Source organism: Ruminococcus flavefaciens ATCC 19208 (assembly GCF_000518765.1).
Taxonomy (GTDB): domain Bacteria; phylum Bacillota; class Clostridia; order Oscillospirales; family Ruminococcaceae; genus Ruminococcus; species Ruminococcus flavefaciens.
Map to the genome: position 1 here is coordinate 230685 of NZ_KI912490.1, position 57671 is coordinate 288355.

The window sequence follows — 57671 nt, forward strand, 5'->3', positions numbered from 1 at the left end:
TCCGAACATTTCTGCTATCTGATGATTTGTATAGGCAGTTCCCTCAAGGACCTCCTCAAGCATACGTGCAACACGGGCAGGAGTTTCTTTAAGTCCCTCACGCTCAGGATCCTCCCCTATAGCTTTGAGTATTCCGAGAACATGATATTCTATTGCTTCTCTGTCCATTATACTCCCCTCCTTGAAGGTTCCCAGATAAACTTATGCAGCTGGAGCTGAAGCCTTACACCGTTCATTTTATGCTCCTCCATAAATGTGACTATATCCGCAGGGTCTATCTCACCGAAAACCGGGCTGATATACACATGGCAGCGTCCCACAAGTCCGTAATCCTCTATTATCTCCGCAGCCCTTTCAAGGTCTTCCATACTTCCCGATACGAATTTCACAGTATCATGCTCGCCGAGGAGTCTGAAATTATCCCTGCACATAAATTCTTCCATACCGCTCGACGGAAGCTTGTAGTCCATAGTAAATATTGGGCGGCGCTCTGCCGCAGCGAATTTTTCAAGGTATATACTGCCGTTTGTTTCTATTTCAACCCGGCAGCCCTGCTTTATAAGCAGCTCTGCCACCGGCATACATTCCTTTTGCAAAAGCGGTTCTCCGCCTGTAAGCGTAACATTGACAATGCCGTTTTCGGCTACCCATTCTGCTATTTCTTCGGGAGTCTCATACTCAGCAGGAGCAGACTCGCAGTTTGCCCAGCTTGTATCGCAGTAAGAGCAGCAGAGATTACAGCCTCTGAAACGGATAAAAGCAGCAAGCTCACCTGCGTGAGCCCCCTCACCGTTAATACTTATAAATTTTTCAACTACAGAAAGCATCAGTTTTCCTCCTCATAACACGCACAGTTCTCGGGTGTTTCGTATACAGCAACGCTCTCTGCCGGAAGCCCCTCAGCTTTGAGGAGTCCGTAGAAATGCTTAGCCAGATTCTCGGCTGTGGGGCGAAAATCCACTTCAATAAGGTGAAAATTCTCGTCATTCAGAGCCGCAAGAGTCGCAGCCTTCAGCGAACCTTTTTCGTAAATTAGTGCATGGTCAAAGCTCTTTGCAAGATCGCGCACTGCTTTTTTTAAATCGCCGAAATCAACTACCATACCGCGTTTTTCGCCGCTCGGAGCAAGCTCGCTGCTTTTAACAACTACCTCTATTTTCCAGCGGTGGCCGTGAATATTGGCACATTTCCCATTATATCCGGCAAGAAAATGAGCACTGTCAAATTCCGCAGAAGTTCTCAGTCTGTACATATCATCACCTCGTGGACATGTTCGGCGCGTAATTACGCCTCTTAACATATAAAAAGCGTCTGCCATGAGCAGACGCACCTGTTTCATAGAAAGAGCGCAGTCTCCCCCGCACTCACAGATGCCCTGGTTTTATTTAACGACAGGATGGCGCAAACGAACTGTCGGGAAATACTCCGTTTCATATTATATCATCTGTAACCGAATATGTCAAGCTAAAAAAACACTTCACACATAAAAAACGGTCCTGATGTAACATCAAGGACCGTTTTATTGGTGTTAAAGAAGTCTCTTCTTACGTTTTCTGATAAACACAGCAGCTGCACCTGCAAGCAGTAATGCTACTCCTGATGTTATCTTGAACCATGTCTTACGGAAAAGGAGCCTGAAAATATTTGTAGTTACGAGTATGTTCTTATAGCGATACTCCTCCTCATTTCCTGCCATATCCGTAAGAACGACACATACCTCACGTGCACTGCTTGAATTCGAGATATTGAATGAGCATTCATCATCGTTCAGCCTTGTATTTACAGGCAGACCGTCAACATACACGCGGATATTCTTCAATACGATATTATCCGAAACAGAAAGCCTTGCAGTATAGCTCTCGCCTCTGTAAGTTCTGTTGTTTTCTATATTGAGCGGTATACAAAGCGGCTTTGTCTTATCGACGCAGAATGCTACCTCTGCATTCTTTTTATCCGAATCGCTGACATTCAGATTTCCTGCTTCATCATACGAATGGATAGAGACTGTGTATCTTGCATCGTTATCGAAATTACGCGAGAAAATAGTATAGATATATTTTGACCATTCATCAATTCCGCCCTGAACATCAACGATATAATCCACACCTTCTTTAAGCTCAGTCATTTCTGAATCCTTAGTAATGAAAACGCTGTGCTGCTTTGCGTGTTTATCCGCGTTATATTCAGTAATGATAACATCCTTTGGACTTGAAATATATCCGCCGTTGATAGCAGCTGTATCCTTGCTGAGAGTAAATGTAGAACCGAATCTGTTGACAGAAAATCTGAATTTCTTTTCTATCTTATTTGCAGCATTATCCTCAGCAGTAGCCTTGATGGTGTAAATATCATCATATTCGGGCTTATTCGGGATATTGTCGAAAACATATTCGTAGCCGCCGTTCTTCTCGGTAAGCTCACCGTGGATATCCACTACCTTGCCTCTGTTTACGCCCTGAAGCTCGACCTTTATGGTATCCTTATTGATATTGGTATCATCAAAACGTATACTCGGGCGTATTTCCTTGCTGTTATTTGACTTGCTGATACTGCTGAAGCTTACGGTAGGCTTCTGTGTATCCACAGAGAAGCTTCCATTGTATGTTTCGAGTTGATTTCCCGCCTTGTCGCTTCCTGATACAGTCATATCATAATCGCCGTTCTTATCGAATTTAATTGTAGAAACGTAATAATTACCGTTCTTGACCCAGCTTGAAGCCTTTGGGAACCCATCAGACCTGTTATTATATGTACCGTATATATTGATCCTGTTGGGGTCGAAGTTTGCATCTGCTATTCTCAGTGTAGCAGTAACAGTATCATTATAATAGCGCTGATTTGAAACGCCCTTGTCAAAGCTTACTCTCAGAGTCGGCGCTGTGCCGTCAATAATGAATTCTCCCGAATCATATGGTTCAGCCTTGAGATCACCCATATCACTGCAATTTACAGTAAGCTTGTAAGTACCGTCCTTATCTATGGACACTTCCGCACGATACTGTGCTGTATCCGTTCCCTCGGTACCGCCTGCGAGAGTCCATGTGGGCTGCTGTTTCTCATTGTTAAGCATAACGTCCACAAGAGAAGCATCGAAGTTACGCTCGGTAACGGTTATTACTGCCTTTCTGCCCGACCTGAAGATATTCTTGTTTTCACTGTCAGCCGAACCGTTTCCGTCAGTAAACGAAACGTTGATAACAGGCTTTACCGTGTCTATACTGAACGACTCCCAAGCCGTATCGTCATAATTTGGATTTCCTGCTCTGTCATTCATTCGCAGAGCGATGCTGTTTCCGTTTGAATTCTGCGAAACCACAAGCTCTCTTGTAACCTCTGTAACAAGGTTGTTTTCGGACTTATCCTCACTTATGCTCCACAGCTCTGCATCGCTGTCCTCCTTGCCGCCGTCTGTGTTTATGCCGAGTCTTGTTTCATCAGCTCCCGAAACGGCGGTAAATACATCGGCAATTCCCGAGAACGAATCCCGAACCGTAAGCTGAGCGCGGACTTCGGAATTGTAGAGCGGCAGTCCATCCCTGTCGGTATAGCTTGTTTTCGGAAGGACTATGGATACATGCTCCTCCTCGGAATGCTTATCGCTGTTTTCTGTAACAATACCCTGAGTTTCTGCTTCGACAGAACCCTTTCCGACATTATCCTCAGCAGTGAGCTTTACATAGCCCTTGAAATTGACAGGTACTCTAAGCTCCCATTCATCTCCTGCACGCTGAGCAGTTATATCGTCACCGACACGGTTTCCGTCCTTGTCAAAGAGCTTTGCCTTTACACCTGCTATACCTGAGGTCGGTGTTCCGTCATCGACTCTTACTCTTATTACAGCTTCTCCGTCAGAAAAGGCTTCAAATCTGAATCCGTTCTCTCCGCGAAGTATATCCGTACCGTTTATATCCGCACCTGCAATAACAGGAGCATCGAGATCAAGGTATACTCTTTCCTCCGAGATATCGCTTATGAGACCTGCGGCATCAGTTGAAGTCAGTCTTACATCAATACTTCCGCTCTCAATGCTGTTATCATATCTTCCGTCATCGTTCCTGCAGAGTCTGTGAATATTGCCGCACACCTTAACTTTGTATTCGCTGTCTGCGGTACATCTGAGGTATGCATCAAAGCAGTCCTGCTCCGAACTTTCTTCAAAGGCAAGGTAATACTTTCCGTCTTTAAGAAGATCGGCTTTGATATTGTATTCCGAGATCGGCAAAGAACGGCCTTCACCGTTGATCTCCACCGTTATCTGACTTATGCCCGAACACTTATCGGGATTAACGTCGGCTGCAAATAAGCTCAGCTTTATATCGCCGTAACTGCTGTACCACTTCTTTACGATAGTATCCTCGCCGTTTCTTATCTCCTGACGATATACCTTTGATGCGTCGGAATTATCAACAACGCTGCTCTTAGGTCTTGCAGTATCGACGATGATATTGATCTTCTTTTCTGTAGTATCAGTCCTTACGGAAGCAGTGTTATCCACATTATCAGTTGCCCTGATACTGATATAGGTCTTGAGATTTTTGCCTCTTAAATCCTGCTCGTTTATGACAGTTCCGAAGCTCTTTTCATCTCTGTTGCGCCACATCTTCTTAGCAGAACCGCTGTCATCACCGATGAAGAATTCAGCCTCCTTTACACCTGAACCCTCCACGCCGTTAAGGATATCGTTCACAGCGGCATTGATAATTGTTCCTTCTGTCAAGACATAATCGGTAGTGCCGTCTGCTCCCCTTACAGGTACAGCGCCGACAAGCTCCAGTAAATTGCCGTCAATAACAGGAGGAGCGCAGTCCATGCGTACATTGACAGTATATGCCTTTTCCGTGCCTGCTCCCGAATTTCCGCTGTTATCCACAGCGTAAACTTCTACCTTTTCAAGTATTACAGTATTTTTATATGCATCGGCAGGCTTCAGAGTTACCTTGAAGGTCTGAGACTCGGTATCGAAAGTAAGTGTCGGAACAGTCTTGTGAGTGTTCTTTACTTCAGATAAAGCCTTTTCATAAGCCTGAACAAATTTTTCAAACTGAACAGCAGCCTCACGGACTTCCTCAGCCTCCTCAGCCCTGTCCCCATATTTTTCAAGCTCGGTGATCTTAGAAGAATAGTATGCTCTCAGTTCATCGCAGACACCGCTCCTGATGAGCTTTTTATAGTAGTTGTAGCTATCGCCCTGATCTGCGTATTTTGACGCATTGACCTCTGAAAGCTCCGTACTTCTCAGAGCCTCGACAAGAGCCTTTTCAGCATTTCTGACTGCGCTGTTTTCAAGATATCCCTTTATTGCAGAGATATTGCTCCAGCCGCCCTCGGGTCTGTCAAATCTGTAGTCTCCTACTATAACCGAAGCTATTTCCTGCTTGTTTTCGGTAGGAGCATTTATAAATTTCTCATAAACATCACGTATTTCTTTTTCTTCATAGTAGACCGTATCATTCTCAGGTATCGGACATTCCTCTCTGTCATGTATATCAAGAGTGTATACCGCACCTTCCTTGCCATACCATTTATTCTCATCCTGTTCCTCGGTATCGGTAACGGTAGGTGCATTCTTATCGTTATAGAAGCAGATACTGTCATCAAGACCGCTGGACAATCCGTCAGCGTCCTTGATGATATTCTTTACGAGGATAAATACAGGATCCTTCAAAACAGTCGTATTGACACTGAATTTTCTTTCAGAAGGCTGTATAAACGCATTCATAGTACGCAGACCCGAAGCGTCATTTCCTGCGAAGGAATCATAACTGATAACACAGCTGTCAAATGAAGCAGGAAAAGTCATAAGTTCCTTATGCGGTGCACTGCTGTCCATAGAGAAGCAATTTTCGGTTCTGAGGGACATATCCTGAGAAGGTGCAAAGGTATAGCTTCCGAACTTTGTGAATTTCTTGTAATTGAGCTCGATATTGTTCATATCGGGTACATACGGTATCTTGCAATAGCCTATCGGCTTAGCTTTGTCGCTGATATCCGCGAACATTCTGCTAAGGTCTGCGCCCTTATAAAAGCCGTATGTATATCCGTCAAGGTAATAGTTGCCGAGTTCAAAATACGGTACTCTGAAGAAGTATTTATTCTCGCCTTCCTTTTCAACATGGAAGGAACGGATACTTTCCCTGCCTTCGTCACCTTCGAACTTGCTTTTTACGCTGACATTCCAGTTTACGCCCGTGATAACAAAGTCAGCATTGCTGCTGTATCTGAACTGCTCAAAGTTAAGGAGATCACTCATATTGAAGAAGTCATCCTCTACCTTGAAAGCCTGTGATATAGAGCCGTCGTTTATAGACAGAGCCTGCTTGTCCTTTGCTTCGATCCTGAGGTCATTGATATCCTTCCAGCGGAACGTCCTGTCCCCTGTCTCATTGCCTTTTCTGAACACCTTATAGTTCTCGGAAGCAGTGATACTGAACATTCTCGGCGAGACAATATAGCTTGCCCCCTCAAAATAGAGCCTGTATTCATCATTTCCGATGCTCTCGTATCTGAAGTTGAGAGGACGATCCACGGTCACGGTCTTTTCCTCAGCACTTCCGATAAGAGTGTACTCATCGTCAGGCTTTAAAGTTATCTCCGAGCCGTATTTACAGAAACCGTCCGCGGGAATACCCGAAACAGTAACATTTTTGACCTCATCAGAGACCTCAGCCTTGTAATAGGTATCATAAACAAGAGAAGTTCCCGAAGTGCTTTTCCTTCTGTACTCTGTACCTCCAATGTTTACTTTTTCACCCGAAGGCACAAAACCACGGTTGACTGTTACGGTACCGCCGTTCTCACCGTTGTAACCGTATGCAGGTTCAGTTCCGCTGAACACCGATACTACAAGGAGAATGAAATCCTGCTCGGAAATACCTCCGTTAACAACAACATTATATGTAGTTGTGAGCTGCTGAGTAGTAGTTGAGGTAGTAGTAGTAGTCGAAGTAGTAGTAGAAGTAGTAGTTGTTGTTGTCGCAGTTGTTGTTGAAGTAGTTACATCTTCGGTATTCTCATCATCATTGCCGACCTCATTCTCTTCCGCATTATTTCCGTTATCAGGCAGAGTAACAGTATCGGTATTCACGGTACCGACAGCTGAAGAGGCTGCCGAAGCAGGCAAAGTGCCAAAAGAATGGGCAACGAAAACGAGAGCCGCCGTAAAAGCTATTTTCTTTTTAAAATCAAAGATACTGTTATTCACTTTGACTTCCCTCCCTTTTTAACAACAAAAGCCACAGCTGCTCCCATGACAAGCAGTGAAGCCGCAAGTATCGGAGCCAGCATATTTCTGTTTTTTCCCTTTTTCAGATCATTTTCCACCTCGTCCGAAGTCATGATCTCCGTAACCGAAGTGACCGAAGCAGTTGTCAGAGTCTCTGACGTATCTGTACTGCTTGCTGACCTGACTGTAGATGTAGTTTTGGCAGCAGTGCTTGTTGAAGCCGTCGTTGCTGCCGTACTCTCCGCGGTAGTCACAGCAGGAGCTTTATCTCCCGTATCATCTGTCTCTGCCGCAGGCTGCTGAGCATTGTTAGCTTCATCATTATTTCCGCTGTCAGGCTGCTCAGCTGCTCTTTCAGCGCTGCTATCCGTAACAGTTATGCTTCCTCCGTTAAGGGCTGAAAAGCACTCTCTGCCGAACATAGCGTCATTGCTGTTGTAAGTAAAGATCATTATCTCAAAATCTCCTGCGCTGTCAGGCATTGATATGCCATATTCACCAGCAGGGGTATTTGCAGGTACATTTACTCTCAGGAATCCAACCTCGCCGTTGTCAGTAAATCTGCTCCTGCCTGAAACCTCAAAACAGGCAGAGACCGTATTTCCCGAATCCGAGCACCTGTATATATTTACTCCCGAAAGCTTTTTAGCTCTTGTTCCGACTTCATAATCACCTGCAAAGCTCAGTCTGCTGTCGAGCTCAAAAAGCATATTCAATGAAATGAAACCGCAGTTATTATTGATACAGACAGGTACTTCCACAATGGTATCGCTGCCAAGCTGAGACCTGTCTATCTCGCAGCTTCCAACGCTCACCTCGATATCCGACGGAGCTTCATAATCTGCTTCCGCATACAAGCATACACACGAAGGCAGTACAGCCACAGCCGCAGCAAGACTTATGATAGAGTTTACAAGCTTCATTTAGTTCTCCTGTTATCGTCAATAACATCAGGATCGGCGTTAATGACGATTATATTTCTGATTATTCTGAAATCGTTTTTCTTATCCTTATTATTTCCCACAACTAAGGTATCGCTGATATCTTCCTTTTTCTTCTTCCCGACAACGACAGTTATCATGCCGCTGTCCGCCTCATCATCGCCCGCCGCGGGATCATCTTCATTCTCAAAGGTACGTATGCTCATTGCCGCAGAATGAACTTTTTCCGCAGGCTCTGTCGAGCTTTTTCTTGATCTTATCTCAGATACCGTATTTGAGATGACCTTGAATCTTGCCGCCAGCATAACAGCTGTCAGCATTAGTACAATGCCTATCCCCAGAAATATCTGTGAGATTATCTGCCATTGAAAAGAATTCATATCCTACCTCCGCTCATTCAGAACCGTTTATGCTCTCGACTACTCTGTCATAGAAATTAAGGATATACTCTTTAGCTTCAGCAGCTGAGTCATCGGCGGCATTGAGTTTTTCGGTCTTTGTTTTGATATCGTCAAGAAAAGCCTTTTGCTCCCTGAATGTTATTCCTGACTTAGCGAAGTCGCTCATATTTGAATTTTCGAGATTTATCAGAGTCTTGTAGGTTTCGAGAATGATTATCTCAGAGCCTGCATTAGCCTCCTCTACCAGTTTGTTCAGTTCATTCATGCTCTTCCAGAGATCCTCGGAGTAGTTCTTCTTCAGAAGCTCATTCTCCTTTTTCTGGGTCTGGGAATAGAAATCGCCTATAGTGCAGTATACCTGAGCTATCTCGTATTTGTCGGGCTCACTGCGCTTGAAATCCGCAGTCTGAGCCTCTCTGAACCATTTTACGGAGGCTATCTTTCCCGAAATACTTCCGTTCTGTTCAGAGCTATCTCCGTTATTTCCGTAAAAATAGTAATACCAGTACAGTATTCCGAGCTCATATGCTATCTCCTCATATTTCGGAGCTTCCCTGAGCTGATTGATATTCTCATTTATAAGAGCGAGTATCTGTTCTGTTTCCTTCGCATCAAATACCATGTCACTTTTATACAGCTCGATAAGCTTTAAATAAGCGTCCGCATATGAACCGTCAGCACGGATAACATCTTCAAATGCTTCCGATCTTGCAGCATACTCACTCGTATTCTCGGCTTTTTCCACAAGCTTGTTGAAATCCTCGCTCCTGCTCTTGTTAGCCATTATATTTGCAAACATGGATATACCGAGACAAAGCACGGCAAATCCCGCAACGATGCTTGTAGCTCTCAGATATGTGTGATTGTCCGTCCTTTCAAGCTCTTCATAAAGCTCATCGCATGAACGGTATCTCTTGGACTTATCCTCGTTCACGCACTTTCGGATTATCCTCACAAGACCTGCATTTGTTCCTTTAGCGAACACAAAGCGTTCCGCAGAACTTACAAACTCGCCGTTTGCCGAAACATTTTTTGGCTTTTTTCCTGTGAGCATATGGTACATGGTAGCACCTATATTGAATATATCGGTCTGTTCATCAAGTTCCTGCTCATAGAACTGTTCAGGTGAAGCATAAGCAGGAGTATAGGCAAACGCACCGCTTCGCCTTTCGATAACAGAACCGAAATCTATAAATTTCAGCCGTCCGAACTTATCAGGTCTGCGGGAGTTCTCAAAGTCCTCCTCATTTCTTACGACCATGATATTATCGGGCTTCATATCGCTGTGTATAAGACCGCACTTGTGGATAAAGGACATAACGCGGCAGATATCCTTTGAATACCTGAGCATGGTCTTATGTCGGAAAGGACCGTATGCAAGGAGCTTTTCCATAGAAACGCCGTTGATATAGTCCTGCACGATATAAAGCGCATCGGGATCATTGTCGATTATCTCGATTATATTCGGAAAAAAAGAGTTCTTGGCGTCCTTTTCATAGAATTCCTTGATAAGCAGGGACTCCTGCCTTGCATTATAAGCGTCAGTGCCGTTGGTCTTCATTACCTCTTTCACAGCACGCTGGGCGTTATTTGCCTTGAGATCGACAGCACGGTAAACCACCGAAGTACCGCCTTTGCCTGCAACATTGACGATCTTGTATCTGTTTTCAAGGACAAAGCCTTTATTTAGCAAATAGATCTCCTCGCTTTCAGCAGAGTTTTACCATAAGGGCGGTGATGTTGTCTTTTTCGCCGCGCTGAATGACCTGATCCTTCAGCTTTTCGAGATTTGATTTCATAGCCTTCTCATCTTTGTTTGCAGAGGGACAAAGTGCTTTTTGCAGCTCCTCCGATGATACTTTCTTCCTGAAGCCGTCAGAGCATAGCATATACACATCGCCCTCGCTGTAAGGAAATATGCTGTAATCATAGGAGGTATCATCGAGACCTGCACCGATACAGTTGGTAAGCTGGTTCTGTCTCGGGTCTTTCTCAGCCATTTCCTGAGTAATGATACCGTCCCTTACCTCCTGAGCCACTACGGAATGGTCGGAAGTAAGCACCTCTATCTCATCGTTGGTTATCCTGTAAAGACGGGTATCACCCACATGGGCAATGAGCATATTCCCGAATTTCGGGAGTATGAGCAGTCCCGTAAAGGTAGTTGCCATATCCGAGGAATGCCTGTCCGCATAGTCGTTTATACGTTCATTCAAATCATGGAGCCTGTCGTCAAGAGACTCCCTTATTTTCAGGACAGAAGCCGAATTTCTCATAAGCTCGGCAAAATCATCTGCAAACCATTCGTTTATACGCTTGCATACGTAACCGCTCGCCTTTTCACCTGCCGAAAGCCCTCCGACACCATCGCAGACAGCTCCGAAGAATATCTTCTCGCCGTCGTATTCAGCTTCCGAGATAAAAAGCGAATCCTGATTTACCTTTCTTACAGCACCCTCGGTAGTCACATAAGAGAAAAAGTATTCCATGCTGCCTCACCGTCAGCTTTCTTCAAAAAATGTGTAGCCTACACCGTGATACAGAAAATTACAGCCTGAAAATACGCTTATCCTGTCACCTACAGCTACCTCATCACCCTCAACACTAAGGGACGGGCAGGAGATATTCTCTATAAAAATACTGTGTCTGTTCTTGGTGTTATCGCGTCCGACAATCATGCCCGACAATTCCGCACAGGTGAAAGGATAGACAAAAACAGGTATCCTCTCTTTGCTTGATGAGTTAATGATATATGCGAGCTTTTTGGCATTAGTCTTCTGCTGCGAAGCTTTTTTCGCATCTGCTCCCTTATCGCCCACTAATACCGTAGCAGAATCCGTATCGTTCACATTGAAAACGAACGGTATATCGCAGATGTATATAACATCTCCGCTGCTTATCTTTTCCTTGATGATACGCTCACCGTTTTCGGCGTAGCTGTTGAGGAAAGTGCCGTTTGCAGAATCCTTGTCCTCAACATAGAAAGTACCGTTTTCATAGCTGATGACAGCGTGTACTTTTGATACTGTGCCCTTGTCTGTCAGCGCAAGGTCATTGCCTGCACGGCGTCCTATAGTAAACGGAAAATGTTCGATAGGTATTTCCCTGTTGTTCTCGTCTTTGAGGAAAGCAGGACAATCCGAAACACGCTTGCGGCTCACAAGGATAGTATGATCTCCATCGTCGTCAGCAGCCGCAGTAGCCGCTTTCTCAGCAGCAGGCTGAGGTTTTTCCTCTTCACTTACATCAGGCAGCATGAGCACTTCATGGAGCATCTTGTAAAGCTGTGTAGGAGAGATAAATCCGCTCTTGTTTTTCGGATTATTTACGTATTCCTCAAGAAAGAAGCCGTATTTCTGCATAACAGCACCGTTTGACACTGTAAAGTTCGCGTTCTTGTTGACCTTCATAAGGAACTTGGCAGTATTCGTACATTTATACTGATTATTTGTCAGCGGAAGATAAGCCAGATACAGCTTCTGCTTCTCCACGCTGTAAAAAACATTTTTCGGGTCGTTGAGCAAAAAATTATCCATAGGAAGTCCAAGAGAAGCACAATGCTCCAGTATCTTCTGGAACTGGCTTATTATCCCGAAATATTTCTCCTGCGTCATTGTCTGCTTGACATATTCCGAAAGGGCAGTCATATTTGTAACGTTGTATTTCAGTACATTTCTTGTTGCAGTTTTTTCCCATCTCACACTGAGAAGCCCCTTTTCTGCATTCTCATTTACGAGCTTGAGCTGATCTTCGTTTATCTGATCCTTCTTTTTCAGACCTGCCTGCAAAAACGTATCGCAGCTCTGATATAGAAGCTTGGTAGTTATTCCGGCCATTTCCTCACCCCTAAGTGAAATAAAGCGCGTCTGATACGCACATAAAACATTTTATAAAATCAAAACATATGAGCACCTGATATTTTAAACAAACAGTGTGATACATACAAATTTATTATACCACTTTATATATGTTTTGTCAATAATTCAGATAAGTTTATGTCAAGAATGATAAAAAATATGCAGGCATTGAAAATCCTGACCGAATGTAGTATAATTTAAGAAAAAAGGAGAAACGCAATGCTTTACCTGAAAACCGCAAATAAAAAGGATATAGAAAAAGAGTATATCTTTGTACGCAGCATTCCTGCCGATGAAAACGGATTTATCAACGATTATCCCAATATAGAACGTGCTGACTTTGATGACGCACTTGATACTCTCATAGCAAATTCCCGCGGCGAGAAACTTCCTGAGGGCTATGTACCTGCAACGACATATTTTTTGTGGCATGATGATGATATCGTTGGAGAATTCCAGCTGCGGCAGCATCTCTGCGATTCTCTTATAAATGGTGCAGGACATATAGGCTACTATATCGCACCCGAGTACCGAGGAAATGGCTTCGCCACAGAGGGGCTTAGGCTGATTATCGAAGAAGCAGAAAAAATCGTTCCCGAGGACGTGATATACCTCCGCGTGAGAAAAAGCAATCCCTCATCGCTTAAAGTAATGCAGAAAAACGGCGGATATATACATCACGAAGATGACGAATCTTACTTTGTCCGCATAAAAAAGGAGAAATAATGAAGATATTCATAGATGCAGACGGATGTCCCGTAACGGATATCGCCATAAGACTTGCAGTAAAGCACTCTGTCCCCTGCACTGTCATATGTGATACAGCTCACTCAATATACCGTGACGGCGCTGAGACAATTGTCGTTGACAAAGGCGCGGACAGTGCTGATTTCCGCCTTGTAAACCTTGTGACCAATGGCGATATCGCCATAACTCAAGACTACGGACTTGCCGCAATGTGCCTCAGCAAAAAAGCCATAGTCATCAATCAGGACGGCAAACAGTATACCGAGGAAAATATTTCCGGACTCCTCTCGTTCCGCGCTGTATCAGCAAAGATACGAAGGAGCGGCGGACGCACAAAGGGACTGCCAAAGCGTACAGTCGAGCAGAATAAAGCCTTTGAGGCCGCACTTTCAACACTGCTGAAAACAAATAATATATAAAAAGGAAAAGAAAAAATGCTGCATTCAGGAACATTTACAATAGAAACTCCGCGGCTTCTGCTCCGCAGATTTGAACCGCATGACCTTGAAGCTATGCACCGAAACTGGGCATCTGAGCCCTCAGTGCAGATAGAATACGGAGAGCCTGTTTACAAGACGAAAGAAGAAGCAAAGGTACTTCTTGACAAATATATAAGCGGATATGAGTCCGAAAGCTTTTACCGCTGGGCTATAATCGAAAAAGCAAGCGGTGAAAATATCGGTCAGATAGCATTCTGCCGCGTATATGAGGAGCTTCGCACCGCTGAGATAGAGTATTGCATAGGAACTGCATTTCAGGGCAACGGCTATGCAGGCGAGGCTCTTTCCTCAGTCATAGAAAACATATTCAAAAGGACGGATTTCAAAAAGCTTGAAGCCTATCACCGCGCTGAAAATACAAAATCAGGACGTGTACTTGAAAAATCGTCAATGCATATCACAGAAAATGTTGAACGTTTCCGTCAACAGGGTCTCAAACCCGAAGGTGAAGTATGCTACTGCATAGAAAAGAACTGAAAAAGCGGATCATATGATCCGCTTTTTTATATCCACATATCCATTTCACTTCTGTCGGGGACTTCAAACAAACTTTCAAATTTAGCCGCAAGCCCTTCGTCGATGAAATAAGCGTCACTGCGTCCGTTCATAACTTCTGCATTACGCTTTTCTATACGTTTTTTCCACTCAGCCTCATCGACACTGATATAGTGGAATTCACAGCTAATACCATGTGCACGGTAAAACTCACGTGCGTACTCACGTTCGGACTTGCTCCAGAAGCCCCAGTCAAGTATAACATCAGTGCCTGCCGAAGCTATCTCCACCGACTTTTTATACAAATAGTTCTGAGTACGCCTGACAAATTCATCATGTTTATCGCCTGTTTCTCCGCCGAGGATATCAAGCATAAGCTCGTCGATGGAGAGTATCACGCCGCCGAGCTCGACTCTGAGCATCTGAGCGTAAGTACTTTTACCGCTGCATATCCTGCCGCAGGTCATTATAACTTTAGCCATTCTCGTTTCCTTTTCCGTACATATCTTGTTTTTTCATTGTATTTTTAAGTTTCTCTTTTAATTCAGGTGTAAGTGGATAATACCTTACCTCTATTCCGAATTTCTTTCTTGTAAATCCAAGATGTGATTTTTCATTTAAAAGCTGTTTCTGCTCTTCCTCACTGCAAACAATAATATATTTTTTGAACTCTTTTCCTTTTACTTTATCATTAAGCAGCATTTTCAGTATATCCGCCGCTACTTTGTGCTTCTGCGCAGGCTTTAATTTACCTAAATGAGAGTGTATCTCGCCTATAATTTTATGGTCTCCAGAATACACATCAGGTTTTATAGTAACTTCTGAATCAAGAGTAACAATAGCATTATATGATAAGTTATCTAACTGCAATTCTTTCCTAAATTCATTAAAAAGGAACATTTCTGCTTCACACTGAGCAGATGAATCAGCGTTTTCATACTTCGCCATAATAGCCTCATTTCTTTATTATTTTAGTAAAGCCATGTCCGCTGCGCTCATGGGGGTGTGACTTAAAGCCGCATTTCAGATAAAACTCGTCTTTATTCTTTGCACTCATAAGCTGAAAATATGACCACCAGCCATCTTTAAGCTGACTGCGGATATAGTCCTCGATATATTCCAGAAGTGCCTTTCCTATGCCCTCTCCCTGATATTCGGGAGCAACAATAAGGTCTTTGAGAAAGAATGCCATACCACCGTCACCGATAAGTCTTGCCATAGCGATGACCTCTTCGCCGTTCTTCACAGCAAATGTAACATAGCTGTTTTTCAGCGAAGTTTCCACAAGCTCGCGTTCTGGCTTTCCCCAGCCTGCCGAGTCGAAAAGCCTTATAAAATCCTCTGCACAAAGCGTATTTATTGATATATCGTATTTCATATCCGTTCACTCCTTTAAAAAAGTATACCACAAAAAAGTTCTTTTTTCAACAGCTTGCAAATCAGACACAAAAGTGATATAATAGTATAAAGATCAAAATTTAAGTTAAAATAAAAAAATATATATTTTTGTGTAGCAAAATGTAATTGTACTTCGATTATTATAACAGAAACGCTCAGATCGAGCAAAAAAGTTCTTAAAAGGAGAAGTAAAAATGAAAAAGAGAATATTAGCTATCATGACATTTGCAGCGTTGCTTTCACTGGCATCATGCGGAAAGGTGGTTGAAGGACAGCCAAGCGCCAACACAATTACAACAACAAAGTCTGCCGTGACTGCTTCCACAACCGCTGTTACAACTACAGAAGCACAGATTGCTACAACAACTGCTGCTAATGACGAAAGCAAGGAAGCTGCCGAAGCACAGACAACAGAGGCTGCTCAGAATACATACTCGGAAGCTGCAACAGAAGCCGCTCAGCAGCAGGCAGTACCCGCAGGCGGCGGAGACCAGACCTCAAATCAGTCTGCACCTCAGCAGTCAAACGCTGTATCAAGCGATACTGCCCCGACTCCTAACGATTACAATTACGGACCTGCTCCTGCACAGTATAATTATGACGGTCTGACCTATATACAGGGCGTACTCATAGCAAACAAGAGCTACAGTCTCCCTTCCGACTTCAATCCGGGACTTGATGCGACCTGCCAGAACCAGTTCTATAAGCTCCAGAATGCAGCTGCACAGCAGGGACTGAATATATGGCTCTCATCAGGCTTCCGTTCATACGACTATCAGGCTCAGATATACAACAATTATGTTGCACGTGACGGACAGGCTGCTGCAGATACCTATTCTGCACGAGCAGGCTATTCCGAACATCAGACAGGACTTGCCATAGACGTAAACCAGATAGACGACAGCTTCGCAGGCACTCCCGAAGCAATATGGCTTGAGAACCACTGCCACGAATACGGCTTTATACTCCGCTACCCACAGGGCAAGCAGGGCATCACGGGCTATCAGTATGAATCATGGCATATCCGCTATGTAGGAACAGATATGTCCTATCCTATCCATGCTAGCGGACTCACACTGGAAGAATACTTCGGTATCGACTCTTACTATCATTGATAAAATAAAAGCTCCTGATTAAACAGGAGCTTTTTTCTATTAAATTCCAGAAGTGAATGAAAGGATAAATGTGTTGAAAAATATCTGTTTTATATTTTGATTTAAGATATGCTTTATTATCTTATCTCACTGCCGCCCCATTCAACAACTGTAAAGCCATTTCTCTCAAAGGTCTCAAGCTGCTGAGGTTCAATGTCTACTGCGTTATCAAGCGGCACGTACGCCATAAATACACGGAGCATACTGTCAGGTGCAGGTGAGATGTTAAGCTTTGCGGAATCCGTATAAGCATTACCTTGGAAAGCAATAAGGTTATACTCATTATGCTCCATTAAAGGAAGCCAGTATACGATGAATTCGTTCATCTCCTCCTCGGTAAGTCCCATATAGGTGAGCTTTTCCTTGAGGAAACTCTCGGTATCGCTGCCCGCTACACAGAATCCCTTGGAGAAATCATATCTTGTACGGCAATTCACAGCGTCCCAGAAAAGGTACTTATGATGTGTGCCGTCTGCCTTGTTCGTCAGAGTACCGTCAGGATATGCTGTTACGTCCCAACCGTTATTATACTTAGGATAAGTTGTGGAAAGCTCTGCTTCTGTAAGCTCCAGTTCTACATGAACATCGGTCTCTTCTTCGGGATAAAGGTATATTACAGGTTTCTTTGCAACTGCTTCAAAATATATGGTAGGAGTTATGCCGTCCTCTTTGAATGTTCTTATCCAGCCATACTGTCCGTTGTATTCGGTAAATAACCAATTATCATTATTTTTCTGATATCCGTACTCTCTGATGCGTGACAGCTGAGGTATCTCAGCTATATATTCATAGCTTTCATCAGGTCCCAGATATAATTTCAGTCCGTCTTCCTTAACAGTTAAATATGGAGCATATTCGATGTACTCATCAGGCTCAACATAGTTTGGGGTACTTTTAGCTATAAGAGCTTTTTTCATCAGTATAAGATCGAAAATATCCAGATCGTCATCATTGAAGAAGTCAGCCGCCTGCCAGTCGGCAAGAATACTATTGGAAGCACCAAGCAGCCATTTCTGTAACAGCAAGATATCCGATACTGTGAAGTCACCATCAGAATTCACATCACCTGTAGGAGTATATTTCAGCGGAACGATAACTTCCATTGAATTATTGGAATATACATTTCTCTCAATACCATTGTAGTTTACCTTAAATCCTTTCGGAACTTCATATAAATTAATATTAAAGCTGCCGATATTGCTCATTTTAAGGCCTTTTGCTGCTTCATTGCTCATATCCATACTTAAAGGATTTGGCTCAATAATAACCTCTCTGTGGCAATTATCCACACTGTCTGTTTTTTCATTATAAAAATCCATAGAAGCTATCATAACAAATGCTTTATCATAATCGCTGATGTTGATAGCTTTACCATTATCCGAATCAATAAGCTTAAAGCGGATAGTGTCTTTTTCGGGGATATTCTCTTTCTTTTTCAGTCTGAACACCACATCAGCCGAGCCGTTGTCAAATCTTGTAACAGTCATCTGATCTTCACAAGTGATCGTGCCGCTGTAGTAGCCTGAATCTCTTCTGTTACCTGGCAGTTCATAGTCGTAAGGTGCCTCCCACATTCCAAATGAAAAAACATCTGCATTGAAAAAGCCACTGATACTATGATCTACAACGGAAGGATTTGCTTCTACATCAAGAATAGGTCCTGTAGACATTGTGCCTTCCGGTGAGTGGAACTCCACATTTGTCCAGAGCATGGGGTGATTATTTTCACCTAATTCAATTAGCTTGCCCGTGTCATAGTCGAGGAGAGTAACTCTCATATCACCAGATAAAAGAACTGTTTGTGCGTCATCAAAGACTGCGCAGTTTGCAGTTCTGGTCTCTTCAACCTTACCGCCTGTATATACTGCTCCGAAATCATAGGATATCTTGTCACAGCCGTCCTTAACAGCCCTGTATGCACAGATAGTATTGATCTCCCCTCCGTCAAGAGGAACAGCGGATATAGTGCTGCAATCGCTGACCGCCGCAAGCTCAAAGCAATCTTCTCCTTTATCTTTGAGAGTCCAGTCATAAGCCGTACCTGCATTATGAGGCAGCAGGAACACAACATAATTGTCCTTGACAGATACATTAAAGTGCGTAATATCATACATACGGTATTCTTCTGCACAATCGGGCAGCCAGCTGTATATATCAGTCTCAAACACCTGTGTACCGATACTTGTAAAAGTATATTCCTTCTGCACTTCCGAGTCGCAGATCAACTGCATTTTGAAATCAGGCTTGGACGTCGCTGCGTTTTTATATGCCATTACTTCATAGGCAGTATCGGTATTTTCGTTAACGAATACATTATGGTAATATTCCGCAGGAAGTGCTGCTGTGTTTTTTATGCTGTATTTCTTTGTACTGTAAGAAGGCTCTTCAAATACCACACAAAGCAAGTCACTTTCGTTCTCATCTCCTATATGAGTTGCACCGTAAGTATTGCGGAAAGTAAGGGCAGCGTCAAAGCTCTGCGGTATCCAGTCAGGAATTGAATATGCATAGGCTTTATCCTCTGCATAAACACTCATAGGAATCAGTGCATTCAAATAATCTGCGGAAAATGGAATAATTGCTGTGGTTGCTGCTATGACAGCAGCTGTGATCTTTTTTAACATCTTAACTTCACCCTCATTCTTTGATTTTTTCAGCATATAACTGCCTATTCTGATTATATAACGATAATGCTGAACGTGTCAATGGAATTGAGGTAAGTTGCGTTTTTTAGCGGGTAAGCTGCAATATTTTATTGCATAAACTGCATTTAATTGAGCTGCTTTAACGCACATCACATAACGTTCACCATATCAGTTACTTTAAATGGCATAAAATGTCATTTTATTGTTTAACGGAATAAACTATGGAATGTGCGGCTTAAATCGTAAACTTTTTATGAACAATCATATCAAAGATAATTTTTATATAGAAAGGGGGGAGTTTTTTTAAGAATACGGCTTATTCAAGTTTCAGACCAGCATACAATCTCTGTTCTGTATTATTCTCCGCTTGCACCATAGTTTGAAAGCACTCGTGCAGACGGGTCGTTTACGTTGCAGCCTTCCCATTCTTTGTTAGGCATCCAGAAATCCACAATCATATCACTGTTGCCGCGATAGTATTTCTCAAATATCTCACGGTAAAGGAGAGACTCCTTAGTGAACGGCTTTGCATGAGAATATTTCGTGCAGTCAAGCTCAAATTCCTCGTCAGAATAATAGTTGTTTGCGTATTCCTTGAGGTAGTCAACCATTGAATGTCCAACAGCGTCTGAGAAAGCAGCCTTTTCACGGTAGAGGATATCATGAGGCAGATAGTCTCCCTCGAAAGCGTGACGGAGCAGATATTTTCCCTTATTGTATTTGTTGAGCTTCATTTCGGGGTCTACTGCCATAACATATTTCACGAAATCAAGGTCGCCGAAGGGCACACGGGCTTCCAGAGAATTTACAGAAATACAACGGTCTGCGCGAAGTACATCATACATATGAAGCTCGTGTACACGCTTCACAGACTCCTGCTGGAAAGCTTCTGCTGAGGGAGCGAAGTCCGTATACTTGTAGCCGAAAAGCTCGTCGGATATCTCGCCTGTAAGGAGTACGCGGATATCGGTCTGTTCATGTATAACCTTGCAGAGCAGATACATACCCATACTTGCGCGGATAGTGGTTATATCGTAAGTTCCGAGGAGATGTATAACATCATCAAGGGCTGCAATAACATCGTCCTTGGTTATTATAACTTCCGTGTGGTCACTGCCTATATAGTCAGCCACCTGCTTTGCGTATTTAAGGTCGATAGCATCGGTGTTCATACCGATAGCGAATGTACGGATAGGCTTGTCGCTCTCGCGCTGAGCAATAGCACAGACAAGTGAAGAATCAAGTCCGCCCGAAAGCAGAAATCCAACCTTTGCGTCCGCATCAAGGCGCTTTTTTACTCCTGCAACAAGCTTATCGTGGATATTACTGCATACAGTCTCAATATCATCGTGAATGACTTTATCAACGGCTGTTATATCGCAGTAGCAATGGAACTTTCCGTCCTTGTAATAGTGTCCGGGTGGGAAAGGCATTACCTTTTTGCAGAGCTTAACGAGGTTCTTTGCTTCACTGGCAAACACCATTGCTCCGTCAGCAGATTTACCGTAATACAGCGGACGTATGCCTATCGGATCACGGGCAGCTATGAATTCTCCTGTTTTGCCGCCATATATCACGCAGGCATACTCTGCGTCAAGCTTTGCGAACATATCAGTACCGTATTCCTTATACAGTGGCAGAAGTATCTCGCAGTCGCTGTCGCTTTTAAAGCTGTAGCCCTTTGCAATAAGCTCATCGCGGAGCTTTCTGAAGCCGTATATCTCGCCGTTGCAGACAACTGAGCTGCCGTCCAGCTCAAATGGCTGCATTCCCTCGGGAGTAAGTCCCATTATGGACAGTCTCTGAAAGCCCAGAACTCCGCCAGCGACCTCCTGTATCCTCTGGTCGTCAGGTCCTCGTGAGACTGTTGCTTTTAGTCCCTCCGTTACCTTTTCCATACCGTCCATACCGCAGTATGCCATTATCGTACACATAGTAAATCCCTCCGAATAATAGGTATATTGTAATTGAACACGCTCGTACATCGCCATTGATGTACAGCGTTTATAAACAGATCTCAGGAAAGATCTTTTGCAAGGCAAACTGCTCCTTCAAGCTTGTCATATGGCGGATAATTATTTATCCGATAATATCCGCGGTTTATGTACAAGTTTAACGCATCTTTCATTACTTCTCTTGTCTGTAGTATCGCCCTTTTGAAACCCGTATGTGAGGCTTTATCCTCTATCATATCCATCATAGCCGAAGCTATGCGGTTTCCGCGGTATTCAGGCTCTACCCAGACGCGCTTTATCTCAGCGTCGCTTTCATTGTATTTTTTTAGCCCTGCACAAGCGACTGCCTTATCATTTATGTAAGCAATAAGCACATCCTGAATGCTTTCTGATATATTGTACGGTACAAATCCGACACGGTTGCTTTTTCCGCCGACAAGACTGTCGTAATAAGCCTCTGTTGTCAGGTAAAAACGGTGAAAGTCCTCGTTTGTCGGTTCAGTCCATTTATATACTGCTTTTTCCATTTGTTTATCCGTGTATTTTCTCGTCGAATTTATTCTTGCTCCCTGCGCCTGAAATGTCAACAGGATAATTGCCTGTAAAGCAGCCCTTGCAGTAGCCGAAACGATCGTCCACAAGCTTACCGAGGCAATCTACAGGCAGGTATGCAAGACTGTCCGCACCTATATACTGCGCAATTTCTTCAGTTGAATGACACTTGCCTGCAATGAGGTTCTCCTCAGAGTCGATATCCGTACCGAAATGACAGGTGTGCAGGAAAGGCGGCGACGAAATGCGCACATGGACTTCCTTTGCCCCTGCTTCACGCAGCAGCTTTACTATTCTCGCACTTGTTGTACCGCGGACTATTGAATCATCTATCATTATTACCCTCTTGCCTGCTACGCTCTCACGTACTGCGTTCAGCTTTATCTTGACAGCGTTCTCGCGCTGATGCTGCTCGGGCTGAATGAAGCTTCTGCCGATGTACTTGTTTTTGATGAAGCCGATGCCGTAAGGTATTCCGCTTGCATTTGCATATCCGAGAGCCGCATCAAGTCCCGAATCGGGAACTCCTATAACTATATCTGCATCAACAGGACTGCTCTTGGCAAGCAGCTCTCCTGCTTTCAGCCTTGCATGATGAACTGAGATCCCCTCGATAACAGAATCTGGACGGGCAAAGTAAATATACTCAAAAATGCAGATATTACGCTTATTCGTACAATTGGTGCGTATTGACTGCAAGCCTTCCTTTCCTATGACGACTATCTCACCTGCGTCTACATCGCGCAGGAACTCAGCTCCCACTGTTTCAAGGGCGCAGGACTCAGAAGCAACAACGTATGCCCCGTCATGAGTTATGCCGATACACAGCGGACGTAAGCCGTCAGGATCACGGAAAGCTATGAGCTTTGTTGCTGTCATAAGTATACAGGAATATGCACCCTTTATAAAAGGCATCGCCCTTTCAACAGCCTGCTCGGTGGAGCTGCTTGTCAGTCGCTCACGGACTATGGAATAGGCTATTGCCTCAGTATCTGATGTGCCGTGGAAGATAGCTCCCGACATCTCAAAGGAGCGCCGCAGCTCTGCCGCATTAACCAGATTTCCGTTATGAACGAGAGCCATATTGCCCTTGATATGACGTATTACAAGGGGCTGTATATTGTTGTGATTATGTCCTCCTGTTGTGGAGTAGCGAACGTGTCCCACAGCCATATTACCGCTGCCAAGCTTGTCCAGCTCTTCTCTGCTGAACACCTCCGAAACCAGTCCGTCCGCACGTTTATGCCTGAATATACCATCATCACAGACAGTTATGCCGCAGCTCTCCTGACCTCTGTGCTGGAGTGCATACAACCCGAAATATACCGATGCGGCAACGTCAGAGGTCTTGTTTTCGTATATACCGAAAACTCCGCATTCTTCGTGGATACTGTCAAACATTTATTACGCCTCGCTTATAAGTATTGCTCACTAAGCTTATCTATTATTGCCAATGCCGCAAGACTTTTCTTCTTGCGCTTGTTCATAGCGTACTGCTCAAGATAAGCGTGTGCTTCCTCCTCAGTCATGCCCTTGTACTGCATGAGCATGAACTTTGCCTTGTCAATTGCCTGTATCTCCTCTATTTTTGATTCGAGCCTGCGGTTCTCCTCATATAATTTAAGGGAGCGGTTAACGGCAATGTCAAGGGTCTTTACCAACTGATAAAGCAGCGTTCGGCTGAAGGGCTTTCCGACAATGATTATACCTGTCTTTTCGGCACGTCCCTCGATCTTTTCGGTCTGCTCCTCCTTTATCATAAATATGCAGTTGGCAGTAGTATTCTCAATGATGTATTCCGCAAGCTCAAAGCCCGATTCGTCCATGAGCGGAGAGTTTATCACAGCAAGCTCCACGGACGGGTCAACATCGAAAACAGTCTTTGCCTGATAGGCTGATTCAACGAGTTTGGGCGTACATCTGAACGAATCGCGGAGGAAATTCACAAGAGCTTCAGAGGCGGTCTTATTACTTGAAACTACAAGAATTTTTTCCAAAGCTTACCTCCGTCAGAGACTGTAAAAATATTGTTTTTCCTCGAATGCTTCCTTATTGTATGCGGAAGAATATTCAGCCCATTCGTCACGGCTGAATTTCAGCAGCACCTCAAGTATATTTGCAGGCACGTACTTCTTCACAAATTCAGAACTCTCGGTGCAGGTAACTGCCTCATCAAGTGTAGACGGCAGACGCTCCGAACCGCTGTTCTTTTCGTGAAGAGAAAGCTTTTCCTCTATGCCTTCAAGTGCCGAATATATCATCAGACCAAGAACAAAATACGGGTCGCTGACACAGTCCGCAGCGCGAAGCTCAACACAGGCGTTATCGCTGTCGGGATTCATACGGATAAGCTGTGAGCCTTCCTCGTCCGACCATATGATATCACGGGGAGCTGTGAACTCACCCAGTCTTTCGTAGGAATTCACAGTTGAATTGGTGAAAAGAGTAAACTCGCGGATACGCTTCATTATGCCTGCCGCCGCATATTTCAAAAGCTCATTGCCAACCTGATTTGTCTCCTCAAGCATATCGTTGTCAGGGAAAACATTAAAGCTGATATGCATACCGTTTCCGCAGTCATTGCGAAGGGGCTTCGGCATGAAGCTTGCGTGTACATCATGGGTCTCAGCAACAGATTTTACAGCTGATTTGAAGCTGAGGAAGGTATCGGCCGCTTTCAGCGCAGACGATGCGTTGAAGTCTATCTCATGCTGACCGCAGCCGCTCTCGTGGCGTGAGGATATAGGGTGAATACCCATCTGTTCAAGAGTGAGACATACATCGCGGCGGATATTTTCGCCCTTATCATCGGGAGCAACATCACAATAGCCTGCATAATCATGTGGAGTCTTTGTAGGCTTACCGTTTGCGTCCTTGCGGAAGAGAGTAAACTCGCAGGAAGTACCGAAGCGGAAGCAGTAGCCTGCATTGACAGCTGTTTTCATTGCCTTTTTAAGGAAGTATCTGCCGTCCCCTTCAAAGGGAGTGCCGTCTGCATAACGGATATAGCAGAACATTCTTATAACTCTGCCCTGCTGAGGTCTCCACGGGAGAACAGTCATGGTCTGAGCATCTGGAAAGAGGAACAAATCCTTACCGTTTGCTGCCTCAAAGCCTGCTATTTTCTTTGCTGTGATACGCACTCCGCGCTCAAAGGTAACTGCCAGTTCCGATGAAAGTACAGAGATATTTTTCAGTCTGCCTTTCAGATCGCAGAATGTCAGCTTGACGAATTTAACATCGTTTTCCTCGATATACTGCAATATCTCATTTTCTGAATAGATCATTTTAGCCTCCGTATCATAGATTGGTGTAGCCCATAAGGTATTCGTCGACCTCTGCCGCTGCGTCACGTCCCTCACGGATAGCACGTACTACAAGGGACTGTCCGATGTGCATATCGCCTGCGGTGAATACCTTATCAATATCTGTGGAATGTTTGCCGGGTGCTGTTTTTACATTTGTGCGCTGATCCAGTGATACGCCGAATGCATCGGCGATATACTGCTGACAGCCGAGGAAGCCTGCTGCAATAAGACATAACTCGCAGGGAATGATCTCCTCGCTGCCCTCTATTTCATTCATGGTACGCCTGCCTGTTTCGGGGTCTGTACCAAACTGGAGCTTTACAGTCTTTATTGCCGACAGCTTGCTGCTTTCATCCTTGATGAATTCCTTTACCGTTGTGCAGTAGATTCTCGGGTCGTGACCGAATACTGCGATTGCTTCCTCCTGACCGTAGTCGGTCTTGCATACTCTCGGCCACTCGGGGAACGGATTGTTCTCGGCTCTCTCGTCGGGGAGCTTAGGCATCATTTCAAGCTGAACAACAGACTTGCAGCCGTGACGGACAGAAGTTCCAACACAGTCATTGCCTGTATCACCACCGCCGATTATTACAACGTTTTTATCTTTTGCGGAGATATACTTGCCGTCTTTCAGCTCTGAGTCAAGCAGGCTCTTTGTTGTAGCTTTGAGGAAATCAACTGCGAAGTATATTCCCTCTGCGTCGCGTCCCTCGGCTTTGATGTCACGGGGATTTGACGAACCGCAGGCAAGTACGACAGCATCGAAGCTATCCAGTATCTCATCAGCGGAAACATTTTCGCCTACATTGGAATTAGTCCTGAACTCAACGCCCTCAGCCTTCATAAGCTCTGTGCGGCGTTCAATAATGTGCTTTTCAAGCTTCATATTCGGGATACCGTACATAAGCAGTCCTCCCACACGGTCGGAGCGCTCGAACACTGTAACATTGTGACCGCGCTTGTTGAGAGTATCAGCTGCTGCAAGTCCCGAAGGACCTGAGCCGATCACTGCTATACGCTTGCCGCTTCTTACTGTAGGTATCTGCGGCTGCATAAGTCCGTTTGCAAAGCCGAATTCGATTATTGAATTCTCATTTTCCTTAGTAGTTACAGGCGAATCGTTCACACCGCAGATACAAGCCTTTTCGCAGAGTGCGGGACATACTCTTGATGTGAATTCGGGGAAGTTGTTGGTCATAAGCAGACGGCTCAGCGCCTGCTCCTTCTGACCGTGGTAAAGAAGGTCATTCCACTCGGGAATAAGATTGTTCAGCGGACAGCCCGATATCATGCCGCAGAGCATTTTACCGTTCTGGCAGAATGGCACTCCGCAGTCCATACAGCGTGAAGCCTGCTCACGGCGGTGTTCTTCACTGAGCGGTACATGGAACTCGTTAAAGTCCTTTATACGCTCAAGAGGTTCTTTTGCAGTTGTTTCAGTTCTTGTATATTCAAGAAATCCTGTTGCCTTTCCCATGACTCACGCCTCCTTTCTGATGAGCTCGAAGGCTTCTATCATAGCCTGCTCGCTGCTCACGCCTGATTTTTCAAGTTTTGTTACTGTCTTTTGTATCTTCGCATAATCGTGAGGTATTACCTTCTTGAAGCATGGCAGATAACGCTCAAAGTCTGCAAGTATCTGCTTAGCCTTTTCAGAGCCCGTAGCCTCTGCGTGTTCTGTGATGATAGTCTTCAGCTTCTCTATGTCCTCTTCTTCGGCAACTGTTTCAAGTGAAACAAGAGCCTTGTTGAGACGGGTGTAGAGGTCATGCTCCTCGTCGAGAACATATGCTATACCGCCCGACATACCTGCGGCGAAGTTCTTGCCTGTACGTCCAAGGATAACAGCGCAGCCGCCTGTCATATACTCGCAGCCGTGGTCGCCAACGCCCTCGCAGACTGCTATAGCTCCCGAATTTCTTACGCAGAAGCGCTCGCCTGCAACGCCGCTGATAAATGCCTTGCCCGAAGTTGCTCCGTAAAGTGCAACGTTTCCGACAATGATATTCTCATCAGCCTTGAATGTGGAAGCCTTTGGCGGACTGAGCACAAGCTTGCCGCCTGAAAGTCCCTTGCCGAAGTAATCGTTGCTGTCGCCGCTGAGCTCAAGAGTGAGTCCCTTTGGTATGAAAGCACCGAAGGACTGTCCGCCGCTGCCTGTACATTTAACTGTGAATGTGTCGTCAGCAAGTACGTTTTCACCGTGGATACGTGTTATCTCCGCACCTGTGAGAGTGCCCACAGAACGGTCTGTATTCACAACGTCGATGGAAATAGACTTGGAAGTTCCGTTTTTCAGCGCACTTCCCAGCTTCTTTATTATAACACGGCGGTCTATGGTATTGTCAAGTTCAAAATCGTAAATATCATCTGCATCGAAATGCTTTTTGCCGTCAACTGTGCTGTTTGCGAGAATATTTGCAAAGTCGATGTTCTTTTCGGCTGCACTGTCCTTGATACGGAGAAGGTCTGTACGTCCTACAAGCTCGTCAACTGTGCGTATGCCAAGCTTTGCCATATACTCGCGGAGTTCCTGTGCTACAAAGTGCATGAAGTTCACGATGTATTCTGGCTTGCCGCGGAAACGTTTTCTCAGCTCGGGATTCTGTGTAGCTATACCCATAGGACAGGTATCAAGGTTACAGACTCTCATCATAACGCAGCCCATTGTTACCAGTGGAGCTGTTGCAAAGCCGAATTCCTCAGCACCGAGAAGTGCAGCAACAAGTACGTCGCGTCCTGTCATAAGCTTTCCGTCTGTCTCTATGCGGACTCTTGAACGGAGACCGTTGAGCATAAGTGTCTGGTGAGCTTCGGCAAGTCCCAGCTCCCACGGAAGTCCTGCGTTGTAGATGGAGCTCTTCGGAGCTGCACCTGTACCGCCGTCATATCCTGAGATAAGGATAACCTGTGCGCCTGCCTTTGCAACGCCTGCTGCAACAGTTCCTACGCCTGCTTCGGATACCAGCTTTACGGAAATGCGAGCCTTGTCATTTGCATTTTTAAGGTCGTAAATAAGCTGTGCCAAATCCTCGATAGAGTATATATCGTGATGAGGCGGAGGTGAGATAAGTCCCACGCCTGCTGTTGAGTGACGGGTCTTAGCGATCCACGGATATACCTTTCCTGACGGAAGATGTCCGCCCTCACCGGGCTTAGCGCCCTGTGCCATTTTTATCTGTATTTCCTGAGCAGAAACGAGGTATTCAGATGTAACGCCGAAACGTCCCGAAGCTACCTGCTTGATAGCTGAACATTTATCGGATTTAAGACGCTCGGGGCTTTCTCCGCCCTCACCGCTGTTGGACTTTCCGCCGATGCTGTTCATAGCCATTGCCATACATTCATGTGCTTCCTGAGAAATAGAACCGTATGACATAGCGCCTGTCTTGAAACGCTTGCAGATGCTCTCGACCGACTCTACCTCGTCAATAGATATCTCAGATGCACTGTCGAAATTGAAGTCAAGGAGACTTCTCAGCGTCAGCTCATTGTCCTCACGTGTAAGAGCTTCGGAATACTTTTTAAATGTATCGTAGCTGCCCGTCCATGCAGCCTGCTGGAGCAGATGTATTGTCTCGGGAGTGTAAAGATGCTCACTTTTTCCGCTGCGGAGCTTATGGCTGCCTGCGCTCTTTACATCGCTGACAACATGAAGTCCGAGAGGATCGTAAGCTGCTGTGTGGAGAGACTCTGTACGACGGCTGATATCAGCAAGTCCTATACCGCCGATGCGGCTGACAGTACCTGCAAAATATCTTTCGATAAGCTCCTGAGAAATACCCACAGCCTCAAAAAGCTTGCTGCCCTGATAGGACTGGATAGTGGAAATTCCCATTTTTGAAGCTATCTTTACGATACCGTGGAGGATAGCGCTATTGTAGTCGTCCTCGGCAGCGTAGAAGTCCTTGTCGAGAGAGCCGTCCTCAATGAGTGAACGAATAGTTTCATGTGCAAGGTATGGATTAACAGCACAGGCACCGTAGCCTAAGAGTGCTGCAAAGTGGTGTACCTCTCTGGGCTCTGCACTTTCAAGTATCATAGCAACTGCTGTGCGCTTCTTTGTTGAAACGAGATGCTGCTGGAGTGCAGAAACTGCAAGGAGAGAAGGTATCGGACAGTGGTACTCGTCAACACCGCGGTCGGAAAGGATAAGGATTGAAGCACCGTCACGGTAAGCCTTGTCTGCCTCGATGAAAAGTCTCTCGATAGCCTTGTCAAGCGATGTTCCGATGTAGTATGTTATCGGGATAACTGCACTTTTCAGTCCCTTCTGATTAAGGGCTTTTATCTTGAGCATATCTGTCTCGGTAAGGATAGGATTTTCAATTTTCAGAACATGGCAGTTCTCGGGACGCTCTTCAAGAATATTTCCGTCCTTGCCGATGTAAACGCTTGTATCTGTAACGACTTCCTCACGGATAGCGTCAAATGGCGGATTTGTTACCTGTGCGAAAAGCTGGCGGAAATAGTTGAAAAGCGGAGGCGCCTGCTTGTCAAGAGGCGGGAGCGGGATATCACTTCCCATGGAAGCGATAGGCTCAGCACCTTTCTCAGCCATTGGCAGGACAGATGTATGGATATCCTCATAAGAGTAGCCGAATGCCTTGTGAAGTCTTGAAAGCTCGTCCTTTGAATATGTCTGCACGCCCTTGTTGGGGATATGCAGGTCATGGAGACGAACAAGGTTTGCGTCCAGCCATTCGCCGTAGGGCTGGCGTGAAGCATACATGGACTTTACTTCATCGTCCTCGATGATACGTCCCTGCTTTGTATCTGCAAGGAGCATCTTACCCGGACGGAGACGATCTTTCTTCACTATCTTCTCGGGGGCGATATCTATACAGCCAGTCTCAGATGAAAGAATGAGGAAGCCGTCATTTGTTATGCAGTATCTTGAAGGACGGAGACCGTTTCTGTCGAGGACTGCTCCCATAACGTCGCCGTCAGAGAAAAGTATAGATGCAGGACCGTCCCACGGCTCCATCATTGTAGCGTAATACTGGTAAAAATCATACTTTGCCTTTGAGATAGTCTTGTCATTTTTCCAAGGCTCGGGAATTGTTATCATAACTGCCAGCGGAAGGGGCATACCCGACATTACCATGAATTCAAGAGCGTTGTCAAGTCTTGCGGAGTCAGAACCGTTTACATTTATAGCTGGAAGTATCCTGTGCATATCGTTTTTAAATGTCTCACAGGTCATAGTCTCCTCACGAGCAAGCATCTTGTCGGCATTGCCTGTGATAGTGTTTATCTCGCCGTTGTGCACGATGAAGCGGTTTGGATGAGCCTTCTGCCAGCTTGGATTGGTATTTGTGGAGAAACGCGAATGTACCATTGCTATAGCTGCTGTGAAGCTCTCGCTCTGAAGATCGGTGTAAAATCTTCTCAGCTCATCAACGAGAAACATACCTTTATATACTATTGTACGGCTCGAAAGTGAGCATACATATGTGTCCTCGTTGGACTGCTCAAATTCGCGTCTTGCAATAAAGAGCTTACGGTCAAAGTCAAGACCTTTTTTGCAGCTGTCGGGTCGCTTTACAAAAGCCTGCATGATGCATGGCATACTGTCAAGAGCCTTGTGACCGAGTATAGAAGGTGAAGTCGGTACTTCACGCCAGCATATGAACTCCATGCCATTATTGTCGGCTATCTTTTCAAAGAGCTTCTTTGCGCGGTCGCGTCTGAGCTCGTTCTGCGGGAAGAAGAACATACCGACACCGAAGTCTCCTTCCTCTCCGATGTCTTTGCCAAGCTTTTTGACCTCTTCTATAAAGAAGCTGTATGGCATCTGTACAAGTATTCCGACACCGTCGCCTGTCTTGCCCTCAGCGTCCTTGCCTGCACGATGCTCCAGTTTTTCAACGATAGTGAGAGCATTTTCCACAACATATCGTGACTGCTTACCATTAATGTTAACTACTGCTCCGATACCGCAGTTATCATGCTCAAATCGCGGACTGTAAAGTCCCTGCTGCTGGTAAGGAGCTTCCTCTCTAAAGTTATCCATATCATTCACTAACCTTTCAATAATCCGAGCGCCATTGATCGGATTATAATAAAAAAGACGTTTCAGCAGACAAATAGCCTGCTAAAACGTCCTTGTTCCTGTCAATATCTTATCACGTTAAAGCGGAAATGTCAATAGGTAAATCTGGCATTTGAACGCTTTCGTGAAATTTATACAGTTATTCTTAACTAACACCAGTGTAAAAATATGAGATACGTCAAATTTCAGAAAAGCTATTGACAAATCGCTCACAAGGGGCTATAATGGCATTGTAAACAGCAAGGGAGCTGCGGATATGGAATCCGTAGCTCTCTTTTTTGGTTTATAGCGCTAATTCCATACACGAAGGGGTGTATGAAGTCTGAGGACTTCTGCACCCTTTTGATTTTTATGCTGTATCTTTTTAGGAGGAATTTCTATGGACTCTCAGACAATTTTACAACAAGCCATGGATGAGACAGGCGGTCTGGTCTTTGGCGTATGGTTTTTAATAGGCGCTGCTCTTGTATTCTTTATGCAGGCAGGCTTCGCAATGGTGGAGACAGGCTTCACCCGTGCAAAGAATGCAGGCAATATCATCATGAAAAACTTAATGGACTTCTGTATCGGTACAGTTGTTTTCATTCTCATAGGCTTCGGTCTTTTATTCGGTGAAGACCTCGTTGGTATAATCGGACAGCCCGGATTTGATATCTTCACTTCCTACGGCTCATTCGACTGGTCAAACTTCGTTTTCAACCTTGTATTCTGCGCAACAACAGCTACTATCGTTTCAGGTGCAATGGCTGAAAGAACTAAGTTCCTTTCATACTGCGTTTACTCAGCTATCATCAGTGCAGTCGTTTATCCTATCGAAGCTCACTGGGGCTGGGGCGGCGGCTGGCTCAGTCAGTGGGGCTTCCACGATTTCGCAGGTTCAGCACATATCCACATGGTTGGCGGTATCGCAGCTCTCGTAGGTGCAGCAATCCTCGGACCGAGAATCGGTAAATTCCACAAGACAAAGGACGGCGAGATCAAGGTAAACGCTATCCCGGGTCATAACCTTACAATCGGCGCACTTGGCTGCTTTATTCTCTGGTTCGGCTGGTACGGATTCAACGGTGCAGCTTGTATTTCAATAGATCAGCTCGGTTCAGTATTCCTTACAACAACAGTTGCTCCTGCAATCGCAACAGTAACCTGCATGATATTCACATGGGTAAAATACGGAAAGCCAGATGTTTCAATGTGTCTTAACGCTTCACTTGCAGGTCTTGTAGGTATCACAGCTCCCTGTGATGTTACAGACTGCCTCGGCGCTACAATAGTTGGTATAGTTTCAGGTCTACTCGTATGCTTCGGCGTATGGTTCCTTGATTACAAGCTCCACATCGACGATCCTGTCGGTGCAGTAGCAGTTCACATGATGAACGGTATCTGGGGCACAATTGCAGTTGGTCTCTTTGCTAACCCTGAGGTTCCCGGCTACTCACTGGTTGACCAGAACGGCGATCAGCTTGCAGGTCTCTTCTACGGCGGCGGCTTCGGACTCCTGGGCAGACAGCTTGGCGGATTCGCAGCTATCGCTTGCTTCACAGTAGTTTCAATGATAATCGTTTTCCAGCTTATCAAGCACACTATCGGACTTCGTGCTTCAGAGCAGGAAGAGATCATCGGTCTCGATATCACAGAGCACGGTCTTATCTCATCTTACGCTGACTTCGCACCCGCACTTACAGATGCAGGAATGTTCGGCTATACTAAGGAAGATGCAAAGAGTGTACAGGTAGTAGGTACTCCCGAAGCTCCTGCTGTTCCAGTTGACAAGGCAGTTGAAGTTGAGAACTACTCAGTTCCTTCACCTGACGGCGCAACAAAGCTCACAAACATCGTAGTAATATTCAAACAGCAGAAATTACAGCAGTTCATCGAAGCTATGGAACATATTGATGTCAAGGGAATCACAGTAACAAACGTTCTTGGCTGCGGAATGCAGAACGGACAGACAAACTACTACCGTGGCGCAGCTGTTGAGATGAACCTGCTTCCTAAGGTAAAGGCTGAGATCGCAGTATGTGCGGTTCCTGTTGAAAAGGTAGTTGCGGCAGCAAAGGCTGCACTCTACACAGGCAACTACGGTGACGGCAAGATGTTCATTTACGACATCGAGAACGTTATCAAGATACGTACAGGCGAGGAAGGCTACAACGCACTCCACGACTCTGCTGAATGGGAAAAAGCTTAAAATCTCATGAGCAGACTGCAAGTGACGGTTAACTTGCAGTCTGCCTCACAAAAATATGATTTGGAGGTAATTACAATGGAAAAGATAACTGATTATTTTGGTTCAATGGTATTCGATGACAGAATAATGAAAGCAACGCTTTCAGATAAAGTATACAGATCACTGAAAAGGACTATTGACAAGGGAACTCCCCTTGACATATCCGTTGCAAACGCAGTTGCGGCTGCTATGAAAGAATGGGCAGTTGAAAAGGGCGCTACTCACTACACCCACTGGTTCCAGCCGATGACGGGCGTTACAGCCGAGAAGCACGACAGTTTCATCTCTCCTGCACCCGACGGAAGAGTTATTATGGAGTTCTCAGGCAAGGAGCTTGTAAAGGGTGAGCCTGACGCTTCTTCATTCCCATCGGGCGGACTTCGTGCAACATTTGAAGCAAGAGGTTATACAGCATGGGATCCAACTTCTTATGCATTCATCAAGGACGGCACACTTTACATTCCTACTGCATTCTGCTCATACACAGGTGAAGCTCTTGACAAAAAAGTACCTCTTCTGCGTTCAATGGAAGCTCTCAACAAGCAGGCTATCCGTATACTTAAACTCTTTGGCAATGACAAGGTTAAGAGCGTAAAGACTTCTGTTGGTCCCGAGCAGGAATACTTCCTTGTAGACCGTGAGATGTGGAAAAAGAGAAAAGACCTGATCATGACAGGTCGTACCCTCTTCGGTGCAATGCCTCCAAAGGGACAGGAAATGGACGACCACTACTTTGGCTCTATCAAACCGAGAGTTGCCGAGTATATGGCTGATCTTGACAAGGAACTGTGGAAGCTGGGCATTCTTGCAAAGACCAAGCACAATGAAGTTGCTCCTGCTCAGCACGAGCTTGCTCCTATTTACGATACAACAAATATCGCCGCTGACCACAACCAGTTGACAATGGAAGTAATGCAGAAGGTCGCACTTCGTCACGGACTTGTTTGTCTGCTCCATGAGAAGCCATTTGCAGGCGTAAACGGCTCAGGTAAACACAACAACTGGTCTATTTCGACTGATCAGGGCGAGAACCTTCTCTCACCGGGGGAAACTCCTGCTGAAAATGCGCAGTTCCTGCTCTTCCTTGCAGCTGTAATAAAGGCTGTTGACGACTATCAGGATCTGCTTAGACTTTCAGTTGCTACCGCAGGCAACGACCACCGTCTTGGCGCAAATGAAGCTCCGCCTGCTGTGATATCAATATTCCTTGGTGATGAGCTTACAGCAGTTCTGGACGCTATCGAAAAGGATAAGCCATACGGCGGAACAAAGAAAGAAAAAATGCAGCTTGGTGTTGATGTTCTTCCGAAGTTCAGTAAGGATTCCACTGACCGTAACAGAACTTCCCCATTTGCATTTACAGGCAACAAATTTGAGTTCCGTATGCTTGGTTCCTCCAACAGTATATCATGCGCTAATATCCACCTCAATGCAGCAGTTGCCGAGGAGCTGAAGCAGTTTGCAGACAAGCTGGAGGGCGCAAAGGACTTCAACAAGGCTCTCCACGAGCTCATCAAGAAGACTATCAAGGATCACAAGCGTATCATTTTCAACGGCAACGGATACGATGATTCATGGATAAAGGAGGCTGAGAAGCGCGGTCTTATGAATCTGAAGACAACTGCTGACGCTATGCCGAAGATTTGTGATAAAAAGAACGTTGATATGCTCACTTCTCACGGTGTGTTCACCGAAGCCGAGATATATTCGAGATGCGATATTATGCTTGAAAACTATATCAAGACAGTTAATATCGAAGCTATTACTATGATAGATATGGCACGCAAGGAGATAATCCCTGCTGTTGCAAAATTTGCTGCTGATACAGCTTATGCCGTATCAATTAAGAAGAGTGTATCAAAGGCAGCCTGCAAGTACGAGAGCAGTCTTGTTACGGAGCTTTCGGAACTCATAGATGAAATGGATTCGGCAACAACTAAGCTTGAAAAGGTAGTGACTGACTTCAAAAAACAGGACGTTATCATAAAGGCTTCCGAATTTGTCCGTGACACTATGCTCCCTGCAATGGATAAGTTCCGTGCAGCTGCTGACAAGGCAGAGACATTAACGGCTGAATCTTACTGGCCGTTCCCTGCATACGATAAGCTCCTTTTCGGAGTGTGATATTCAAGAGTATCAGAAAAGTCTTTTATAGACAAATCCTTGAAATACAGCATAAACTACAGAGCCAACAGCATTATAGCCGTTGGCTTTGTAGTTTTTCAGGTAATGTCGTTGTTATATATCAAAACAACCTTCCTTTTATATCAAAGCAGTAATTATCTGCGGTTATGGAGCGTTTATGCTCCTTGTCAATATCACATTAATAGAGTATATCATATTGAGTATCTTTTTTTTACTTGTATAAATTCTTACAACGCAAAAAGGCTCACTGAAATCAGTGAGCCTATAAATCAAATGTCTGTGACAAAAGGTGTTATGAGTATCATCAGCATACATACAGGGCAAATGAATTTTATCATTACATTGTAAAGAAGCTTTGAGCGAAAACGCTTTTCACCAAGCATTACCTCTTCTTCTATGTATTTTATCTTTACAACATAGCCTATGAGTATACAGGTAAGGAATGCAAGCACAGGCATCATTATGTTGTTTGTGATGAAATCGAAGAAATCAAGTATCTGCATTCCGAACAGCTTTATATCGGACCATGCGCTGTATCCGAGTACGGAGAGCATACCGAGTATGAATGTTACAAAAATGACTATAATACAGCTCTTTGTGCGGCTGAAACCGAATTTCTCAATGACAACAGCTGTAACTGTCTCCATAAGTGATATAGAGGAAGTAAGTGCGGCAAGAGTTACCAGAATGAAGAATGCTGTGCCGATGAATTGTCCTGCCGGCATTGTTGCAAATACCTTCGGAAGGGTATTGAACATAAGTCCGGGACCTGCGTTTATTGAAGTACTGTCGCCGTTTGAGAAGATAAATACCGCAGGAACGATTATCATACCTGCAAGTATAGCCACGGCTGTGTCGAATATCTCTATCTGTCGAACTGAGCCTTCAAGTGAGTCTTCCTTGCGCATGTAAGAGCCATAGGTCACCATTATGCCCATTGCAATGGACATTGAGTAGAAAAGCTGTCCGCAGGCTGCTGCAATTGTCTGTAAAAATTTAGCAGGGGTGAAATCATTAAGGTTTGGGAGCAGATAATACTTGAGTCCTTCGCCTGCGCCGTCAAGAGTAAGGGTGTATACAGACATTGCCACGATAAGCAGGAGAAGGACAGGCATTAAGAATTCGCTGACCTTTTCGATGCCCTTTTCAACACCGAGGAATACTGCAACAGATGTGAGCAGCAGGAATATTATGAAAAATATCGTCGGCTGAGTGAAATGGCTGATAAAGTTGCTGAAGAAAGGTATGCTTTCTCCCGATTCTGTAATGAATACAGACATATATTTCAGCACCCAACCGCCGATAACGCAGTAATACGGCAGAATGAGAGCAGGTATCACGGCAGCAAGCAGTCCGAGAGGGGAGAAACGCTTATCTACAGCCTTATATGCGCCGATAACGCTTTTTCCTGTTTTCCTGCCAATAGCTATTTCAGTGAGCATGAGTGCGAATCCGAATGTTATGGCAAATATGAGGTATACCAGCAGAAATATACCGCCGCCGTATTTAGCGGCAAGATAAGGGAAACGCCAGATGTTTCCAAGACCGACTGCCGAACCTGCCGCAGCAAGTATAAAGCCTATCCTGGAACCAAAGCCTCCTCTTTCAGAAGTTTTGTTATTAGTTTTCATAAACATTGTCCTTTCAGTATGTCATTAGCAGAATATATGTATAATTATATCATCATAAAATCCAAAAATCAATCTTGACAACTGAAAATTTTCAATAACCGTCTCTCTTCTCTATAAATGATATTGTTTATTTATAATACAAAAGTAACGTATTCGTGACCTGTCCTCCCTGTTAAGTAGACAGTCGAAATAACAAAAAATTCTATTAGATTACCAAAAGCAATCTGTGCTAATTGTGCAGATTTCTTTTATTTTCAATACTGTCAGGCAGTCATGCCGAATACGCTTTATGTTATTATATTGGTGTCATGCTTTAGGCAAAAGTAGCATCAGAGCTGAGATAATGTCATTCATCAAAAAAGACGATGATTTTCTTATCGTCCAACGTTATATTGATAAATATTTAATCCGTTCGTTATTATCCTATTTGTATTATTAGAATAATAATCAACAAACAATGCACAAAAGATTTTATATTATTTACATTATTTTGTTGATATAGCCTTGACGCGATTATACAGAATGTGATACAATAATAATATAGCAGTATAATAAAAACAAATAAACATTTTCTGAAAATATAACCTTTGGCGAAGGGGATAGATTATATACAATATATTTCCCCTTTTTATACTAATTATCAAAGAAGGTCTGATATATGAATAGATAAGCTGCACTTACTGTTTCATGGCATTGAAGTGCTGTAAGAAAGGTTGATTATTATGAGTAAAATAGAGCTATTGAACGCTTCATGTGCGGACCAGACAGTAGATGCGGTTGTAAATGCAGCAAACAGCGGATTATGGGCTGGCGGAGGAATATGCGGTGTTATATTTCAGAAAGCAGGCTCAAAGGAGCTTACAGAGGCTTGCTCTGCGTATAAGACTCCGTTGAACGACGGCGATGCTGTTATAACCCCTGCATTCAACATGACAAACGTTAAGCATATAATCCATGCTGTAGGGCCTGATTTCTCATATACTCCTACTGCTTTTGAGGAATTATTCAATGCGTACTATAATTCTCTGTGCGTATTAAAGGAAAATGGGCTTCACAGCATATCATTTCCACTTATAAGCGCAGGTATCTTTGGAGGAGATTTACCGGATCCTGCTGGGGAATCTGCCAAGCAGTGCTGTCGAGCGTATAAAAAGTTCACATCCGACTATCCCGGATATGAGATAGAGGTAAAGCTTTGCGCTTTTACGTCCAGAGAAATGGCGTCAGCTCAGAATGCTTTCAATAAGTTTATAAAGTAACGAAACTCCCTGTGTGAATAACACAGGGAGTTACTTATAATATAAGACCTATATTGATTTTAAGTGGTTTTTATGGTATACTTAGTATATAATAAATGAAATAACAAGAAGCGAGGCGGTAATATGAACGAATTGTCTAAATATCTTTGTTTACTCCTCAGACATCAGCCTGAAAAAGCGGAGCTTTACATTGACGAGCATGGTTGGGCATCTGTTGAACAGCTAATAATTGGAGTTAACCAGCATAGCAGCTTCAGAGATGCACAAAGAAGGATATAAGTTCGGAGTTACCGAGAATGAGGTTTGGTGTACCGAGGAAGTACCTGTGAAGTATATTTGTAGCAGAGTTTATACCAAATAACAGGAGATATAAATCTGAAATGAAGAATAATAGTTACGCAAATGTGTGTTGTGTATGCAATGTATTAATTACCATCATAATTACATTTGTTACAGCGATTATACTATATCATATTTTTGAACGTGTATTTGCGGCAGTATTGATTTCTTTCTTGTTTTTCTGGGGATATGCCTGGATCGAGGAAAAATGGCTTTCAAAATATGTTAATAATATTGTTAAATTTTTTTTGAGAGATAAATAATATCATTGATACTAAAAGCAAAATGGATACAGTTGGGAGCAAGGAGACTATGTCTGAAAATAAAGGAAATGGTAAGATCACGTATGGGAAATACTGAAAGAAATAAAGCTTATTTTCATCTTCCGGGGCTTTTTGAGTTCTATGACCTGTACAGTGTGTTTCTGCCGCTGTATCGTGAGCATCGGGAATATTTTTACGACTGGTGTGAAATAGCATCTGTCTATGGTGCTCCTGCCGACTGTATCTGGGGCGGAGGACGAGTCGGATTCGGCGAATATGAAGCTGAAAAAGTGCTCGCACTTATGAATGAATACGGCATTTCTTCAAGGCTCACTTTCAGCAATTCGCTTTTAAAACCTGAACATCTCACAGACAGGAAATGCAATGCCCTGTGTGAGCTTTTTGCCGAAAGAAAAGGTGTTCAGAACGGTGTGATAATTCACTCAGATCTTCTGCTTGAACACATTAAAAACAATTATCCCGGCCTTTATTTCGTTTCCTCGACAACAAAGGTTCAGACTGATTTTGATGAGTTTTTAAAAGAAACAGACCGTGGCGATTTTAAATATGTTGTTCCTGATTTCAGGCTGAATAAGATGTTCGGTAAACTCGATACACTTTCGCAGGTCCAGAAAGATAAAGTGGAATTCCTTTGCAATGAATGCTGCTCGTTTAACTGTAAAGACAGAAAAGCGTGCTATGAAAATGTAAGCATGAAAAATCTCGGAGAAAACTGTCCCGATCACATCTGTACCGCGCCTGATGCAGGGGAAGGATACCGTTTTTCAAAGGCAATGAAAAATCCGGGATTTATCAGTATAGATGACATCATCAACATCTATCTGCCTCTCGGTTTTTCTAATTTCAAAATAGAAGGCAGAGGACTTGGAAGTGCTGTCAATCTTGAATTTCTGCTTTATTATCTCATAAAAACGGAATACCGGATTACTGTCCGTGAAGAGATCTATCTTGACAGTATGCTGGATCTGTTCTGAAGAGTGCAATGTCAGAACTTCAGTGCCCACTTTATTGGGTTGCCTGTATTTGCCCCTTTTAGGGGCTGTGCAAACCACCACTGAAATGGTGGTTTTGATTTTTAACAGAAAATTTAGTGACAAACATGTATATATGTGGTATAATAATTAATATCAAAATCCAGGTGAGATATTATGATGTATATAACCGGAAATATACACGCCTCTCCTGAGCCTATATTCGATCTTGCAGAGAAATACGAACCCCAAGAGGCTGCCGGATTGCTTAAGAAACATATTACTGCAAATAATCAAAATGAAATAGGAGGAATATAAAAATGAAAAAAATGACATCTGCACAGGCTGCAAAAGAGCTGAAAAGACTGAATGAATTACATACTTCACTGATTGAAAAAGAGCAGAAGTCAGCTGTGTTTACAGCTGCTATCCAGGAAGATATTGAGTTAGCACGCCCTGAATACTCATATAGTGATATGCAGACAGAGCTTCAGAGCATTGAGAAACAAATTATCAGCCTGAAGCACTGTATCAACCAATTCAATCTGTCCTATGTGATCCCGGGATTTGATATGACAATAGATCAGATGCTTGTGTATATCCCTCAGCTGACAGCAAGAAAGAAAAAACTTGAAAGAATGGCGGCTCGTCTGCCGAAAGAGAGAGTAAACAGCAGTTTTTCTCATTCTTCAAACTTCATTGAATATATTCACAGCAACTATGATGTAGATGCTGCAAAAAAAGATCTTGCCGAGACTTCCGCACTGCTTGCTGAAGCTCAGATGGCGCTTGATCTGGCAAATACAACAGTGGAATTTGAGGTAGAGATATAAATTTTTTCCGAGATCAGGCAGTTTTCAGATAACAGCGGAGTGAGGTTTATTGTAAAGCACTCTATTATCATAGGTTATTATTAAAATTGTTATTTGTTATAAGTCAAGGTTTAATTTATGACTGTTGAAATACACAGCCGATGATACAAATATGCCCTGCCTGTTCTGAAAACCTTGTGTTCGGAGCGGTCAGCCGTTTCGTGCACTGAGCAGATGAGGTTCGGTTTCAGTCTGCTTATATATAATGCCTAATAAAACAGATTACCGCTGCCATATCAATTATGACAGCGGTATTATATTGCAAAATACAGTTCCTTTAATTGGCTTATGTCTCCAGAGCTTTGCTGTGGGGCAGGGGCTAACAAAAGCCGCTATGATATAATTCATAACGGCTTTTCGTCTGTTTTATAGTTTTTTATTCATACACTTGAAAATCAAATCCTGCATATTTTTTCATTAAAAAACATCTTAGAATCGTTTTCTTTATTTTGAAACGATTTTTCTAAGTTCGATAAGATCAAAAATGTTCAATATTCCGTCATTGTTGAAGTCGTAGTTTTTATTGCCAAGGTTGCAGTAGTTTCCTAAAAGGAAGTTTTTAAGGAGCTGAACATCTTCTGCTGTATATGATTCTGATTCAGCTTCTGAAATAATAAGATCACCGTTGTTCCATACAACCTCATTCTTTTCAGCAGTACCGATAAAGGTTAGTTTTTCTGTGCAGAAAGCACCTTCTGAATCATACCATGTAATTATTAAACTGTCATCAGTTTCATTGCAGGTAAAGAACCATACATCATCATTCATATATGCAATACCACGTCCGTTTGAAATATGATAGTTAAAATCACACTGGTCTTTATTCACTGTATCATAGGATACTGAATCTTCTTCGTTTCCGCTGAACCAGTAGTAATCTCCTTCAAGATCATTGGTCAGGTCCTTGCATTTCCACAATCCTTTGGCGAAATATGTTCCTTTATTCAGAGTATTATCAAGCTTTATTTCCTTGCCGTTATCATCAACACATTTGCCTGTGAAACGGTCAATGTTATAACATTGAAAAACTGAGTCTTCATTACAATAAATGTCCTCTGTAAAATAGACATCTGCTGTTGTGAATCCGTCTTTGATCATAATGCAGTCAGGATTTAATAATATACCTGTTTTTTTCTCATAGTAATTAATCAGGAGTTCTCTTATCTCAGCATTGCAGAGATAATCAAAATCATCAGGAGAAACGGCGGAGATGTAGTTCATTACATCTATTCTTCCGTTGGGATAGTTCAGAGTTGCTCTGTCTTCCCAAACTGAAGCACTTGTTTTTACAACATCACCTGTAGCAAAAGTCTTTGTGCACAGATTGTTTTCGAGACTGTACTCACCATTTTCTTTCAAGCCGCACTCAGCAGAGAACGATATGAAGTCTTTTCCGTTCGGATCAAAATATATGTACTCTGAAAGTGCTGTGCCATTATAACGCACTTCCCAGAATCCGGGTTTAAATGTGCTGACTTTTTCACCCGTACCATGAGGCCCGAGTTCTGCTAAGGTATCCGGGTCGATAAAGGTTTCATCTTCAGGAGTCAATTCTGTTAATGGCTGAGACCCCTTTTCCTGTCCGGGTGTCAAAAGATCAAGAGTATCTGATGCATAGTATGTATACCCGTTCTCATTGCAATAGTTTTTAACTTTATCAATGATATCGCTGTTTTCAGTATATTCAAGCAGATAAACATCTTTTCCGTAATCACTTACAAGTTTACAGTAATCCTGGAAATACTCTCTTGTATCATCATCATTTTCTGTAAATAAATCGTTATCCCAATCTATAGCACTGAAAACAGTCTCTTGATTTACAGCATCCATAACAGCATTCAAGCTTTTGTTTTCTTCAGCATATTTTGAAACATATGTATCACCTCCGTTGATGATAACGTATGTGTCATATGCTTTTAATCCCATCAGAATATCGGTTACACCGTTATATATCTTGTCATTTTGAAAATTGTAATATACGTCGCAGTTATCGACCCAAAGTCCATCAACGCCCTTGTCAAGAATTTCCTTTGCAAGCTCGCCAACAACGAAATTCTGCCATTCCTTCTGTGAGACATCAATCCACTTCTCATCTGTCCAGTTCTCATATGTACCAAGAGAATATTTTTTGTATTTCTTGTAATAAGGACGGAATTTTTCAACAGATCCGAGATTGATATAGCTGTAAACAGTGTGGCCTGATTCTTTCAGCTTGCTGATCTCATCGTTCTCAAAATACTGTGCATCGATCACGATCTTCTTGTAATTGTTCATATAGGAGATATCCTCTGGATCTGCACCAAGAAATACTCCGTACTCATATTTCATATTTGCTGTTTCAGCTTTAATACAGCAGGGATTAATTGATATTGCCGTAAAGCAGGTTGTCAAAGCCGTGATTAGGCTTGTAATTTTTTTATTATTCATTATAATCCTCTTTTCATTAGGTCTTGTTTAGTATGTGAGTTTTTAGACGTTTTGTGTGGTAGGGGGAACATGATGCGATAAAGCAGCATACTTCAAAAAATGTTATGAATAGTGATTTTTTTCATAATAACCTCCTTTTTATGATATGTTTTTTATAATGATAAAAGGATGTACCGATTAAAATGATAAATATATATTTTGTCGATATCCCTTTTATTAATTATAATCGTAACAGGAATACTGAATGTTACATTTTTGATGTTGTTATAAATCGGATTTTAATCAGTGAGTATTCAATAACCGCAGCGAGGTAGTTGGAGTTTGAGTTTTCTTATATTTATGTGCTGTATATAAATATATACGAATTGAAAAATAGTTTTCAGACAAAAAATCTAATTATTAATTAAGTAGTGTATTATTTTATGGGCATATGATATATAAATAATTGAGTGATGAAATTATTATGCCGTCATATAACTAAACATAAAATGAAGCGGCAGCCCATTGGGCTGCCTTTTGCTTTGTATATAATAATTATTGTAAATATTATCCTGTCAGATGAAGGTAAATGGCTGATACAGCTTAAAAGTACGGCACATTTGATCAGAAATACACATTTTACAGCGATTATGCTCAATTGCCTGTCATGGATTTCCTGTACTCCGAGGCAGTCATGCCTTTTTTCTTTCGGAAGAGCTTCATAAAATGTGAAGCGTCCGGGTAACCGCATTTCTCGGCTATCTCGCTGACGTTTAGAGCTGTGTTTACAAGAAGCCTTTCCGCAAGGGCAAGACGAGCGGAGATAACATCTGCGTTAAAGCTTATATTAAGAAACTGGCGGTAGAGGTGCTGGAAGTAGGAGATGCTTACGCCAATTTTGGAGGAAGCTTTTTCAGCCGTCCATTCAAGCTGCGGCTCCTCGTAGACGTTGTATTGCAGCTCACGCAGCTTTCCAAGAAAGGCGCTGCTGCTGTCTGCGGAGGAACTGCGCATATCCTCAAGCTTTTTCTCGAGTTTTGTTATCATTTTCGTGGGAGAGGTCTCGCTGTCTGTCATGGCGGACAGATGTGAGAGCATTGGGGATATGCTAACGCCCTGCTGCATCTCTATCATTTTCAGATTGGATTTCAGTGAGTTTATGAAGAGCTGCTCCGGAAAGTCGGAACCGTCGCATTCGCCTATCATTATAAACTCCTTACTGCCTGTTCTTGCAGCAAGCTCGCCCCTTGCACATGAAAGGTTGACCGCCTGTGAAAATGAGACTATTAACTGGCGGACGTACTCATTGCCGTATTGCTCACGGAACTGTTCTGTTCTCTCGATACAATAGAGAACTCCATAGTATCGGCGGTCGTGGCTGAGTGAGTCGGTCCGCGAGATAAGTCCCTTTCGGCTGAAAAGGCCCGTGAGGATATCACGTTCAGAGAGCCGCTGTATCTTGTCGTTGAGGTATTTTTCGTAGTCAAGCATACGTATGCGTTCTATGGTATTTGCGGCGACCTGACAGAATTCACCGTAGTACTGCTCAAATACTATACTGTCCGAATACCTTCGTACGCAGTAGCCGAAGTTCCTGTCGAGGTAGTGCAGAGGTGTGAATATATATGCAGCAGGCTGATCTGACAGATCCAGCTGAGGTATCATGGTATCCAGTGCAAACTCCTGTTGAGATATGTCGCACCTGCCGTTGCAGTACTTCATACGGCAGACCATTTTTTCTGTGTAGCCGCTGCCGGAGTCCTCCTCACTGCCGCTGCAAAGACAGAGAAAGAAGTCGCTTTTCGGGTAGAGAAGATAGGCGTTCTGTGCAAGGACTATTGTGCACTCGTCCATGTTCTTGACGTTGTTCATCATGGAGGAATAGTTGCTGTGCATGAATATGCTCATAGTCATATCCCTTGCGAACATCTTTTCGCTGATAACTGCGTCTCCCGAGGTATCAGCCTTGCAGCCGCAGCTTGCTCCTGTTTTTACAGCAGGCTGCACCGTTGTGTTGTCACTGGGGCTCTCGCCGCTTATTAGTTTATGCAGGCGGCATACAGCTTCTACACCGTTTTTTCTGTAGCCGCTGCCGAAGGTGGTAAGTGACGGGTGGTAGCTGCTGACATCAGGATTGCCGTCATAGCCGCCTACAGCGATATCGTCCGGGACGTTTATGCCGTTTTCAGCAAGTGAAAGGCAGAGCTGCAAAGCCATGAAATCGTTTCCGCATACAATAGCCTGCGGACGTTCTATTTCGCCCTTTGCGATGCTTGCCGCAAATCTCTTGGCGTAGTTTACCCAGAAGTCGCCGTAGAATACATGATCCTGTCTGAAAGGTATGCCGTTTTCGGCGAGAGCGTCCTTGTAGCCCTCTATACGCTCGGTAGTATGTATTACATTCTCGGGACCGCTGAGACAGTATATATTTCGGAAGCCGTGGACTTTTATAAAATGCTCGGTGAGTTGTCGGAAATATTCTCTGTTGTTCTGAATACAGCTTTCAAAGCGGTCGCTGACATAATCGAGAGCGATCACAGGTATGCTCTTTTCACAGAGCATATCCTCCAGCTTTTTTGACAGGGAGCGGCTGTAGAATGAGCCCAGATCTATGACTGCGCCGTCGAAGCTGAGCTGCTTGATGAGAGTGTAGATATTTTCGTCACCTTTAAGGTGTTCAGTCTCGTTGTCGAAATTTACGAAATGGGTCAGTACTATAAAGTCATAGCCGAGGGCGGCAGACTGACGCCACATTGCTTCAATAAGGCTGGTCTGGTAGAGCTTTTCCACATTTACGGTTATGAAAGCTATTCTTTTTCTCATGGACATTCACCTCTTTTATCTGATTATAGCATAGACATCGACATAAATCAACAGCAAAAAGCTGAAAAGTGCATAAATCGAGTTGAATATCTCATTGAAATTTACATTTGTATATTCTATAATGTAGTTAATGTGATAAATCATATTTTGACTTAATAACTTGCCGAGCCCACGAACGGGATTCCAAAGGGACTGTGTTCCTTTGGCAGAGTCCAGAGGCAGCGCCTCTGGTCAGGTCAAGGGCGGACAGCCCTTGTGGGGGGTGGGGCAAAGCCCCGCAGTTACGAAGCGCTCCGCAAAGGGTGAATTCAAAAACAATCCGGTGGATTGTTTTTGAAGAGGGAACGCCCTGCAAGGGAGGGCGTTCCCTAAACGGGACGCCGAGGGCGGCGTCCCCTACAAACATAGATTATGATTTAAGAAAGGAAGTTTTTAACATGAATAGTTTCTTCAAAAAAGGCTGTTCCGCTGCTCTTGCAGCAGCTACCCTTGTTTCCTCGGCTATGGGAAGCACTGTTTTCACCGCCTCGGCTGTCAGCTCGAGTATTCAGCAGTTTGCAGGTGAAAGCTCCGACAGCGTGTACAGTATCCCTGCTGAGGCATTGAACTCAGATATCAGTGTAACAGATATCGGTGAGTTCTCTGTACCGCTTCTTACAAGCAATAAAGTAGGAGCTTCAAGCTACAATATCCCTGATCTCAATATCCCTGCAAAGTCGGTTCCCGAGACTGAGGGCATCAAGTTCGTAAAAGATATGCGCCTCGGCTGGAACCTCGGAAATACTATGGACGCTATCGACGATACAGGCTGGGTAGGCAGTGAAATGGGTATCGAGACCTGCTGGAACGGCGGCTACAAGACCTCCAAGAAGATGATAGACACTGTTAAGGCAGCAGGCTTCAGAACTGTACGTATCCCTGTTTCATGGCACAATCACGTTGACAGCAATTACCAGATCACAAAGCAGTGGATGGACAGAGTTCAGGAGATAGTTGACTATGCTATCGACGACGGTATGTACGTTATCCTCAATGTTCACCATGATAATGACGCTAAGTATATGTACCCTGATACTGCTCATTATAACCAGTCAAAGAAGTACATGACCACTGTATGGTCACAGATAGCAGACCGCTTCAAGGAATACGACAACAAGCTCATTTTCGAGACCATGAACGAACCACGTCTTATCGGTCATCAGAACGAATGGTGGATAAATCCTTCAAACGCTGACTGTATCGACGCTATAAAGACTATCAACAAGCTCAATCAGGACTGTCTTGATACTATCCGTAAGTCAGGCGGCAACAACGGCACAAGATATGTTGCAGTTCCCGGCTATGACTGCTCGGTCGACGGTGCTACAAATGAGAATTTCCAGATACCTAACGACAGCGTTCAGAACAGACTTATCGTAGCTGTTCACGCATACTTGCCATACGGTTTCGCTCTTGCTGAGGAAAGCGATTCTCAGAGCGTACGCAATTTCAACATCAATACAGATACAGGCGAGATAAATCAGGCTTTCGACAAGGTTTACCAGAAGTACACATCAAAGGGTATCCCTGTTTACGTTGGTGAGTACGGCGCAAGAGAAAAGGGCAACAACGTTCAGGACAGAGTTGACTGTGCTGCATACTTCACAGCATATGCTTCATCTGTAGGCGTTACCTGCTGCTGGTGGGACGATATAAGCTTCATGCTCCTCGACAGATCAAACTGCACATGGAAGCGTCCCGAGATAGTTGCTGCTATCAACAAGTACGCAAGAGGAGATGCTGAGTCTACTATCGTTACTTCCGTTACAAATCCAAATGAGATAGTAACTACAACTACATCTGTAAATGTTTCCGACAGCGATAAGATATATGGTACAGACAATGGCAGCGGCACAGTAAACTTCGGTACAAGCATTGGTGAAACTGCATTTGTAGACGTTCAGTTCTCAGGCAATACAAACTTTATGAATGGCTGTCTGGGCTTCTCACCTCAGCTCAACGGTAAGAGCTACTGGGTATCATACGTCTGGGAGGCTAAGAAGTCAGGCACTATCACTCTTGATATGAACAATCCAAAGCAGGTAATGGACGTATCCACTGACCCTGCCGAGGCTGTTACAGATGCTGACGTAAAGAAGCAGCTTATCGAGATGATAAAGAAAGAAAAGTCTGCACTTTTACAGGCTTGGTATGCTTCCGACAAGTCAGGCAAGGAGATAACACCTCCTGCTTCAGGTGCTGAGAGTATAAAGGCATTTATCATTTCATCAAACGGCTCACAGCAGACAACAACATCTACTTCTACAACTACAACATCAACAACGACTACAACTTCAACTACTACTTCAACTTCAACCACATCAACAACGACAGTTACAGAGACTGTGACAACAACTACTACTGTTACAGTTGTAAAGGCAGATAAGTATGGCGATGTAAACTGCGACGGCGACATTGATATGTCGGACGTTGTGCTCATAATGCAGTACCTTGCAAATCCGAACAAGTACGGTCTGAACGGTACAGACGACAAGCATATCACTGAAAAGGGACTTGCAAACGGTGATGTTGACAAGTCAAGCGAGGGCATAACAGCAAATGACGCTCTCCGCATACAGGAGTTCCTTCTCAATAAGGTTACTTCTCTTGATATTGCATAATATTATTATTTGAACTATCCTATAAATAAACTCCGCTGTATATCAGATGCAGCGGAGTTTATTGTTCTTCTGAGTTCAATATCCATTGCTTTGTACAAAAAAATACCGCAGCACAGGGCTGCGGCAGTATATAGAGAGTGGATTGGTTAACTTAATTCTGAGCGGCTACAGCCTCGTCAAGGGTTACTGTGACCTTGTCTTCAGCACCGTTTCTTACGTAGGTAAGCTCGATTGTCTCGCCTGCCTTATGCTCGTTTTTCTTGGCGGTAAGTTCATCATATGAGGTTACGTTCTCGTCATTGATCTTGGTAATGATGTCGCCAACCTGTAAACCTGCTTTTTCAGCTGCGCTGTTCTCTGCTACTGCTGCAATGTATACACCGACAGGGAGGTTATACATTCTTGAGATGTTTTCGGTAATATCCTGACAGCTGATACCTAACTGTGGCTTGCCTGTTACATATCCGTATTCCATTATATCCCTGACTATTCTTGCAGCCTCGTTTGAAGGGATAGCAAAGCCGATTCCTTCGATACTTGCCTCAGAATACGATGCTGACATCTTAGAGGAGTTGATGCCTATTACCTGACCGTTCTTGTTGATGAGAGGTCCGCCTGAGTTGCCTGAGTTTATAGCCGCATCGGTCTGGATAAGAGTCATTGACTTTTCGTTTATGGTGATCTGGCGGTTAAGTCCCGATACGATACCGCTTGTAACAGTGTTCATAAGGTCAAAGCCGAGAGGATTTCCTATCGCAATAACGTCCTGACCGAGATTGAGCTCATCGCTGTTGCCGAACTCGGCTGCAACAAGATCTTCTGCGTTTATTTTAAGAACTGCAAGGTCATAATCTGTATCATATCCGATGACCTCTGCATCATAGCGGTCCTCTTCATTTACGATAACAGTTATACTTGCTGCCAGACCTGCGTTATATTCTGTATCATAGATAACGTGGGCATTTGTTACTATATAGCCGTCAGTTGTGATGGCAACACCTGTACCTGTAGCAGTTGCCGAGGAAGTCTGAGGCTGCTGACTCTGACCGAATCCGCCAAAGTTGAAGTAACCGCTGCTCTGTGAAGTCATTGTGAATGTGGACTCGATACCAACAACTGAAGGAAGGACCTTTTCAACCACTTGCTCTGTGGTAAGCTCATCGCTGTTTTTTACTGCGGTAGTGATATTGCTTACGTTTTTTATAGTAACATCAGATCCGGCAGTCGTTTCAACTGTTTCGTCCTCTGTATCTTCAATAATTACCGTTGACAGGGTGTTGTCTGTTCCGAATGCGTAATGGTAGACACCGATAGAACCTGCTGATACAAGAGCCATTGCCATGATCGAAGCTGCTATCTTAGCGGTCATGCGCCTGTTGGCTTTCTTTGCTACATTACTGTCTGTAGAGAAGCCTGTATATTCAGGGTATTTATTATCCATGCCGTTTGCCTCACTGTTTTCGTTTTTGCCGTATACTGTGTAATTGTACTCATTTTTCATAATATTCACTATTCCTTTCAGAATTTTTATATTCGTTTTTTTCGGGAGCCTTTCCCGTTGCTGTGATTATATTATATTTCCTCTGTGTGAAATAAATTTGCAATGAATGTAGAATCTACTGGGAATTTAAGTGTCAATATTTTCACATATATAAAAACTGTGTGAAGAAATAAGGTGGTTTTGGCAGTACGCTCATCACATTTTAAACACTTTGGTTGCTTTTTCTGCTTATGTGATGTATAATTAATGTGTATAAAACAACATAATATTTTGGAGGTAATCTAATATGAAACAATCATTTGAAAAAGGCTTCTTCGCACCGCTTCCTGTGCTTATCATCGGCACATACAATGCAAACGGCACTCCAAATGCAATGAACGCAGCATGGGGTGGTCAGGTAGGCATGAGCCAGATATCTGTCAGCCTTTCAGGCTCACACAAAACTACTGAAAATATCAAGCTTAACAAGGAATTCACAGTTGCTTATGCGACGGCAGAACAGGTCGCTGCCTGTGACTATGTTGGAATCGTATCTGGAAACAATGAGGAGAACAAGCTGGAAAAATGCGGTTTTACCGTTACAAAGTCAGACAAGGTCAATGCCCCTGTCATAGATCAGCTCCCTGTAACTATCGAGTGTAAGGTAATAGATATACAGGAGGAATTCGGCGAGACCAGAGTAGTTGCCGAGGTAGTAGGTCTTAAAGCTGATGATAATGTACTTACCGACGGTAAGGTAGATTACAGTAAAGCAGGACTTGTTATATATGATACAGCCACAAAGTGCTACAGAAAAGTCGGTGAAAGCGTTGCCGCTGTCAGAAGCGCAGGCAAAAAGTTTCAGTGAGCAGCTGATACGATAAACATTTCAGAATTGTAATATACGGTAATATTAAAAGACGGACAACAGCATTGTGATATGATATACTATGATCACAGAAGTAAACATCTTATTTACAAAAGGAGTTTTTACCATGAAAGAAAATACAAAACAGATCACAATGGATTTTATCGAGAACAGGGATATTATCAAAAAAGTTGTCAAATTTGAAAGTTCATACATCTATCCTGTTGCAGCAAATATATTCTGCGCGGCAGGTGTTAAAGCTGACGCAGACAAGCTTGCAGAGTGCAAGAAGCTCATCAAGAAGAATGCAGGCTTTGCGTCTTATCTCAAGGGCGTTGTGATGACACCATTTGCTGCTAAGCTTTGCGTGGCTGCTGATCCTGAAGCTCAGTTTGAAAAAGTAATGGATATGTACGGCATACTCAAAAAACATTTCAGCAGATCGGAGTATCTTGCTCTGCTTGCAACTCTCCTTGCCGAGAGGACCACATCAGAAGAAGCTGACAGGATAGCTGCAAGAGGTCGTGTTCTTTACAATATGATGAAGAAAGAACACCCCATACTCACATCAAGTGAGGACAACATAATGGCAGGTTTTATGGCATTTTCGGATAAGAGCGATGATCAGCTCATAGATGATGCTGAGAAGTGCTATGACCTTCTGAAAAAGAAGTTTTCTGACAAGAACGTTGTCCAGACAGTATCACATATACTTGCAATGACAGACGGTGCTCCCGAGGAAAAGGTCGGCAGAATGATCGGAATGTTCGATATGTTTGCCGCAGCAGGAAGGAAATACGGCAAGCACTATGAGCTTCCCATGCTTGCAGCAATATCTGTTATCGAAGCAGATGAAAAGGAGCTTGTTGATACTGTTATCGGGATAGATGAAGTGCTCAGCGGTCAGAAGGGCTACGGCGCATTGAGCCTTGACAAGAAAACAAGACTTATGCACGCCGCTATGCTTACTGCTGATCTCTATGAAGATACCGATAATGCTCAGGCAGCTGTATCTGCTTCTGCACTTGCTGTTATCGCAGCACAGGAGGCTGCAATTTATGCTGCTGTTGTTGCCTCATCGGTAGCTGCTTCAAATAACTGAAACTAAGGGAAAGGACGGCATATGCCGTCCTTTCATTTTAGGAATTGTAAATGGACTTTCGTTGTGCTATAATTAGTATACACTAATTTTGATAATACTTGAAAGTGGTGATTTTATGATGGATTGTTTAGCAGTTGCGGCAGGCGGCGCAATAGGAGCAGTATGCAGATTTCTTATAGGAAAGCTTCCCATAGGCAGTAATGACGGATTCCCTATAAAAACTTTTATCGTCAATATAATAGGCTGCTTTTTGATAGGACTTATAGCTGCACTGGCACTGAAGCAATTTGCGGATTCTCCGAGACTTGTAATGTTCCTGAAAGTCGGTATCTGCGGCGGTTTTACGACTTTTTCATCGTTTGCTCTTGAAACAGGCGGGCTCATGGAAAATGGTGCGTATATCACAGCTGCCGCTTATGTAATACTCAGCGTTGCTTTTGGAATAGGTGCTTTATTTGCAGCACAGTATCTTTCCGGAAAAGTCTTTTGAATACGGTTTTCTCATAACCATTACCTGTTTTTTTACGAGAATACTTGTATAAAAGTTTTTGATATGGTATAATAAAAATATATCGGCATATATAAAATAGCCAATTACAGGAGGTATTAATTATGAGCCTAAAACGTAATATCGCAGGTATTTCTGCTCTTGGAATTATTGGTGCTCTTTCATTAACCGCAGTTTCATCGTTAAATAACAACGATAATACCGCAAATGCTGCTGCAAAATTCGGCGATATAAACTCTGACGGCTATATTGATGCTGTCGATGCTTCTATTATACTTAAATATTATTCCTATGCGTCAACTTGTGAAGGTACTCCCACTGCTTTGGAAGAGTTCATGAAAAAGAATACTGATACGACCGAACCTTCAACTACGGATAAAAAAATAAGTCTCAAAACAGGGGGAGAAACTTTTACTATTCTTTCATGGAGCGATACTGATATACCAAATCTTATTTCAAGCTGGAGAGGCATTTATGAAGGAGATATAATTAAATATTTCAATTCTCCGACGGATTATGACATAACAGCACCTTCAGGTGCAAAAATAAACTTCATCAACGTAAATTCAGCAGGCAGCTATGCTTCGGAATACTATGACGAGATATTCAATCAGGGCGATGATGTGGATGTATACTTTGTCGAACCATACTGGGCTTTGAATTATATGGATAATGATAAACTCTCTGCACCTCTTTCAGATATAGGCATAACGGAAGATGATATGAGCGAATGGTATCCTTATACAAAGAAACTTGCAAAAAACAGCAACGGTGTATTAAAATCTGTTCCTTATAATATTGCTCCGGGAGCTTTTGTATACCGTTCAGACCTTGCCGAGGAGTATCTCGGAGTCAAGACTTCCGAAGAAATGCAGGCAGCTATAGGAGACTGGGATAAGTTTTCGGGTTCGGCAAAAACTATCGCTGAAAAATCGGAAGGAAAAGTGGCTCTTGCCGATTCTCTCGGAGGTATGTGGGAAGCTTTTTCCTGTGGAAGATTTGATTTCACTGCAAGCGGAAATATATCAGATCTGAGTAATGATGTCAAGTACTTTGCTGATATGGCTAAGGGGCTTTGGAACGTCGGCGGTGTTGCAAGGAACGCTCAGTGGACTGATGAATGGCAACAAGCAGGTCAGAAAAGTCTTTGTATGGGCTATTTTGTACCTTCATGGGCATTTTTTTACAATGACAGCTTTGTGTGTGAAGCAACGTCAAAACAGCCCGGAAACTGGAGTATATGCGTAGGTCCGCAGGCATACTGCTGGGGAGGTAACGATATAATTGTCAACCCGTCTACAGATAACGGCGATGATGTAAGGAGCTTTATCCTTTCTTCTGCTTTCAATTCTGAAAATATGAAGCGGCTTGCTTATTTTGATAATATGCCAAACAATATGTCTGCCAATGCGCAGCTTGCAAAAGATAACCTGTGGCATGATACGAAAATGATAGATATACTAAATGCAGAGAATTATTATGCTATTTTCGATCAAAGTGCAAGAAAAATTGATATGAAAAGTTATTCATCTTATGATGAAACCATTAAATCCGATATTATAGAGGCAATTAAGGACTCATATATTGATATCGGACAAAGCTGGGATGATACCATGAAAGCAATACAGGATGAGATAAATAAAATTAAACCTTAACTGAAATATTAACAGATAGTTCGATATTAAGTGATTATTATGAAAATACTGAATTTACATGGCTTCATGGGTGAAGCTGATAACAAGAATTACAAGGCATTATGTGAAATTATCTCACCTGATGATATAATATCTCCACAGCTTAAATATATGGAAACTTCCCCGACTGAGCTTCTCGAACAGCTTTCGGATATGTTGGATTCCGATGACTTTATATTTGTGGGACAGAGTCTTGGCGGCTGGTATGCAGACAAGCTGAGCAGAAAGTTCAGGCGTCCGTGTATACTTACAAATCCATGCTATTATCCCCATGAACTGGAGCTTATAGCAGCTTCAGGCATACCTGTGGAGTTTTTGGAGCAGTATAGAGATATGTCTGTCAGCACTCAAAATGAACGGGCATATACCTTGTGCAGTGACGGTGATACCGTTCTTCCCGACAACTATAAAAACTGCCAAAAACTTTCGGAGCAGGTTATAGGAGTTCACGGCAGCCACAGCACTATCGAGGATATTGGTGAGCATATTTCAGAGCTGCTTACTCAGATAAATAATGATCGTCTGCTGCTGTTTTTAGGCAGAGGTTCTGCGTTTGCCGATGAACATAATTCAGCATTCTTTGTTGAGGACAATGAGCTTGTTCTTATAGACTGTCCTGCAACTTCCTATCAGAAGGTCAAGAAAATGAACTTGGAGCAGTACGACAACATCTATATCCTTGTCACTCACACTCACGGTGACCACAGCGGCGGCGTAGGAACAATGCTGCAATATGTATGGTTTGCAAGCCATATGAAGAAAAAAGTGACTATCGTTGCTCCGTCAGCTGAGGTCAGAGACGACCTGCTTCTGCTGCTTATGAGAATTGAGGGCTGCGAAGCTGAGTGGTTCAATATTGTTACAGCTGATGAACTGAACAGGAAGTGGTTCGCTGAAGCCGTGCCGACCACTCACGTTAAGCCGCTTGAGGGAAAGTGTTATGGCTATCATCTGAATATTCACGGAAATAACGTAGTTTACACAGGTGATACCGCAACGCTTGAGCCCTTTAAGCCTCTGTTGAAAAGAGGTTCATTCCTTTATACCGAAGCGGCGTACTATAAAAGCGAAGTTCATCTATATCTGAAAGAAATGCTGCCCGAGTTCATAAAGCTTTCGGACAGCGGTGTTCACGTTTATCTCATGCATCTTGATGTTGAATGCGAGATAAAGAATTTGATCGAAGGAACATATCTGAGACTTGCAGAATTATATTAATACTGTTATCGTTGATATGCTTATTGCTATAATTGAAAAGTGCCTCCGAAAGGAGGCACTGCTTTAAGTTTTATTTGCATTCTGTACATATATATTCGGGAACTGTACGGTCGTTGATAACGGATTCATACAGCCTCCAGCCGCCTGCAAGATTATAGCAGTCATAGCCGTTTCCGCTGAGTATTCGGCAGGCTATATAGCTTCTTAAACCACTGTGGCAATGAACGTATACAGGCTTGTCCTTAGGCAGCTTATCAAGATTGTCGCGCAGGGTGTCAAGTGGAATATTAATAAAGCCGTCTATCATTCCGCGGGCAATTTCTGTCTTTGTACGCACATCAAGAAGAGTAATACTTTCGTCTCGCGGAAGCTTTTCAATATCCTGCCAGAAGAACTGCTTTATCGTACCGTTTATGACGTTCTCGGCAACAAATCCAGCCATATTCACGGGATCCTTTGCACTTCCGAAAGGCGGAGCATAGCAGAGTTCAAGCTCTTTCAGGTCGGTAACTTCTGCACCGAAACGGATAGCTGCCGCAAGCACGTCCATACGCTTGTCCACGCCGTCAAAGCCCACTATCTGAGCACCGAGAAGCTTCTTTGTATTCTTGTCCCACAGCACCTTTACTGACATATTTGTCGCATTGGGATAATATGATGCGTGAGAAGCAGAATATGTGTAGGTCTTGTCATAGTCGATACCCTCAGCTGAGGCACGTTTTTCGTTAAGTCCAGTTGTGGCAACTGTCATATCGAACAGCTTCAGAACAGCCGAGCCCTGGGTGCCCTTGTACTCCGAAGGAATACCTGATATATTATCGGCAGCAATTCGTCCCTGTTTGTTTGCAGGACCTGCAAGCGGTATGAACGCAGCTGAGCCCGTTACGAAGTCCTTTACCTCAACAGCGTCACCCACAGCGTAAATATCAGGATAGTTTGTCTGCATATGGCTGTTCACTATTATGCTGCTCCTTGAGTTTAGAGAAATACCGCATTCCTTAGCAAGTGAAGTCTCGGGACGGACTCCCACGGACATTATGACCAAATCGGCTTCGATACTGTCCTTTTGCAGAATGACTTTATTATCGGTCATCTCCGTGACACCGTTGTTCAGGAACAGCCTTATTCCTTTGCTTCTGATATAGCGGTGAACATCGGCTGCTATGTCGGCATCAAGAGGTGCAATAAGGTGGTCGGAAAGCTCAACTATTGATACTTCAAGACCTGCGTTTGCAAGATTTTCTGCCATTTCAGCTCCGATATATCCGCCGCCCACAACTACAGCTTTTTTCGGCTTATTGTTGTCAACAAAGCCTTTTATCTTCATAGTGTCGGGGATATTTCGCAGCGTGAATACATGAGGCAGTTCAATGCCGCTGATATTCGGGCGAATTGGTTCAGCTCCCGGTGAGAGTATGAGCTTGTCGAAGGTCTCATCGTACTCTTCACCTGTATCGGCATTGCGCACGGTTACTGTATGAGCTTCAGGAAATATCTTAACAGCTTCGCTTTTTATACGCACATCAATATTGAAACGTTTGCGGAAGCTCTCGGGAGTCTGCAAAGTAAGCATATTCCTGTCGGTTATCTCTCCGCCGATAAAATACGGCAGGCCGCAGTTGGCAAAGGAGATATAGTCTCCTCGTTCGAGAATGATTATCTCATCTTTTTCATTTAAACGTCTCAGTCTTGCGGCTGCGGAAGCTCCTCCTGCAACACCGCCTACGATAATAGTTTTCATTTTTCTACCTCCGAAAGGAAAAATTATGTTTGAAGAGATCTACAGTGAATTATTCCCGTTCTGGGAAAAAATATCAGCTGATGACCGCAAGTATATCTGTGATAGCTCTGCGGTACATAAATACGAAAAAGGTACTAACCTCCACAACGGCAGCGAATGCTCGGGAGTTATATTCGTTCGCAGCGGAAGTCTCCGTGTGTATATAATGTCAGA

43 protein-coding genes (2 of these 43 cut by a window edge) are annotated in these 57671 nt (G+C 43.6%); 18 read left to right on the forward strand and 25 right to left on the reverse strand.

The window, feature by feature from the left end; translation table 11 throughout:
• The 9 genes from folE to L870_RS18595 form a co-directional block, all read right to left on the reverse strand.
• On the reverse strand, positions 1–168 hold the start of the coding sequence (folE, locus tag L870_RS0111210) for a GTP cyclohydrolase I (RefSeq protein WP_028518223.1). Its footprint begins 402 nt before the window's first position; the window shows 168 of its 570 coding nt (coding positions 1–168); it begins with the start codon at positions 166–168; its stop codon lies off the left edge, out of view.
• Positions 168–830 carry a putative 7-carboxy-7-deazaguanine synthase QueE gene (gene queE, locus L870_RS0111215; RefSeq protein ID WP_028518224.1) on the reverse strand — a complete coding sequence of 221 codons (663 nt, stop codon included), beginning with the start codon at positions 828–830 and terminating at the stop codon, positions 168–170. The genes folE and queE overlap by 1 nt, the downstream gene beginning before the upstream one ends.
• A complete protein-coding gene (queD, locus tag L870_RS0111220; RefSeq protein ID WP_028518225.1) occupies positions 827–1252 on the reverse strand; it encodes a 6-carboxytetrahydropterin synthase QueD in 426 nt (141 codons plus the stop codon). The genes queE and queD overlap by 4 nt, the downstream gene beginning before the upstream one ends.
• A 276-nt stretch (positions 1253–1528) precedes the next feature.
• Positions 1529–7201, reverse strand: a complete 5673-nt coding sequence (locus L870_RS0111225; RefSeq protein ID WP_028518226.1) for a hypothetical protein — start codon at positions 7199–7201, stop codon at positions 1529–1531.
• Positions 7198–8145 (reverse strand): hypothetical protein, encoded by a 948-nt coding sequence (locus tag L870_RS0111230; RefSeq protein ID WP_028518227.1) that lies wholly within the window; start codon positions 8143–8145, stop codon positions 7198–7200. The genes L870_RS0111225 and L870_RS0111230 overlap by 4 nt, the downstream gene beginning before the upstream one ends.
• Positions 8142–8543: a hypothetical protein gene (locus L870_RS0111235; RefSeq protein WP_028518228.1), complete on the reverse strand. Its 402-nt coding sequence runs from the start codon at positions 8541–8543 to the stop codon at positions 8142–8144. Before L870_RS0111235 ends, L870_RS0111230 begins: the two co-directional genes overlap by 4 nt.
• Before the next feature lie 13 nt (positions 8544–8556).
• A complete protein-coding gene (locus tag L870_RS0111240) occupies positions 8557–10257 on the reverse strand; it encodes a serine/threonine-protein kinase (RefSeq protein ID WP_028518229.1) in 1701 nt (566 codons plus the stop codon).
• Positions 10258–10273: 16 nt separating this feature from the next.
• Positions 10274–11053, reverse strand: coding sequence for a PP2C family protein-serine/threonine phosphatase (locus L870_RS0111245; RefSeq protein WP_028518230.1), 780 nt, complete (start codon positions 11051–11053; stop codon positions 10274–10276).
• A gap of 12 nt (positions 11054–11065) precedes the next feature.
• Entirely contained in the window at positions 11066–12400 is a 1335-nt protein-coding gene (locus tag L870_RS18595; protein WP_051411524.1) for an FHA domain-containing protein, read from the reverse strand.
• A 240-nt stretch (positions 12401–12640) separates the two neighbouring features.
• Here L870_RS18595 and L870_RS0111255 point away from each other — a divergent pair, with 240 nt between their 5' ends.
• Genes L870_RS0111255 through L870_RS0111265 form a run of 3 tightly spaced genes read left to right on the forward strand, consistent with a single transcriptional unit; the run spans position 12641 to position 14145 of the window.
• The gene (locus tag L870_RS0111255) at positions 12641–13147 is read left to right on the forward strand and encodes a GNAT family N-acetyltransferase (protein WP_028518231.1); all 507 of its coding nucleotides are present in this window, start codon (positions 12641–12643) and stop codon (positions 13145–13147) included.
• Positions 13147–13587 (forward strand): YaiI/YqxD family protein, encoded by a 441-nt coding sequence (locus L870_RS0111260; RefSeq protein ID WP_028518232.1) that lies wholly within the window; start codon positions 13147–13149, stop codon positions 13585–13587. Before L870_RS0111255 ends, L870_RS0111260 begins: the two co-directional genes overlap by 1 nt.
• 15 nt (positions 13588–13602) lie before the next feature.
• Positions 13603–14145 (forward strand): GNAT family N-acetyltransferase, encoded by a 543-nt coding sequence (locus L870_RS0111265; protein ID WP_028518233.1) that lies wholly within the window; start codon positions 13603–13605, stop codon positions 14143–14145.
• 26 nt (positions 14146–14171) lie between these two features.
• On the opposite strand, the gene L870_RS0111270 is transcribed toward L870_RS0111265, so the two are convergent.
• Genes L870_RS0111270 through L870_RS0111280 form a run of 3 tightly spaced genes read right to left on the reverse strand, consistent with a single transcriptional unit; the run spans position 14172 to position 15541 of the window.
• Positions 14172–14645 (reverse strand): P-loop nucleotide/nucleoside kinase family protein, encoded by a 474-nt coding sequence (locus L870_RS0111270; RefSeq protein ID WP_028518234.1) that lies wholly within the window; start codon positions 14643–14645, stop codon positions 14172–14174.
• On the reverse strand, positions 14638–15111 hold the full coding sequence (locus L870_RS0111275; protein ID WP_028518235.1) for a hypothetical protein: 474 nt from the start codon (positions 15109–15111) through the stop codon (positions 14638–14640). The genes L870_RS0111270 and L870_RS0111275 overlap by 8 nt, the downstream gene beginning before the upstream one ends.
• Before the next feature lie 7 nt (positions 15112–15118).
• On the reverse strand, positions 15119–15541 hold the full coding sequence (locus L870_RS0111280; RefSeq protein WP_028518236.1) for a GNAT family N-acetyltransferase: 423 nt from the start codon (positions 15539–15541) through the stop codon (positions 15119–15121).
• A gap of 214 nt (positions 15542–15755) precedes the next feature.
• On the opposite strand from L870_RS0111280, the gene L870_RS18600 reads away from it, so the two are divergent.
• Complete coding sequence (locus L870_RS18600; protein WP_051411525.1) at positions 15756–16676, forward strand: M15 family metallopeptidase; 921 nt, start codon at positions 15756–15758, stop codon at positions 16674–16676.
• Between the two features lie 116 nt (positions 16677–16792).
• On the opposite strand, the gene L870_RS19890 is transcribed toward L870_RS18600, so the two are convergent.
• From L870_RS19890 to gltB, 8 genes are all read right to left on the reverse strand, one after another.
• Entirely contained in the window at positions 16793–19375 is a 2583-nt protein-coding gene (locus L870_RS19890) for a dockerin type I repeat-containing protein (protein WP_242836506.1), read from the reverse strand.
• 341 nt (positions 19376–19716) lie between these two features.
• The gene (gene asnB, locus L870_RS0111295) at positions 19717–21294 is read right to left on the reverse strand and encodes an asparagine synthase B (protein WP_028518237.1); all 1578 of its coding nucleotides are present in this window, start codon (positions 21292–21294) and stop codon (positions 19717–19719) included.
• Between the two features lie 83 nt (positions 21295–21377).
• Positions 21378–21842 (reverse strand): GNAT family N-acetyltransferase, encoded by a 465-nt coding sequence (locus L870_RS18605; RefSeq protein WP_051411526.1) that lies wholly within the window; start codon positions 21840–21842, stop codon positions 21378–21380.
• A 4-nt stretch (positions 21843–21846) separates the two neighbouring features.
• Positions 21847–23268, reverse strand: coding sequence for an amidophosphoribosyltransferase (purF, locus tag L870_RS0111305; RefSeq protein ID WP_028518238.1), 1422 nt, complete (start codon positions 23266–23268; stop codon positions 21847–21849).
• A gap of 14 nt (positions 23269–23282) precedes the next feature.
• Positions 23283–23864, reverse strand: a complete 582-nt coding sequence (locus tag L870_RS0111310) for an ANTAR domain-containing response regulator (RefSeq protein ID WP_028518239.1) — start codon at positions 23862–23864, stop codon at positions 23283–23285.
• Between the two features lie 12 nt (positions 23865–23876).
• A complete protein-coding gene (locus L870_RS0111315; RefSeq protein ID WP_028518240.1) occupies positions 23877–25154 on the reverse strand; it encodes a glutamine synthetase family protein in 1278 nt (425 codons plus the stop codon).
• Between the two features lie 13 nt (positions 25155–25167).
• Positions 25168–26652 carry a glutamate synthase subunit beta gene (locus L870_RS0111320; RefSeq protein WP_028518241.1) on the reverse strand — a complete coding sequence of 495 codons (1485 nt, stop codon included), beginning with the start codon at positions 26650–26652 and terminating at the stop codon, positions 25168–25170.
• Positions 26653–26655: 3 nt separating this feature from the next.
• On the reverse strand, positions 26656–31191 hold the full coding sequence (gene gltB, locus L870_RS0111325; RefSeq protein WP_028518242.1) for a glutamate synthase large subunit: 4536 nt from the start codon (positions 31189–31191) through the stop codon (positions 26656–26658).
• Positions 31192–31609: 418 nt separating this feature from the next.
• Here gltB and L870_RS0111330 point away from each other — a divergent pair, with 418 nt between their 5' ends.
• Both L870_RS0111330 and L870_RS0111335 read left to right on the forward strand, forming a co-directional pair.
• Complete coding sequence (locus L870_RS0111330; protein ID WP_028518243.1) at positions 31610–33418, forward strand: ammonium transporter; 1809 nt, start codon at positions 31610–31612, stop codon at positions 33416–33418.
• Between the two features lie 75 nt (positions 33419–33493).
• Positions 33494–35581, forward strand: coding sequence for a glutamine synthetase III family protein (locus L870_RS0111335; protein ID WP_028518244.1), 2088 nt, complete (start codon positions 33494–33496; stop codon positions 35579–35581).
• 290 nt (positions 35582–35871) lie between these two features.
• Here the strand turns inward: L870_RS0111335 and L870_RS0111340 are convergent, their stop codons facing one another.
• Entirely contained in the window at positions 35872–37233 is a 1362-nt protein-coding gene (locus L870_RS0111340; RefSeq protein WP_028518245.1) for a sodium-dependent transporter, read from the reverse strand.
• Positions 37234–37955: 722 nt separating this feature from the next.
• On the opposite strand from L870_RS0111340, the gene L870_RS17430 reads away from it, so the two are divergent.
• The 5 genes from L870_RS17430 to L870_RS0111370 all read left to right on the forward strand — a co-directional run bounded on the left by L870_RS17430 (position 37956) and on the right by L870_RS0111370 (position 40919).
• Complete coding sequence (locus L870_RS17430) at positions 37956–38492, forward strand: macro domain-containing protein (RefSeq protein WP_051411527.1); 537 nt, start codon at positions 37956–37958, stop codon at positions 38490–38492.
• 123 nt (positions 38493–38615) lie between these two features.
• Entirely contained in the window at positions 38616–38771 is a 156-nt protein-coding gene (locus tag L870_RS19025) for an RNA 2'-phosphotransferase (RefSeq protein ID WP_080676431.1), read from the forward strand.
• Positions 38772–39177: 406 nt separating this feature from the next.
• Positions 39178–40089 (forward strand): hypothetical protein, encoded by a 912-nt coding sequence (locus L870_RS0111360; RefSeq protein WP_028518247.1) that lies wholly within the window; start codon positions 39178–39180, stop codon positions 40087–40089.
• Between the two features lie 174 nt (positions 40090–40263).
• Positions 40264–40404, forward strand: a complete 141-nt coding sequence (locus L870_RS19345) for a hypothetical protein (protein ID WP_155250195.1) — start codon at positions 40264–40266, stop codon at positions 40402–40404.
• Between the two features lie 2 nt (positions 40405–40406).
• Positions 40407–40919, forward strand: coding sequence for a hypothetical protein (locus tag L870_RS0111370; RefSeq protein WP_028518248.1), 513 nt, complete (start codon positions 40407–40409; stop codon positions 40917–40919).
• Positions 40920–41402: 483 nt separating this feature from the next.
• Here L870_RS0111370 and L870_RS19030 read toward each other — a convergent pair whose 3' ends face one another.
• Complete coding sequence (locus L870_RS19030) at positions 41403–43385, reverse strand: endo alpha-1,4 polygalactosaminidase (RefSeq protein ID WP_080676432.1); 1983 nt, start codon at positions 43383–43385, stop codon at positions 41403–41405.
• A gap of 633 nt (positions 43386–44018) precedes the next feature.
• Positions 44019–46187 carry a substrate-binding domain-containing protein gene (locus tag L870_RS0111380; protein WP_028518249.1) on the reverse strand — a complete coding sequence of 723 codons (2169 nt, stop codon included), beginning with the start codon at positions 46185–46187 and terminating at the stop codon, positions 44019–44021.
• Between the two features lie 437 nt (positions 46188–46624).
• On the opposite strand from L870_RS0111380, the gene L870_RS18610 reads away from it, so the two are divergent.
• Positions 46625–48847: a cellulase family glycosylhydrolase gene (locus tag L870_RS18610; RefSeq protein WP_051411528.1), complete on the forward strand. Its 2223-nt coding sequence runs from the start codon at positions 46625–46627 to the stop codon at positions 48845–48847.
• Between the two features lie 151 nt (positions 48848–48998).
• Here the strand turns inward: L870_RS18610 and L870_RS0111390 are convergent, their stop codons facing one another.
• On the reverse strand, positions 48999–50348 hold the full coding sequence (locus L870_RS0111390) for a S1C family serine protease (protein ID WP_028518250.1): 1350 nt from the start codon (positions 50346–50348) through the stop codon (positions 48999–49001).
• Between the two features lie 286 nt (positions 50349–50634).
• On the opposite strand from L870_RS0111390, the gene L870_RS0111395 reads away from it, so the two are divergent.
• The 5 genes from L870_RS0111395 (at position 50635) to L870_RS0111415 (ending at position 55717) form a co-directional block, all read left to right on the forward strand.
• Entirely contained in the window at positions 50635–51195 is a 561-nt protein-coding gene (locus L870_RS0111395) for a flavin reductase family protein (RefSeq protein WP_028518251.1), read from the forward strand.
• 127 nt (positions 51196–51322) lie between these two features.
• A complete protein-coding gene (locus L870_RS0111400) occupies positions 51323–52297 on the forward strand; it encodes a DUF4003 family protein (RefSeq protein ID WP_028518252.1) in 975 nt (324 codons plus the stop codon).
• A 115-nt stretch (positions 52298–52412) separates the two neighbouring features.
• On the forward strand, positions 52413–52787 hold the full coding sequence (gene crcB, locus L870_RS0111405) for a fluoride efflux transporter CrcB (protein ID WP_028518253.1): 375 nt from the start codon (positions 52413–52415) through the stop codon (positions 52785–52787).
• A 122-nt stretch (positions 52788–52909) separates the two neighbouring features.
• Positions 52910–54460 (forward strand): hypothetical protein, encoded by a 1551-nt coding sequence (locus tag L870_RS17445; RefSeq protein WP_028518254.1) that lies wholly within the window; start codon positions 52910–52912, stop codon positions 54458–54460.
• A 39-nt stretch (positions 54461–54499) separates the two neighbouring features.
• On the forward strand, positions 54500–55717 hold the full coding sequence (locus L870_RS0111415) for a YqiA/YcfP family alpha/beta fold hydrolase (RefSeq protein WP_028518255.1): 1218 nt from the start codon (positions 54500–54502) through the stop codon (positions 55715–55717).
• A 70-nt stretch (positions 55718–55787) separates the two neighbouring features.
• Here the strand turns inward: L870_RS0111415 and L870_RS0111425 are convergent, their stop codons facing one another.
• A complete protein-coding gene (locus L870_RS0111425) occupies positions 55788–57458 on the reverse strand; it encodes an FAD-dependent oxidoreductase (RefSeq protein WP_028518256.1) in 1671 nt (556 codons plus the stop codon).
• 25 nt (positions 57459–57483) lie between these two features.
• Between L870_RS0111425 and L870_RS0111430 the strand changes: the two genes are divergently transcribed.
• Positions 57484–57671, forward strand: partial view of a Crp/Fnr family transcriptional regulator gene (locus tag L870_RS0111430; RefSeq protein ID WP_028518257.1) — the 5' end (the start) only. The gene runs 475 nt beyond the window's last position; the window shows 188 of its 663 coding nt (coding positions 1–188); its start codon is at positions 57484–57486; its stop codon lies off the right edge, out of view.

Excerpts from the sequence above, each read along its gene's own strand:
- L870_RS0111260 (WP_028518232.1), top strand. The coding sequence starts at position 13,147 with ATGAAGATATTCATAGATGCAGACGGATGTCCCGTAACGGATATCGCC.
- L870_RS0111315 (WP_028518240.1), bottom strand. The coding sequence starts at position 25,154 with ATGATCTATTCAGAAAATGAGATATTGCAGTATATCGAGGAAAACGAT.
- L870_RS0111390 (WP_028518250.1), bottom strand. The coding sequence starts at position 50,348 with ATGAAAAATGAGTACAATTACACAGTATACGGCAAAAACGAAAACAGT.
- L870_RS19025 (WP_080676431.1), top strand. The coding sequence starts at position 38,616 with ATGAACGAATTGTCTAAATATCTTTGTTTACTCCTCAGACATCAGCCT.
- L870_RS0111380 (WP_028518249.1), bottom strand. The coding sequence starts at position 46,187 with ATGAGAAAAAGAATAGCTTTCATAACCGTAAATGTGGAAAAGCTCTAC.
- L870_RS0111400 (WP_028518252.1), top strand. The coding sequence starts at position 51,323 with ATGAAAGAAAATACAAAACAGATCACAATGGATTTTATCGAGAACAGG.
- L870_RS0111340 (WP_028518245.1), bottom strand. The coding sequence starts at position 37,233 with ATGAAAACTAATAACAAAACTTCTGAAAGAGGAGGCTTTGGTTCCAGG.
- L870_RS0111395 (WP_028518251.1), top strand. The coding sequence starts at position 50,635 with ATGAAACAATCATTTGAAAAAGGCTTCTTCGCACCGCTTCCTGTGCTT.
- L870_RS18610 (WP_051411528.1), top strand. The coding sequence starts at position 46,625 with ATGAATAGTTTCTTCAAAAAAGGCTGTTCCGCTGCTCTTGCAGCAGCT.
- L870_RS17430 (WP_051411527.1), top strand. The coding sequence starts at position 37,956 with ATGAGTAAAATAGAGCTATTGAACGCTTCATGTGCGGACCAGACAGTA.
- L870_RS0111370 (WP_028518248.1), top strand. The coding sequence starts at position 40,407 with ATGAAAAAAATGACATCTGCACAGGCTGCAAAAGAGCTGAAAAGACTG.
- L870_RS0111270 (WP_028518234.1), bottom strand. The coding sequence starts at position 14,645 with ATGGCTAAAGTTATAATGACCTGCGGCAGGATATGCAGCGGTAAAAGT.
- L870_RS0111245 (WP_028518230.1), bottom strand. The coding sequence starts at position 11,053 with ATGGAATACTTTTTCTCTTATGTGACTACCGAGGGTGCTGTAAGAAAG.
- L870_RS0111275 (WP_028518235.1), bottom strand. The coding sequence starts at position 15,111 with ATGGCGAAGTATGAAAACGCTGATTCATCTGCTCAGTGTGAAGCAGAA.
- L870_RS19890 (WP_242836506.1), bottom strand. The coding sequence starts at position 19,375 with ATGCTGAAAAAATCAAAGAATGAGGGTGAAGTTAAGATGTTAAAAAAG.
- L870_RS0111360 (WP_028518247.1), top strand. The coding sequence starts at position 39,178 with ATGGGAAATACTGAAAGAAATAAAGCTTATTTTCATCTTCCGGGGCTT.
- L870_RS0111335 (WP_028518244.1), top strand. The coding sequence starts at position 33,494 with ATGGAAAAGATAACTGATTATTTTGGTTCAATGGTATTCGATGACAGA.
- purF (WP_028518238.1), bottom strand. The coding sequence starts at position 23,268 with ATGTTTGACAGTATCCACGAAGAATGCGGAGTTTTCGGTATATACGAA.
- L870_RS18600 (WP_051411525.1), top strand. The coding sequence starts at position 15,756 with ATGAAAAAGAGAATATTAGCTATCATGACATTTGCAGCGTTGCTTTCA.
- L870_RS0111415 (WP_028518255.1), top strand. The coding sequence starts at position 54,500 with ATGAAAATACTGAATTTACATGGCTTCATGGGTGAAGCTGATAACAAG.
- L870_RS0111425 (WP_028518256.1), bottom strand. The coding sequence starts at position 57,458 with ATGAAAACTATTATCGTAGGCGGTGTTGCAGGAGGAGCTTCCGCAGCC.
- L870_RS0111255 (WP_028518231.1), top strand. The coding sequence starts at position 12,641 with ATGCTTTACCTGAAAACCGCAAATAAAAAGGATATAGAAAAAGAGTAT.
- L870_RS0111265 (WP_028518233.1), top strand. The coding sequence starts at position 13,603 with ATGCTGCATTCAGGAACATTTACAATAGAAACTCCGCGGCTTCTGCTC.
- L870_RS0111320 (WP_028518241.1), bottom strand. The coding sequence starts at position 26,652 with ATGGGAAAGGCAACAGGATTTCTTGAATATACAAGAACTGAAACAACT.
- L870_RS18595 (WP_051411524.1), bottom strand. The coding sequence starts at position 12,400 with ATGGCCGGAATAACTACCAAGCTTCTATATCAGAGCTGCGATACGTTT.
- L870_RS0111330 (WP_028518243.1), top strand. The coding sequence starts at position 31,610 with ATGGACTCTCAGACAATTTTACAACAAGCCATGGATGAGACAGGCGGT.
- L870_RS0111230 (WP_028518227.1), bottom strand. The coding sequence starts at position 8,145 with ATGAAGCTTGTAAACTCTATCATAAGTCTTGCTGCGGCTGTGGCTGTA.
- L870_RS19345 (WP_155250195.1), top strand. The coding sequence starts at position 40,264 with ATGATGTATATAACCGGAAATATACACGCCTCTCCTGAGCCTATATTC.
- L870_RS17445 (WP_028518254.1), top strand. The coding sequence starts at position 52,910 with ATGAGCCTAAAACGTAATATCGCAGGTATTTCTGCTCTTGGAATTATT.
- L870_RS0111280 (WP_028518236.1), bottom strand. The coding sequence starts at position 15,541 with ATGAAATACGATATATCAATAAATACGCTTTGTGCAGAGGATTTTATA.
- crcB (WP_028518253.1), top strand. The coding sequence starts at position 52,413 with ATGATGGATTGTTTAGCAGTTGCGGCAGGCGGCGCAATAGGAGCAGTA.
- L870_RS0111235 (WP_028518228.1), bottom strand. The coding sequence starts at position 8,543 with ATGAATTCTTTTCAATGGCAGATAATCTCACAGATATTTCTGGGGATA.
- L870_RS18605 (WP_051411526.1), bottom strand. The coding sequence starts at position 21,842 with ATGGAAAAAGCAGTATATAAATGGACTGAACCGACAAACGAGGACTTT.
- asnB (WP_028518237.1), bottom strand. The coding sequence starts at position 21,294 with ATGTGTACGATAATGGCATACTGCGGTATGGACGGTATGGAAAAGGTA.
- gltB (WP_028518242.1), bottom strand. The coding sequence starts at position 31,191 with ATGGATAACTTTAGAGAGGAAGCTCCTTACCAGCAGCAGGGACTTTAC.
- queD (WP_028518225.1), bottom strand. The coding sequence starts at position 1,252 with ATGTACAGACTGAGAACTTCTGCGGAATTTGACAGTGCTCATTTTCTT.
- L870_RS19030 (WP_080676432.1), bottom strand. The coding sequence starts at position 43,385 with ATGAATAATAAAAAAATTACAAGCCTAATCACGGCTTTGACAACCTGC.